Source organism: Noviherbaspirillum sp. (genome assembly GCF_035627455.1).
Lineage (GTDB): Bacteria > Pseudomonadota > Gammaproteobacteria > Burkholderiales > Burkholderiaceae_D > Noviherbaspirillum.
The window spans coordinates 1-56,073 of record NZ_DASPLS010000015.1; the positions used below are offsets into that span (position 1 = coordinate 1).

General features: G+C 64.9%; 52 protein-coding genes. 33 read left to right on the forward strand and 19 right to left on the reverse strand.

Going from position 1 to position 56,073, the window contains the following annotated elements:
- Together VEC01_RS02225 and VEC01_RS02230 are read right to left on the reverse strand one after the other, a co-directional pair.
- The coding region (locus VEC01_RS02225) for an ABC transporter ATP-binding protein (RefSeq protein ID WP_324898322.1) at positions 1 to 701 on the reverse strand (701 nt) is incomplete at its 3' end.
- A 1-nt stretch (position 702) separates the two neighbouring features.
- Complete coding sequence (locus tag VEC01_RS02230) at positions 703 to 2,628, reverse strand: AMP-binding protein (RefSeq protein WP_414691403.1); 1,926 nt, start codon at positions 2,626 to 2,628, stop codon at positions 703 to 705.
- Between the two features lie 253 nt (positions 2,629 to 2,881).
- Between VEC01_RS02230 and VEC01_RS02235 the strand changes: the two genes are divergently transcribed.
- From VEC01_RS02235 to VEC01_RS02245, 3 genes are all read left to right on the forward strand, one after another.
- Positions 2,882 to 3,568 carry a Crp/Fnr family transcriptional regulator gene (locus VEC01_RS02235; RefSeq protein ID WP_324898324.1) on the forward strand — a complete coding sequence of 229 codons (687 nt, stop codon included), beginning with the start codon at positions 2,882 to 2,884 and terminating at the stop codon, positions 3,566 to 3,568.
- Between the two features lie 32 nt (positions 3,569 to 3,600).
- Positions 3,601 to 4,344 carry an MgtC/SapB family protein gene (locus VEC01_RS02240; protein WP_324898326.1) on the forward strand — a complete coding sequence of 248 codons (744 nt, stop codon included), beginning with the start codon at positions 3,601 to 3,603 and terminating at the stop codon, positions 4,342 to 4,344.
- A 201-nt stretch (positions 4,345 to 4,545) separates the two neighbouring features.
- Positions 4,546 to 4,746: a dodecin family protein gene (locus tag VEC01_RS02245; RefSeq protein ID WP_324898328.1), complete on the forward strand. Its 201-nt coding sequence runs from the start codon at positions 4,546 to 4,548 to the stop codon at positions 4,744 to 4,746.
- A 44-nt stretch (positions 4,747 to 4,790) separates the two neighbouring features.
- Here the strand turns inward: VEC01_RS02245 and VEC01_RS02250 are convergent, their stop codons facing one another.
- Positions 4,791 to 5,390, reverse strand: coding sequence for a type 1 glutamine amidotransferase domain-containing protein (locus tag VEC01_RS02250; RefSeq protein WP_324898330.1), 600 nt, complete (start codon positions 5,388 to 5,390; stop codon positions 4,791 to 4,793).
- A gap of 292 nt (positions 5,391 to 5,682) precedes the next feature.
- Here VEC01_RS02250 and lon point away from each other — a divergent pair, with 292 nt between their 5' ends.
- Positions 5,683 to 8,106 carry an endopeptidase La gene (lon, locus tag VEC01_RS02255; protein WP_324898332.1) on the forward strand — a complete coding sequence of 808 codons (2,424 nt, stop codon included), beginning with the start codon at positions 5,683 to 5,685 and terminating at the stop codon, positions 8,104 to 8,106.
- Positions 8,103 to 8,450 (forward strand): hypothetical protein, encoded by a 348-nt coding sequence (locus tag VEC01_RS02260; RefSeq protein ID WP_324898334.1) that lies wholly within the window; start codon positions 8,103 to 8,105, stop codon positions 8,448 to 8,450. Before lon ends, VEC01_RS02260 begins: the two co-directional genes overlap by 4 nt.
- Position 8,451: 1 nt before the next feature.
- Here the strand turns inward: VEC01_RS02260 and VEC01_RS02265 are convergent, their stop codons facing one another.
- Entirely contained in the window at positions 8,452 to 9,216 is a 765-nt protein-coding gene (locus tag VEC01_RS02265) for a phytanoyl-CoA dioxygenase family protein (RefSeq protein WP_324898336.1), read from the reverse strand.
- A 284-nt stretch (positions 9,217 to 9,500) separates the two neighbouring features.
- On the opposite strand from VEC01_RS02265, the gene VEC01_RS02270 reads away from it, so the two are divergent.
- From VEC01_RS02270 to VEC01_RS02280, 3 genes are all read left to right on the forward strand, one after another.
- On the forward strand, positions 9,501 to 10,964 hold the full coding sequence (locus VEC01_RS02270; RefSeq protein WP_324898338.1) for an ATPase domain-containing protein: 1,464 nt from the start codon (positions 9,501 to 9,503) through the stop codon (positions 10,962 to 10,964).
- Positions 10,965 to 11,021: 57 nt separating this feature from the next.
- Positions 11,022 to 11,381 (forward strand): response regulator, encoded by a 360-nt coding sequence (locus tag VEC01_RS02275; protein ID WP_324898340.1) that lies wholly within the window; start codon positions 11,022 to 11,024, stop codon positions 11,379 to 11,381.
- Between the two features lie 201 nt (positions 11,382 to 11,582).
- Entirely contained in the window at positions 11,583 to 11,855 is a 273-nt protein-coding gene (locus tag VEC01_RS02280; RefSeq protein ID WP_324898342.1) for a nickel-binding protein, read from the forward strand.
- Positions 11,856 to 11,966: 111 nt separating this feature from the next.
- Here VEC01_RS02280 and VEC01_RS02285 read toward each other — a convergent pair whose 3' ends face one another.
- The 6 genes from VEC01_RS02285 to VEC01_RS02310 all read right to left on the reverse strand — a co-directional run bounded on the left by VEC01_RS02285 (position 11,967) and on the right by VEC01_RS02310 (position 17,987).
- Positions 11,967 to 12,956 (reverse strand): DUF3618 domain-containing protein, encoded by a 990-nt coding sequence (locus tag VEC01_RS02285; protein ID WP_324898344.1) that lies wholly within the window; start codon positions 12,954 to 12,956, stop codon positions 11,967 to 11,969.
- Positions 12,956 to 13,357: a phage holin family protein gene (locus VEC01_RS02290; protein ID WP_324898346.1), complete on the reverse strand. Its 402-nt coding sequence runs from the start codon at positions 13,355 to 13,357 to the stop codon at positions 12,956 to 12,958. Before VEC01_RS02290 ends, VEC01_RS02285 begins: the two co-directional genes overlap by 1 nt.
- A complete protein-coding gene (locus VEC01_RS02295; RefSeq protein ID WP_324898348.1) occupies positions 13,354 to 14,169 on the reverse strand; it encodes a hypothetical protein in 816 nt (271 codons plus the stop codon). Before VEC01_RS02295 ends, VEC01_RS02290 begins: the two co-directional genes overlap by 4 nt.
- 259 nt (positions 14,170 to 14,428) lie before the next feature.
- Positions 14,429 to 15,523 (reverse strand): HAMP domain-containing sensor histidine kinase, encoded by a 1,095-nt coding sequence (locus VEC01_RS02300; protein ID WP_324898350.1) that lies wholly within the window; start codon positions 15,521 to 15,523, stop codon positions 14,429 to 14,431.
- 365 nt (positions 15,524 to 15,888) lie between these two features.
- A complete protein-coding gene (locus tag VEC01_RS02305) occupies positions 15,889 to 16,989 on the reverse strand; it encodes a DUF748 domain-containing protein (protein ID WP_324898352.1) in 1,101 nt (366 codons plus the stop codon).
- A complete protein-coding gene (locus tag VEC01_RS02310) occupies positions 16,986 to 17,987 on the reverse strand; it encodes a GlxA family transcriptional regulator (protein WP_324898354.1) in 1,002 nt (333 codons plus the stop codon). Before VEC01_RS02310 ends, VEC01_RS02305 begins: the two co-directional genes overlap by 4 nt.
- Positions 17,988 to 18,085: 98 nt before the next feature.
- Here VEC01_RS02310 and VEC01_RS02315 point away from each other — a divergent pair, with 98 nt between their 5' ends.
- The 3 genes from VEC01_RS02315 to VEC01_RS02325 are packed head-to-tail and all read left to right on the forward strand — an operon-like array spanning position 18,086 to position 19,189.
- Positions 18,086 to 18,352 (forward strand): tautomerase family protein, encoded by a 267-nt coding sequence (locus VEC01_RS02315; protein ID WP_324898356.1) that lies wholly within the window; start codon positions 18,086 to 18,088, stop codon positions 18,350 to 18,352.
- Entirely contained in the window at positions 18,342 to 18,800 is a 459-nt protein-coding gene (locus VEC01_RS02320; protein WP_324898358.1) for an MAPEG family protein, read from the forward strand. The genes VEC01_RS02315 and VEC01_RS02320 overlap by 11 nt, the downstream gene beginning before the upstream one ends.
- Positions 18,797 to 19,189 (forward strand): phosphopantetheine adenylyltransferase, encoded by a 393-nt coding sequence (locus VEC01_RS02325; protein ID WP_324898359.1) that lies wholly within the window; start codon positions 18,797 to 18,799, stop codon positions 19,187 to 19,189. Before VEC01_RS02320 ends, VEC01_RS02325 begins: the two co-directional genes overlap by 4 nt.
- On the opposite strand, the gene VEC01_RS02330 is transcribed toward VEC01_RS02325, so the two are convergent.
- The 3 genes from VEC01_RS02330 to VEC01_RS02340 all read right to left on the reverse strand — a co-directional run bounded on the left by VEC01_RS02330 (position 19,179) and on the right by VEC01_RS02340 (position 21,742).
- A complete protein-coding gene (locus tag VEC01_RS02330) occupies positions 19,179 to 20,453 on the reverse strand; it encodes an amidohydrolase family protein (protein ID WP_324898361.1) in 1,275 nt (424 codons plus the stop codon). The genes VEC01_RS02325 and VEC01_RS02330 overlap by 11 nt on opposite strands.
- A gap of 20 nt (positions 20,454 to 20,473) precedes the next feature.
- Complete coding sequence (locus VEC01_RS02335) at positions 20,474 to 21,358, reverse strand: ion transporter (RefSeq protein WP_324898363.1); 885 nt, start codon at positions 21,356 to 21,358, stop codon at positions 20,474 to 20,476.
- Between the two features lie 63 nt (positions 21,359 to 21,421).
- Positions 21,422 to 21,742, reverse strand: a complete 321-nt coding sequence (locus VEC01_RS02340; RefSeq protein ID WP_324898365.1) for a cupin domain-containing protein — start codon at positions 21,740 to 21,742, stop codon at positions 21,422 to 21,424.
- 246 nt (positions 21,743 to 21,988) lie between these two features.
- Here VEC01_RS02340 and VEC01_RS02345 point away from each other — a divergent pair, with 246 nt between their 5' ends.
- Complete coding sequence (locus VEC01_RS02345) at positions 21,989 to 23,113, forward strand: branched-chain amino acid ABC transporter substrate-binding protein (RefSeq protein ID WP_324898367.1); 1,125 nt, start codon at positions 21,989 to 21,991, stop codon at positions 23,111 to 23,113.
- Between the two features lie 22 nt (positions 23,114 to 23,135).
- Here the strand turns inward: VEC01_RS02345 and VEC01_RS02350 are convergent, their stop codons facing one another.
- Positions 23,136 to 24,638 (reverse strand): sensor domain-containing diguanylate cyclase, encoded by a 1,503-nt coding sequence (locus tag VEC01_RS02350; RefSeq protein WP_324898369.1) that lies wholly within the window; start codon positions 24,636 to 24,638, stop codon positions 23,136 to 23,138.
- Positions 24,639 to 24,878: 240 nt separating this feature from the next.
- Between VEC01_RS02350 and VEC01_RS02355 the strand changes: the two genes are divergently transcribed.
- The 6 genes from VEC01_RS02355 to VEC01_RS02380 all read left to right on the forward strand — a co-directional run bounded on the left by VEC01_RS02355 (position 24,879) and on the right by VEC01_RS02380 (position 30,917).
- Positions 24,879 to 26,015 (forward strand): sensor histidine kinase, encoded by a 1,137-nt coding sequence (locus tag VEC01_RS02355; protein WP_324898371.1) that lies wholly within the window; start codon positions 24,879 to 24,881, stop codon positions 26,013 to 26,015.
- 133 nt (positions 26,016 to 26,148) lie between these two features.
- Positions 26,149 to 27,294, forward strand: a complete 1,146-nt coding sequence (locus VEC01_RS02360; RefSeq protein ID WP_324898373.1) for a DNA topoisomerase IB — start codon at positions 26,149 to 26,151, stop codon at positions 27,292 to 27,294.
- Positions 27,295 to 27,351: 57 nt separating this feature from the next.
- Complete coding sequence (locus VEC01_RS02365; RefSeq protein ID WP_324898375.1) at positions 27,352 to 27,654, forward strand: antibiotic biosynthesis monooxygenase family protein; 303 nt, start codon at positions 27,352 to 27,354, stop codon at positions 27,652 to 27,654.
- A gap of 273 nt (positions 27,655 to 27,927) precedes the next feature.
- On the forward strand, positions 27,928 to 28,494 hold the full coding sequence (locus VEC01_RS02370) for a hypothetical protein (RefSeq protein WP_324898377.1): 567 nt from the start codon (positions 27,928 to 27,930) through the stop codon (positions 28,492 to 28,494).
- Positions 28,495 to 28,710: 216 nt separating this feature from the next.
- Positions 28,711 to 29,751: an SRPBCC family protein gene (locus VEC01_RS02375; protein ID WP_324898379.1), complete on the forward strand. Its 1,041-nt coding sequence runs from the start codon at positions 28,711 to 28,713 to the stop codon at positions 29,749 to 29,751.
- Positions 29,748 to 30,917 carry a zinc-dependent alcohol dehydrogenase gene (locus tag VEC01_RS02380; protein WP_324898381.1) on the forward strand — a complete coding sequence of 390 codons (1,170 nt, stop codon included), beginning with the start codon at positions 29,748 to 29,750 and terminating at the stop codon, positions 30,915 to 30,917. The genes VEC01_RS02375 and VEC01_RS02380 overlap by 4 nt, the downstream gene beginning before the upstream one ends.
- Positions 30,918 to 30,956: 39 nt before the next feature.
- Here VEC01_RS02380 and VEC01_RS02385 read toward each other — a convergent pair whose 3' ends face one another.
- Complete coding sequence (locus VEC01_RS02385) at positions 30,957 to 31,259, reverse strand: hypothetical protein (protein ID WP_324898382.1); 303 nt, start codon at positions 31,257 to 31,259, stop codon at positions 30,957 to 30,959.
- A gap of 249 nt (positions 31,260 to 31,508) precedes the next feature.
- Positions 31,509 to 32,777 carry a hypothetical protein gene (locus tag VEC01_RS02390; RefSeq protein ID WP_324898384.1) on the reverse strand — a complete coding sequence of 423 codons (1,269 nt, stop codon included), beginning with the start codon at positions 32,775 to 32,777 and terminating at the stop codon, positions 31,509 to 31,511.
- Positions 32,778 to 33,340: 563 nt separating this feature from the next.
- Here VEC01_RS02390 and VEC01_RS02395 point away from each other — a divergent pair.
- The 7 genes from VEC01_RS02395 (at position 33,341) to VEC01_RS02425 (ending at position 42,137) form a co-directional block, all read left to right on the forward strand.
- The gene (locus VEC01_RS02395; RefSeq protein ID WP_324898386.1) at positions 33,341 to 34,642 is read left to right on the forward strand and encodes an MFS transporter; all 1,302 of its coding nucleotides are present in this window, start codon (positions 33,341 to 33,343) and stop codon (positions 34,640 to 34,642) included.
- A gap of 114 nt (positions 34,643 to 34,756) precedes the next feature.
- Positions 34,757 to 36,826 carry a putative bifunctional diguanylate cyclase/phosphodiesterase gene (locus VEC01_RS02400; RefSeq protein ID WP_324898388.1) on the forward strand — a complete coding sequence of 690 codons (2,070 nt, stop codon included), beginning with the start codon at positions 34,757 to 34,759 and terminating at the stop codon, positions 36,824 to 36,826.
- Positions 36,827 to 37,167: 341 nt separating this feature from the next.
- Positions 37,168 to 38,121, forward strand: a complete 954-nt coding sequence (locus VEC01_RS02405; protein WP_324898390.1) for a protoglobin domain-containing protein — start codon at positions 37,168 to 37,170, stop codon at positions 38,119 to 38,121.
- 28 nt (positions 38,122 to 38,149) lie between these two features.
- Complete coding sequence (locus VEC01_RS02410; protein WP_324898392.1) at positions 38,150 to 38,524, forward strand: STAS domain-containing protein; 375 nt, start codon at positions 38,150 to 38,152, stop codon at positions 38,522 to 38,524.
- Positions 38,508 to 38,924: an anti-sigma regulatory factor gene (locus VEC01_RS02415; RefSeq protein WP_324898394.1), complete on the forward strand. Its 417-nt coding sequence runs from the start codon at positions 38,508 to 38,510 to the stop codon at positions 38,922 to 38,924. The genes VEC01_RS02410 and VEC01_RS02415 overlap by 17 nt, the downstream gene beginning before the upstream one ends.
- A 4-nt stretch (positions 38,925 to 38,928) precedes the next feature.
- Entirely contained in the window at positions 38,929 to 39,564 is a 636-nt protein-coding gene (locus VEC01_RS02420; RefSeq protein WP_324898396.1) for a SpoIIE family protein phosphatase, read from the forward strand.
- Complete coding sequence (locus VEC01_RS02425) at positions 39,525 to 42,137, forward strand: EAL domain-containing protein (protein ID WP_324898398.1); 2,613 nt, start codon at positions 39,525 to 39,527, stop codon at positions 42,135 to 42,137. Before VEC01_RS02420 ends, VEC01_RS02425 begins: the two co-directional genes overlap by 40 nt.
- A gap of 2 nt (positions 42,138 to 42,139) precedes the next feature.
- Here the strand turns inward: VEC01_RS02425 and VEC01_RS02430 are convergent, their stop codons facing one another.
- On the reverse strand, positions 42,140 to 42,943 hold the full coding sequence (locus tag VEC01_RS02430) for a helix-turn-helix domain-containing protein (protein WP_414691406.1): 804 nt from the start codon (positions 42,941 to 42,943) through the stop codon (positions 42,140 to 42,142).
- A gap of 123 nt (positions 42,944 to 43,066) precedes the next feature.
- Between VEC01_RS02430 and VEC01_RS02435 the strand changes: the two genes are divergently transcribed.
- From VEC01_RS02435 to VEC01_RS02470, 8 genes are all read left to right on the forward strand, one after another.
- A complete protein-coding gene (locus tag VEC01_RS02435; protein ID WP_324898400.1) occupies positions 43,067 to 43,495 on the forward strand; it encodes a hypothetical protein in 429 nt (142 codons plus the stop codon).
- 168 nt (positions 43,496 to 43,663) lie between these two features.
- Positions 43,664 to 44,143, forward strand: coding sequence for a response regulator (locus VEC01_RS02440; protein ID WP_324898402.1), 480 nt, complete (start codon positions 43,664 to 43,666; stop codon positions 44,141 to 44,143).
- A gap of 288 nt (positions 44,144 to 44,431) precedes the next feature.
- Positions 44,432 to 45,604: a GGDEF domain-containing protein gene (locus VEC01_RS02445; protein ID WP_324898403.1), complete on the forward strand. Its 1,173-nt coding sequence runs from the start codon at positions 44,432 to 44,434 to the stop codon at positions 45,602 to 45,604.
- Positions 45,605 to 45,613: 9 nt separating this feature from the next.
- Entirely contained in the window at positions 45,614 to 48,238 is a 2,625-nt protein-coding gene (locus VEC01_RS02450) for an EAL domain-containing protein (protein WP_324898405.1), read from the forward strand.
- 85 nt (positions 48,239 to 48,323) lie between these two features.
- Positions 48,324 to 49,334, forward strand: a complete 1,011-nt coding sequence (locus VEC01_RS02455; protein ID WP_324898407.1) for a DUF2804 domain-containing protein — start codon at positions 48,324 to 48,326, stop codon at positions 49,332 to 49,334.
- A gap of 91 nt (positions 49,335 to 49,425) precedes the next feature.
- Entirely contained in the window at positions 49,426 to 51,474 is a 2,049-nt protein-coding gene (fusA, locus tag VEC01_RS02460; protein ID WP_324898409.1) for an elongation factor G, read from the forward strand.
- A gap of 111 nt (positions 51,475 to 51,585) precedes the next feature.
- Positions 51,586 to 53,187, forward strand: coding sequence for a PAS domain S-box protein (locus VEC01_RS02465; RefSeq protein ID WP_324898411.1), 1,602 nt, complete (start codon positions 51,586 to 51,588; stop codon positions 53,185 to 53,187).
- Positions 53,188 to 53,248: 61 nt separating this feature from the next.
- Entirely contained in the window at positions 53,249 to 53,848 is a 600-nt protein-coding gene (locus VEC01_RS02470) for a LysE family translocator (protein ID WP_324898413.1), read from the forward strand.
- Here the strand turns inward: VEC01_RS02470 and VEC01_RS02475 are convergent.
- Positions 53,820 to 55,070 (reverse strand): metal-dependent hydrolase, encoded by a 1,251-nt coding sequence (locus VEC01_RS02475; protein WP_324898415.1) that lies wholly within the window; start codon positions 55,068 to 55,070, stop codon positions 53,820 to 53,822. The two genes, VEC01_RS02470 and VEC01_RS02475, sit on opposite strands and share 29 nt — an antisense overlap.
- A 16-nt stretch (positions 55,071 to 55,086) precedes the next feature.
- A complete protein-coding gene (locus VEC01_RS02480; RefSeq protein ID WP_324898416.1) occupies positions 55,087 to 56,016 on the reverse strand; it encodes an SDR family NAD(P)-dependent oxidoreductase in 930 nt (309 codons plus the stop codon).
- Positions 56,017 to 56,073 lie beyond the last annotated feature (57 nt).

Sequence of the window (56,073 nt, forward strand, 5' to 3'; positions counted from 1 at the left end):
TCCAGCACGACGACGCGGTCGGAAATATCCATCACCACGCCCATGTCATGCTCGATCAGCACGATGGTGGTGCCGAACTGGTCGTTGACGTCGAGGATGAAGCGGCACATGTCCTGCTTTTCTTCCACGTTCATGCCGGCCATCGGTTCGTCGAGCAGCAGGATTTCCGGCTCGGCGGCCAGAGCCCGGCCGAGTTCGACGCGCTTTTGCAAACCGTAAGGCAGCCGGCTTACAGGAGTCTTGCGGATGTGCTGGATTTCGAGGAAGTCGATGATTTCTTCCACCTTGCGGCGGTGTTCGATCTCTTCCTTCTGCGCCGGGCCCCAGTACAGCGCCTGCATCAGGAAGTTGGTCTGCATCTTGAGGTTGCGGCCGGTCATGATGTTGTCCAGCACCGACATCCCCTTGAACAGCGCGATGTTCTGGAAGGTGCGCGCGATGCCGCTCTTGGCCGCCGCATAGGTGTCCATGTCCTTGCGGTGCTGGCCGCGATACACGATCTCGCCCTGCTGCGGCCGGTACACGCCGTTGATCACATTGAGCATCGAGCTCTTGCCGGCGCCGTTGGGGCCGATGATCGCGCGGATTTCGTGCTCGCGCACGTTGAAGGAAATGTCGGTCAGCGCCTTGACGCCGCCGAAGGACAGCGAAATGTTCTGCAGGTCCAGGATCACGTCGCCGATTTTGCGGTTCTCGTTCATGTCAGGCGGCCTTCTTCAGTGCGTCGTAGGTCTTCACGTCGACGATGCGCAGGTCGGCGGCGACCGTGCCCTTGCGGCCGTCCTCGAACTTGACCTGGGTTTCAATGTATTGCGATGTCTTGCCCGAATACAGCGCGTCGATCAGCACCTTGTACTTCTCGGCGATGAAGCGGCGGCGTACCTTGCGGGTGCGGGTCAGCTCGTCGTCGTCCGGGTCGAGTTCCTTGTGCAGAACCAGGAAACGGTGGATCTGGGTGCCCGACATCAGCGCTTCGCTGGCGAGGTCGGTATTGACCTTTTCCACGCATTCGGCGATCAGGTCGTAGGTTTCGCGCTTGGCGGCCAGGTCGGTGTAGCCGGCATACGCGATGCCGCGCCGTTCGGCCCAGTTGCCGACCGCTTCCATGTCGATGTTGATGAAGGCGCATACCATGTCGCGCTCGTTGCCGAAGGCCACCGCTTCCTTGATGAAGGGGAAGAACTTCAGCTTGTTCTCGATGTAGTTCGGCGCGAAGATGTCGCCGCTGTTCATCTTGCCGACGTCGGCCGCGCGGTCGATGATCTTCAGGTGGCCTTCCTCGTCGAAGATGCCGGCGTCGCCGGTGTGGAAGTAGCCGTCGCTGTCGATGACTTCCGCCGTCGCGTCCGGACGCTTGTAGTATTCCTTGAGCATCGCGGCCGATCTCACCAGCACTTCGCCGTTCTCGGCCAGCTTCACCTCGACGCCCGGCGCCGGCAGGCCGACGCTGTCGAACTTGATGTTGCCGTCGGGCTGCAGGCAGACATAGGCGCAGGTTTCGGTCGCGCCGTACAGCTGCTTCAGGTTCACGCCGATCGAACGGTAGAAGCGGAACAGGTCGGGGCCGATCGCCGCGCCGGCGGTATAGGCAACGCGCACGCGCGTCAGGCCGAGCACGTTCTTCAGCGGGCCATAGACCAGGATGTTGCCGATTGCATAACTGATGCGATCCGTGAGGCCGACCGGCTTGCGGTCGAGGATGTCGGAGCCGACCCGGCGCGCGACCTCCATGAAGTGATGGAACATCTTGCGCTTCAATGCGCTCGCGTCTTCCATGCGGATCATCACCGTGGTCAGCATGTTCTCGAACACGCGCGGCGGCGCGAAGTAATAGGTGGGGCCGATTTCCCGCATGTCGGTCATCACGGTGTCGCCCGATTCCGGGCAGTTCACGGTGAAGCCCGCGACCAGCTGCTGCGCGAAGGAGAACAGGTGGTCGCCCACCCAGGCCATCGGCAGGTAGGACAGGATGTCGTCGTCCGGATTGAGCTTGTCGAAGGCGACGCCGCCCTGCGCAGCGGCGAGGAAGGAGCCGTGCGTCTGGCACACGCCCTTCGGCTTGCCGGTGGTGCCCGAGGTGTACAGCATCACGGCGGTATCGTCCGTCCTGCCGGCATTGACCTCGTTCATGAAGAAATCGGGATGCGATTTGTCGAAGGCGCGGCCGAGCTCCTGCACTTTCTCGAACGAGGCCAGCTCCTGCTGCTTGTAGTGGCGCATGCCTCGCGGATCGTCGTAGATGATGTGCGAGATAAGAGAATTGCGCCGGTCCAGGTTCTGCTTGATCTCGAACAGCTTGTCGACCTGCTCCTGGTCTTCGACCACCGCGAAATCGATCTCGGCATCGTCCAGCACGTAGGCCATGTCGGCCGCCGGCGCATCCTGGTACAGCGGCACGGCGACGCCGCCCAGGCATTGTGCCGCGGCCATCGCCCAGTACAGGCGCGGACGGTTGTCGCCGATGATTGCCAGGTTCATGCCGCGCTTGAAGCCCATCGCGGCCAGGCCGCAGGCCAGGGCGCGCACCTCGTCGGCCACCTGCGACCAGTTCCAGGTCTGCCAGATGCCGAGGTCCTTCTCGCGGAAGGCCGGCTTGCCGGGGCGCGCTTGCGCGTGCTGCAGAAGCATGCGGGGGAACGTCTGTCCGCCCGTCTTGTTTGTCTCTACCATCATCCCACTCTCTCAACAGGTTCTAATCGCCGTGAAGGGATCGGAGCGCCTGCGTGGGCGTGCAAGCCTTCATGCTTGGGGGAAGCATGAACTTGGGCTTACAATGTCTCCGTTATTTTGTAGTCAGGATACTAGACGCTGCGATTTTCAGGCGCTGTCATCTGACTGACAATTCTCCTCCAATTCAAATATTTCGTTGGTGCGCCGCACAATGAGTCTCGAGAAGCCCGATTTCAAAGAGGTACTGCGCCAGACCATCTGGGCCAAGGGCCTTGAGCCGGAGCAGATGGCGCGCGTGGAAGCGGACACGGTCGAGCAATTCGTTCCCAAAGGGGGATTCATCTGCCGCAAGGGCGAGATGGTGGACGCCTGGATCGGCATTATCGACGGGCTGGCCAAGATCAACAACCTTTCGCCCGAAGGGAAATCGGTGACCTTCACCGGCATCGCGTCGGGCAGCTGGTTCGGCGAAGGCACGCTGCTCAAGCAGGAAGCGCGCAAGTATGATGTGGTCGCGCTGCGCGACAGCCGTATCGCGCGCATGCCCGCCAAGACTTTCATGTGGTTGCTCGATAATAGCCTGCCGTTTACGCGGTTTCTCTTGATGCAGCTCAATGAACGGCTCGGCCAGTTCATCGGCATGGTCGAATTCGACCGCTTGCTCGACGTCGATACCCGCGTCGCGCGCTGTCTCGCGGCGCTGTTCAACAGCCACCTCTACCCCGGCACCGACACCCTGCTGCAGATCTCGCAGGAGGAAATCGGCTACCTGTCCGGCGCCTCGCGCCAGCGCGCCAACCAGGCATTGCAGGTTTTGGAAAAGGAAGGCCTGCTCAAGGTCGATTACGGCGGCATCCAGATCCTGGATCTGGACGGGCTGCGGCGGTTCCGCGCCTGATCCGGGCTGTCGGATAGAAAAGGAATTTGAAGATGCTTTCGCAGGAAGCGTTGCGCGCGTTCTGGACCGGCCCGGTGCTGGAGAGTAATGTCATTGTGTTCTTCACCATCGTCGGCGCGCTCGCGCTCGGCCTGCTGGTGGGTTACGAGCGTTTCTACCATGGCCGCGCGGCCGGGATGCGTACCTATGGCCTGGTGTGCATGGCGTCCGCGGCGCTGACCGTGATCGCCGGTTATCCGGCCGAATGGTTCGGCGGCCAGACGGTGCTCCATCCGGGAGCCGACCCGACGCGCATCATCCAGGGCATCGTCACCGGCATCGGTTTCCTCGGCGCCGGCGTGATCATGAAGGAAGGCTTCAACATCAGCGGCCTGACGACGGCGGCCTCCATCTGGGCCGCGTCCGTAACCGGGGTGCTGGTAGGAATCGGCTTCTACCTGGCGGCGATCCTGCTTGCGCTGATGTCGGCATTCTGCATGGTATCGGTGCCGCGGCTGTCGGCCCGCCTGCCGTCACGCCAGGCAATTGCGATCTCGCTGCGCTTCGCGCCCGGCCACGCGCCCGACGAGGAAGCGGTGCGCGGCAGGATGTTGAAGAACGGCTACGAGATGGCGCCCGGCACCGTCGTCATCGCGATGCGCGAGGGCGGGATGGAATGGCAGTTCGTCGCGGTGGCACTGAATCGCGACAGCGGTGCGCGCATCAGCGTGCTGTCGCGCGAGATGGCCGCGTTCGACGGCATCGACAGCTTCCAGATTTCGCACGCGCGGAACTAGGGCCTGCGGGCGGAAGCCGCGAGCCGTTCCTCATTTCAATTTTCCCGGCCCAGCACGGCCCGATGCGCGCCGGTGTTCCGGACCAGGCACGCGCGGCGCACCGTGCGCACGATTGATCCGGCTCAGCCTGTCGCGCCGCCCGCTTCCTATCATCTCCAGACAGCAGCCCGCACCCGGGCCACCAAGCCGAAGGAGTTTGCCATGTCCATCATGAAAGTCATCGAAGTGCTGGCCGAGTCGCCGAAAAGCTGGGAGGACGCGGTGACCGCCGCAGTCGTGAAGACGAGCGAATCCGTGCACGGGATCCGCTCCATCTATATCAAGGAATTCGAAGCGCAGGTCGACAACAACAAGGTGGTCAACTGGCGCATCAATGCGAAGGTGACCTTCGAGGTGGATTAGGGCCTTGTCTGGGAGCACTCCCCAACCCCGGTTAACGCCAGGCCCTAGCTCGATGCGCCGAGTCCCGGGCGTTCGGCCTGGGCACCCGGGCTGGCGTTCATGCGCAAGGAAAAGCTTTCGACCATCTTCTGGTTGAAGGCCGGAATGTCGTCCGGCTGGCGGCTGGTGACGAGGTTGCCATCGACGACGACTTCCTGGTCCACCCAGTTGCCGCCTGCACTGCGGATATCGTCCTGGATCGACGGCCAGCTGGTCAGCGTGCGCCCTTCCGCCAGCCCCGCCGACGCGAGCAGCCACGAACCGTGGCAGATCGCCGCGATCGGTTTGCGCTCCTGATCGATATGCTGCAGGAAGCGCTGTGCCGCCTCGATGTTGCGGATGCGGTCGCCGTTGACCTTGCCGCCCGGGAGCAGGACCGCGTCAAAGTCCATCGGGTCGGCTTCGTCGAAGGTCGTATCGACAGTGAACTCGTCGGCCGGCTGGTCGTGGTGGAAACCCCGCACCTTGCCTCGCTGCAGCGAAATGATCTTGATCATCGCACCGTGCTGTTCCAGCGTTGTGCGCGGCTCGGTGAATTCGACCTGCTCGAAGCCGTCGGTCAGCAGGACGGCGACATGCAGGCCGGGGAGGGTCTGGTCGTCCATGACGTTTTCCTTTCTTGGATTAAATGGTGTCTTGCCAAGTTCGACTTGAACGCTTCCCGTTAAGTTCTTCTTGCTGCCTGACATTGGACCGTCCGCGTCGACGACATGCGGCATCGCCGAATTTCGCCAAATCACGCGGAACGGGCGCCATTTTCGGAAAAAATAATCATGGCAAGCGGTGTGCAGCGGCAGGAACAGTCGTCGCGTCGGACCTGTCCAACGCGGTAAATCAGATCTTGCCCTCGCGGCACCCGCTTGAGACGACGGCGCACGGAGAAAGGGAAGTTCGCTTATGAAGACCGAGAACGATCCGCTGCGCGGCATCGACCTTGCAAGCGACGAACCAGTCTTCGACAGCTTCCGGGCGGCAGCGCCGCCGCTGCCGGAATTGCCGGCAGATGCGGTCGTCCTCATTCCCCTGCGCTACCTCGTGCTGTTTCCCGGCATGATCGCGCCGATCAACCTCGGCCGCGACTGCTCGATCGCCGCCGCGCAGGAAGCGGTGCGCAGCAACCGGCCGGTCGGCCTGCTGCTGCAGCATGACTCCGATGTCGAAGCGCCGGAACCGGAACAGCTTTACAGCACCGGCACCGTCGCCTCGGTGCTGCGTTACATCAACGGCCAGGATGGCGTGAACTATCTCGTCTGCCAGGGCGAGCGGCGCTTCCGGGTGCTCGAATTCATCACCGGCTATCCCTTCCACGCCGCGCGGGTGCAAGAGGTCGAGGATGCGGAAGAGCAGAGCGCCGACATCCAGGCGCGCTTCCTCCAGCTGAAAGAACGGGCGGCGGAAGTCATCAGCCTGCTGCCGCAGGCGCCGAGCGAGCTGGCGAGCGCCGCCGAGAACGTCCATTCCGCATCGGCGCTGGCCGATTTCGTCGCCGGCCTGATCGACCTGCCGTTGCAGCAGAAACAGGACGTGCTGGAAACCATCGACTTGCAGCAGCGCATTGACAAGGTACTTTCGATGCTGGTGCGGCGCATCGAGGTGCTGCGCCTGTCGAACGAGATCAACGAACAGACCAAGGAACGCATCGACGACCGCCAGCGGGAATTCCTGCTGCGCGAGCAGCTCAAGACCATCCAGCGCGAACTGGGCGAGGCCGAAGGCGGCGCCGGCGAGGTGCGCGAACTGGCCGACGCGATCGCGCAGGCGCGCATGCCGCAAGAGGTGGAGGCGCACGCGCGCAAGGAATTGCAGCGCCTGGAGCGGATGCAGGAAGCTTCCGCCGAATATTCGATGCTGTGCACCTGGCTGGAATGGATGAGCGAATTGCCGTGGCATACGCTGATCGAAGATCGCATCGACATCGGCGAGGCGCGCCGCATCCTCGACGAAGATCATTTCGGCTTGGCCAAGGTCAAGCGCCGCATCCTGGAATACCTCGCGGTGCGCAAGCTCAAGCCGGACGGCAAGAGCCCGATCCTGTGCTTTGTCGGGCCGCCCGGTGTCGGCAAGACCTCGCTCGGACACAGCATCGCGCGCGCGACCGGCCGCAAGTTCGTGCGCGTGAGCTTGGGCGGCGTGCACGACGAAGCCGAGATCCGCGGCCACCGCCGCACCTACGTGGGAGCCTTGCCCGGCAACATCATTCAGGCAATCCGCAAGGCCGGCGCGCGCAACTGCGTGATGATGCTCGACGAGATGGACAAGCTGGCCGCCGGCATCCAGGGGGATCCGTCGGCCGCGCTGCTGGAAGTGCTCGATCCGGAACAGAACAGCGGCTTTCGCGACAACTACCTCGGCCAGCCCTTCGACCTGTCGAAAGTGATGTTCATCGGCACCGCCAACGTGCTCGACGCCATCCCCGCGCCGCTGCTCGACCGCATGGAAGTGCTGCAGCTGCCCGGCTACACCGAGGAAGAGAAGATGCAGATCGCGCGCCGCTATCTGGTCGGACGCCAGCTCGAGGCGGACGGCCTGACGGAACGGCAGTGCCGGCTGGACGAGGCCGGGCTGCGCGCGATCATCCGCGACTACACGCGCGAAGCCGGCGTGCGCAACCTCGAGCGCGAGATCGGCAACGTGTTCCGCCATGCGGCGATGTGCATCGCGGAAGGCACCGCGCAGCAGATCCAGGTCGGCGCGCCCGACCTGGCGGCGATCCTCGGACCTCGCAAGTTCGAAAGCGAGCTCGCGCTGCGCACCGGCCTGCCGGGAATCGCAACCGGGCTGGCATGGACGCCGGCCGGCGGCGACATCCTGTTCATCGAGGCAAGCAAGACGAGCGGCAACGGCAAGCTGATCCTTACCGGACAGCTGGGCGACGTGATGAAGGAAAGCGCGCAGGCCGCGCTGACGCTGGTGAAGGCGCATTGCGATGAACTGTGTATCAATGCGGATGTCTTCGACAGGAACGACATCCACATCCACGTGCCGGCCGGCGCGATGCCCAAGGACGGTCCGAGCGCGGGCGTGGCGATCTATGTCGCGCTGGCCTCGCTGGTGCGCGGCAAGCCGGTGCGCAACGACTGCGCGATGACCGGCGAGATCAGCCTGCGCGGCCTGGTGCTGCCGGTGGGCGGCATCAAGGAAAAGGTATTGGCGGCAATGCGTGCCGGGATACGGGTAGTGATGCTGCCGGAGCGCAACCGCAAGGAACTCGACGACATTCCTGAAGAGGCGCGCATGGCGCTGCATTTCGTCTGGCTGGAAACGGTTGACGACGCGCTGCGCGAGGCGATCGGCAACGTGATCATTGGAGATATCGCATGAACAAGGAACTTGACAGGGTCAGGCAGAACGCAGACGACGCCCTCGTCACGCGCGAGGAGCGCTTGCCGCAGTTTCCCTCGCCCTGGTCGGTGCCGTCCGGCTTCTTCACCTTCCGTTATACGTCCACCGAAATCTATTCGGAGGGCGGCAACCTGCATGTGAAAATGCGCGAGATGCGCTACGAGGACGGCAGGCTGAAATCGGAAGAATGCGAAGGCACGCTGGACCGCCAGGCATACCAGCAGATGGTGAGCGAGGCGCAAGGCTACTTTCTGAACCAGATGGCCGGGATGGCGCGGCTCCTGTTCGCGCCATTCTTGCGCGGAGGCCGCTACGACGAGTAGCTCAGCCGAGCGCAACCTCGCCCGCCGCCGCCGAGCGCGATCCCGGCAGCGGCGGATTGCTGGCGGCGCGATAGGCGAAGACCGCCGAATGCTTCACCTTGTCCGTGGCGTTCCTGCCGGCCGCATGGAACAGCCCGCTGTGGAAAAACACCACATCCCCCTGCTGCAATGCCAGCACCCGGCCCTCTTCGAACAGCGGCTGGTTCCTTTCCGCGTCCGGCCGCAGGAAATCCAGCTCGTCGAGCTGGTCGCGGCCGATGTCGAGCCGGTGCGAACCGGGAATCACATGCAGCGCACCGTTGTCGGCGGATTCGACGCCCAGCGCCAGCCAGACCGCGACCAGGTCGTTGCGGGAAAACGACCAGTAGCGGATGTCGCGATGCCAGCCGGTGGCGGTGCCGAAGTGAGGGTGCTTGGTCATCACGCAGTTGTGGTGGGCCAGCGTCAGCACCACTGCCTCGCCGAACAGCTGCTGCAGCCAGCCGACCACACGCGCATCTTCCGCCCAGGCGCGAAAGCATGCATGGCGCTGGTAGGCATCGCGCAGGCGGCGGATCGTGCGTCCGCCGGGCGCGCCGCGTGACGGCGGTGCGCCGGCATAACCAAGGTCGGCTTCGTACTCGACCGGGCCGACCTCCTCCCGCAGGTGCGCGCGGACGACGTCCAGCATCGTTTCGCAATCCGGCGGCGTTGCCAGTGCCCGGAATACCAGGTAGCCATCGCGGTGGAATTGGGCGATTTGCGCGGCGGATAGCGGTGTGTGCATTCGTTGTTTCCTCCTCCCGTACATGATTATCGCATCCGGTGCGGTGTCGGCCGTTCTGCTGGCAGGCTTCTTGCGACGCTTTACGAAGCCTGCGTGCGGCCGTAAGTACGGGTGTCGGGCATTCCATCCCCGCAGCGCGCGAGCTTCTTTTTCTGCCGCACCTCATTTAGTCCGCGATGCTTGGTGAACTTTGCGCAGTACTGTAATTTCAACAATCTGTCCCTGCCAGGACAAGCCGTCGCAAATCCTGGAAGCGTTCACCGGATTTCTTCTCGAGCCCATTCATGAGCCAATCGCATCAGCACAAGACCGTTTCCAGCGCCGGCAACCCGCTCTTGTCCACGGGGATACCGGGCTTTGATGCGATCCTGGGCGGCGGTTTTCCCGTCCACCACCTTTACCTGATCCAGGGGTTGGCCGGCAGCGGCAAGACGACGCTTGCATGCCAGATCGGCTTCAATCACGCGCGGCAAGGCAGGAAGGTACTGATCCTCACGCTGATCGCCGAGTCGCACGCAAAGCTGCTCCAGCATCTTGCGAACTTCAGCTTCTTCGATATGTCGCTGCTCGACCGGCAGGTGAAGTTTTTCGGCGGCTATGCCGCGCTGGCGCAGGGCGGATTGCGCGAGCTGCTGAACTTTATTTCCGCCTGCCTGAACGAGCACCAGCCGGAAATCATGATCGTCGACGGCTTCCGCTCCGTGCGGGATTACGGTCCGACGGACCTCGCGTTGTCGGAATTCATGCATTCCCTGAATGCGCTGGCGGCTGCCATGGGCTGCACGACCTTCCTGTTATCACCGATCGAAGGCAACATCGCGGAGTCCGAAAATACCCTGGTCGACGGCCTGGTGGAACTCAGCCAGTATGAAGACGGGGTGCGCACGGTGCGGGAGATACGGGTGTACAAGCTCCGCGGCGGCAACCATTTTCTCGGCAAGCATGCATTCGAAGTGGGGGGCAATGGCATCGTGGTCTATCCGCGCCTGGAGGCGATCGCCACGCGCACCAACATTGCTTCGCCGGCATCGGACAGGCTGGTGAGTTTCGGCATTCCGTCCTGGGACAGGCTGACCGGCGGCGGGATCATGCACGGATCGATCACCAGCCTGGTCGGCAGTCCCGGCGTAGGCAAGACCATCATGGGCCTGCATTTCATCGAGCAAGGGCTGCGCGACAATGAAACCTGCCTGATACTCGGCTTTTTCGAGTCGCCGCCACGCCTGCTGCAAAAGGGAAGGAAGGTCGGCATGGATCTTTCCACAGCGATGCAGGATGGCAGGTTGGAAATGATGTGGCACCTGCCGCTGGAAGTGTTGATGGACCGGCTGGCAACCGACCTGCTGGATAACATCGACAGGCGCAAGGTGACGCGGCTGCTGATCGACGGTATCGAAGGCTTTCATGACATCGCGGTGCATACCCAGCGCATCAAACCTTTCCTGATCGCACTGGTGAACGAGCTGCGCGCCCGCAACGTGACGACCTTTATCACGCAGGAGCTTCCGTACTTCAAGGAATCGTTCGCCAGGGCGGATTCGACGGAGTCTGTGCTGTACGAAAACGTCATGCTGCTGCGGACGGTGGAGATCGACGGCGCGAACCGGCGCCTGATCTCGGTGATGAAACTGCGTGAGAGCGGTTACGATCCGGCTCACCATGTGATGACGATTTCCGACAAAGGAATTGTGGTTGAACAACCGGTTTCGGAGATGAAAGCGGCCACTGCGCGGACAAACGGCTTGTAACCAGGTATGCCGAACGACAGCGCAGCGGTTGCCGATGGACGTGCAATTGAAAACAAGATGAAAATCATCCTGATCGTGGATGACGAAGTCGACGTGACGTCGACCTACGCGATGCTGCTTCAGCTGCATGGCTTCCGGACGCTGACCGCCGCCAATGGCCGCCAGGCGCTCGAGGTCATGGCTGCGACGCCGCCTGACATCGTGCTGTCGGACTGCATGATGCCGCTAATGGACGGCATCGAATTGTCGCGTCGATTGCGCGGCGATCCGCGCACTGCCGCCATTCCGATCATCCTGATGAGTGCCGCGCCCGAGCGGCACGCATTGTCACGCGCCGGATACGATGTATTCCTGCAAAAGCCGGTTCGCTTCCAGGAGCTGCTTGCCGCGATCGAGCGGCTGCTGCCACGGCGCTGAAGCCGCCGCCGGCGTTTCCTTTCCTGAGGATCGCGAACCGTCAAGGCGACTGCAGGACGTGGCGGGCATGCGCACCCCGCATGACCGCTGTTTTTTCAATCGCGAGCCGCATTTCCTTGTGCCAGCGCAAACCGCCCGGCGTCGCATGAACAAGTATGAGAGCGGGACAAGGGGACTGATTGAGCGTGACTGGAGGCAGCGATGACCACTTATGCCGTACAAAGAAGTCTTCCCGGGATAACGATGGAGCAGCTCGCCGCGGCGCAGGCGGCCGCGATCGAGGCGAGCAAGGAAGCGTCCGAGCAGGGTTCGCCGGTGACCTACATCCGAAGCAATTTCTATCCCGCCGACCAGCGGTGCACCTGCCTGTTCGAGGCGGACAGCAAGGAATCGGTAGAGAAAGTGAACCGGGCCGCGTCGATTCCATTCGACCGCGTCGAGGAAGTGCTCGACATTCCGCCCATGCAGCACTGATCTGTTGCGGCGATGGCAACGCCGGACAGCATCCGATAAGCGCGATCCCGCCGGCACCGGCCTGCCCTTGCGAGGGCAGGCCGCTCTTTGTACCGGCCCGTGCCGGGATCCTCAGTGGATGCTCGACGAGCCCGAAGTGCCGCCGAACTGCGAGCCGCCCGTGCCCGCAGCGGTGGTCGACGCCGCGCCCTGATCCTGGCCTTGGCGCTGCATCGCGCCGGTCGACACGTCGTCCGCCACGCGCTGGCCTTCCTGCTTGGCGGTATCGGCAATGCGTTGCGCCGACTGCTTCAGTGTCTCGGCCTGTTCGCGTGCCGTTTCCTTCGCGCGCTCGAGCAGGTCGTCACGCACCCCGCCCATCATCTCGTTCTCGCGGCGCGTGGTCGGGAAGGCGGCACCGAGCGCGGCACCGACAGCCAGGCCGACGGCGCCGAGGACGAAGGGTTGCTCGTCGACCATCTCGCCGACGCGATTTCTCATGCGCTCGACCTGCACTTGAGAGCGTCTCCCCATCTCACTCATGCGCGCCTGCGCACTGCCTGCCGTTTCCCCCAGCCGCGCGCGCGCACTCTGGCTTGCCTGCTGCACCCGTCCGGTGACCGACGATGCAGTGTCGCTCAGCTTCTGTCCGACGTTGCTCGCCGTTTCCTTGACACCCTGGGTGGCATCGCTGGTCTTCGACGCCATCCGCTGCATCAGTCCGGGATCCGACTCGCCGGCGCCATAGTCGCGCGCCGCGAGATACTCGCGATCGTCGATCCCCTCATAGCCGGTGTCATACGCGCCCAGGGCAGAGCGGCGCATCGGACGGGCGCTGCGCTGATAGCCGCCGGCCCCGCCTGACTGGCGCCCGGACGCCATCAACCAGGCAATGCCGATGCCGATCAGGGCGACAGGAATGGGATTGTCACGTACCGAATTGACGAGGTTCATGCTGAATGCTCCTGGCGTAGTAGACAGTGCGTAGTCGACGGCTTGATCCATCATTTCGCTCGGCGACAATTTGTGTTGAATGGCGTCAATGGTGGAGCTGAAGTCGGCGCGGGTGCGCGCGATGTCGCTCTCGATTTCTTCCGGGCTGCGGTTGTCGGTATCTTTCATCAGAGCTTCTCCTGTGCGACGAGCTTATCCCGCTTGAGCGAGTCCATGGTCTTGTGCGGCATGAGTTTGTCCGCCGACAGCTTCGCGGCTCCTCCCTTGAGCAGCACATAGCCGATACCGATGATGGCAAGACCGACGATCAGCGGTGCAAGCCAGGGAGCCACGCTCTCCGGAAGAATCATTTCGACGCCGCGCACGACGGCAAGCAGAAGAATGAACAGACCCGCAAGAAGAATGGCCGCGCCGACCGCGACGGAAATCAGCGCCGCCTGGATATCGGCCATCTTGCTCGACATCTCGGCACGCGCCAGTGCGATCTCCTGGCGCACCAGGTCGACCATGTCGCGCGTCAGGTCGGTAAACAGCTCGCCCAGGGACTTGTCTGTCTTGTCAATCATCATAGTCGGTTTCCTCCGAGGTTCGACCCGTTCAGCCCTCCTGTTGCCACGCCGGCGCCGCCGGAAGCCGTCCCGGGCGTGCCGTCGGCGCCCACCGCGGTCGACGTCGGCGTGCCGGTGGTGCCGGTGGTGCCGGTGGTGCCGGTGGTATACGAGCCGGTGTCACCCGTCATGCCCATGCCCATGCCGCGTTGCTGGCCGCTCCAATCGCTGCGCTCATATTGCTGTTGCGATGAGCTCTTCAGGAAGCGGGCGAGCAGAAAGCCGGCGACGACGCTGCCAACCAGCAAAGTCGTGGGCGAGCGGCGCGCAAGACCCTGAGCATCCCGCAGCAGCGTATCCAGGTCTTTGTTACGCAGGCGGCCGCCCAGCGATTCGAGCTGGTCGGCGATCATTTGCACGTAGCGCGCGGTCTGGTCCTGTCCCTCGCCCTGCAGGTTGCTGGCGGTATTTCGGATGGCATGGGCAACACTGCCGACCTGGCCCAGCGCCGACTCCTTTTGCTGCTCGAACAGCGAGCGCCCCTTTTCCTTTGCGCGGCCGGCGATGTCGCCCGCATACTGCCTGGCGCTGGCCGCCATCCCCGCGCCGCTTTCATTCGAGACAGCGCCCGTCTGTCCGGTCACGCCGCCCGCCCCGGCGGTGCGGAAGCCGTCGCCGCCAGTGCCAGTGCCGGCCCCGGTCATCGATCCGGTGCTGCTGCCCGTCAGCGAGGTGCCAGCCGGGCGCGCCATGTCATCTCGAAGATGCTCGGTCGGCCCGGGTTCCATTCCGCTTGCAATCGGCTTACTACGATCCTTGTTCTCGTCTGCCATGCTGTACCTCCTCGTGGATTCAATCGGGTTTGACTACTTGCCTACACGTGCGGTGTAGTGCGCACCTCATTCGATGTTCTTTTTGCAAAAAGATTCAGTTTCGGCACGGTTCTCGTCACGGAATGCAAGAAGCTTGCACCTCGGCACCCGTAGTGCGGGAGGATGAAGGCCTTGCCGTTGGTAAAGGAGGCGTGCGGGTTTGAAAGGAGCTTTTTGCCTGTTGAACATTTCTGTCCGGTGCACGCCGTCAGGCCGGGGTTCAGCCGTGCTCCAGTGTGGGCGCATCCCGGAACGGACGGCAGTCGACGGGGATGTCGATGGTGAACGTCGTGCCTCGTTCTTCCGCGCTGTCGATATCGATGCTGCCGCCGTGGCTTTCGGTGACGCCGCGCACCAGCGACAACCCGATTCCCCAACCCTGCTGGTCGCCGTCTTTGGCTGCCTGTGCCCGCCGGAAAACCTGAAACACCGTTTCCAATTGTTCCGGAGGAATCGGATTGCCTTCGTTATGCACGGAGAGCTGGATTCTTTCGTGGTAGCTTGCGAGGGCGATGCGGATGGGCGTAGCGGGCGCGCCGTACTTCACCGCATTGCTTATCAGGTTTTCCAGTGCGCGCTTGATCGCATTGCGGTCCCACCACCCGCTCACCGGAATACTGTGGATCTCGAAACGGGGACCGTGGATTTCGACGGATTGCTCGCCGACCTCCTTCACGATCTCGCCCATGTCGAAATGCGACGGGTGAATTGGCAGGCGTTCGCCGTGCTGGAATATGACGGTATCGAGCAACTCCTGGATCATCTGGTCGATGCGCGCGAGGTTTTCGGCGATCTTGCCGGCAAAGCCGTTTATTTTGTCGCGGTCTGGTGTATGCAGGATCAATTGCGTGGTCGAGCTGGCGATGGCCAGCGGATTTCGCAAATCATGCGCAAGCGTGGCAACGAACTGCTCGCGGAAAGCGGCCTGGGCCAGCGTGAATCCGGTCGCCGCTTCCCTGATGCATGCATCGATCGCGGAACCGATCATCTGCATGTCGTCGCCGCTGATGGGCACGTTGTTCTTTTTCAGCACATCGACGATGGTTGATCTCAGGACCTGGTATTCGCCGATGACGGCCTCCGCCTGGTAATTCGTCAGGCGCGCGCGTTCCCCGCCGTGCTCCAGTGCCACGGAAGGGGTGGCGACGGCGGCGCTGGTCCTCGGGTAGCCGGGTGTCAGCGATTCGGCAAGATTGCGGTATAGCGCGGGAAGCGTATCAATCAGAATCGGATGAGACAACGCTCCGGCTTCCTTGATCGAGGCGCGGACTTGTTTTTCCCACTCGGCCAGGACCTCGTCTTCAAGTTCAAGCATGGCCCGGCTGATTGCGGAAGGGCGGTCGGGACCGGCAGTCTGGTCGCTTGCCAAAGTCATCTTCTTTCCCCTGCTGCGTAGGACGCGTGAGGAATAGACAAGCTGCCATGGCCTGCGTTCTCTGCCGCCGTGTTGCTTTTTGTCCTGTCCCGCATGCGTTTCTCATCCCAGTGAATATTTGGCGGATGGAAACAGGAAGGAAGCGAAAATCGCGGGAAACGGTCTCCTCGTTCTAATTCATACTGAATGCATCGCCGCGCCGCGCCGCGCCGCGGCTTGGCTTCCTGCACCGCGAACGGCGATGCAGGCTGCAACACCGCTGGCGGAAGTGACGTGGCGCGATTCAATTGTTTGCGACGGCGGCGCTACTTTCCGAACAGTTTCTTCACCACCCCGCCCAATCCTTCGGCAACGCTGCCCACGCCCTTGCCCAGGCCTTCGATGCTGATGCCCAGCGCCGCCGCGACGGCGGCGCCAACCTGCAACGCGAGGTTTTCATTGAGCGAGAACTTCGGGTCGTTGAGATTGCCTTCCAGCGTGAAATCGACCACGATCTGGCCCTTGCGGTTCTTCAGCGCGGCGATGACCGCCTGCCGCGGCACGCCCATGAAGGTGCCGAAGGCGCCGTCGGACGGCGCCAGCTCCAGGCCGCTCAGCGTCACCGTGCCCGGCGCGTGCAGACGGTTGTTGCGCACCGTCGATTTCAGCCGCAGGTCGAGGCTGCCGCGCCGCACGCCGGTTTCCGATGCCTTGATCAGGTAGGGTTGCAGCGCGACCAGGTCGACCCCTTGCAGCTTGGTGGCGATCTCTGAATTCCTGGTTCCGAGTTCGGCCCAGCCGTCGATGGAAAGCCGGCCGTTGCGCTGGACGCCCTTGACGGTGCCGTCGACCTTGATCGAGGTGCGGCCGGCGCCACGCGGCAGCGTCAGATCTTCCACCCGCGCATGCAACTGTTCCAGCCGCGTCTTGTGGGCCGGCTGGCGCACCGTCGCGTCGAAGAATTCCAGCACGCCGTCGCGCAGTTCCACGGTGCCGATGCTGACCGTGGGGGATGGCCCGGCCGGCCCGCCGCTTCCGGCCGGCTTTTCCAGCAGGATTGGCAGCAGCCGGAATTTGCCGTCACGCGTACGCAGCGCGGAGACATAAGCCCGTTCGACGACGATGCGCGGGACATGGATGCGCGCCGAGAAGAGGCCGAGCAGGTCGGGGCGCACCAGCACCCGTTCCGCGCGCAGCGCATCCTGCGCGGGCCAGCCCTTCGGCGCCGCGATGCGGATCTGGCGGATTTCAATGGCGGACATGCCGACCACGATGTCGCCGACCTCGCTCTCCGGGCCGAGCGCGCTTTCGATCTGCGACTTCAGCGCTTCGGCGGCATAGTGCAGCCCGACGAACGCCGCGATCACCAGCGCGGCCGTGACGGTCGCGGCGATGCCGGCCAGGCGGATCACGGTCTTGCGTTTCATTGCCGTAACCCGAACCGCGCCCGGTACTCGCGCGGCGTGATCCGCGCCCAGCGCTTGAACACCTTGCTGAAGGTCGACACATCCTCGTAGCCGCAGCGGCCGGTGATGTCTTCGAGCGACAGCTTCGTCGATTCCAGCAACGCCTTGGCGCGCTCCACCCGCAGCTGCTGCGCATACTGTGTCGGGCTCATGCCTGCCGCATCCTGGAAGCGGCGCAGCAGCGTGCGCGGGCTGGTATGGCAATGGGCCGCCAGCTCGGCCATGTTCCATGTGCGGTCAAGGCGCTGGTTGAGCCAGCGGCGCGCGCGCTCGATCACTGCATGGCCTTCGTCCTGGATCATCGCGGCGGCGATATACGGGGCCTGGCTGGACCGGTTGGCGTCCATTGCCAGCACCTTCGCGGTCGACTGGCGCAGCGCGTCGCCGCCGAAGCGGCCGACCAGCCACAGCGCCAGGTCGAGATACGAGGTCACGCCGCCGGAAGAAACATGATTGCCGTCCTCCACCACGAGCTGTTCGGCGTCGAGCGTGACCGCCGGAAAGCGCTTGCGGAAATACGCGGCGAGCCACCAGCTGGTGGTCGCCCGCCGGCCGTCGAGCAGGCCGGCTTCGGCGACCAGGCAGGTGCTGGAACAGCTTGAAATGATCGGCTTGCCGGTCTGCGCGTAGCGGCGCAGCATCTCTTGCTCCGGACCGAGTCCCAGCAGCAGCGGCGACAGGTCGTACGGGCCCTGGTGGTCGATGCCGGGCAGCATGAGCGCGTCGAGCGCTTCCAGATCGGCCGGCTGCGGATGGAAGCTCAGGCCGCCGACGGTCAGGGTTTTTTCCTTGCGCGCGCTGAGCCAGCAGGTGTCGAAGTGGACGCGGTTTGCCGCCACGCGCAGGCCGGACAGCGTGTTGGCGATGTGGAACACGTCGAAGGGCATGACTGCGCCGCTGCGCAGACAGCCGGGATAGACCAGCATGCCGATGCGGATGATGTTGGGTCGAGGCGCCATTTGGCGGATTTAACCATGAGTTTGTCGGTTCCGACAATGGCCGGCGTGGCAACATGTTTCGATAATCGAGGTTCCATCAACAACAAAAGGAGGGTTACATGCCTTATGTGCATTTGCATACGCTGAAAGGATTGCTGTCGCCGCAACAGAAGCGCGCCCTGATGGACAGGATGACCGCGTTGCTCGTGGAGATCGAGGGCGGCGGCGATCCGGCGTTCAGGAAACATGTGTGGATACGCATCGACGAAGGGGAGCCCGAACAATGGCAGCTCGGCGAATTGCGTCCCACGCCGGACCTGGTCGAACGCCTGGTGGAAGTGCGTGAAGCCCGGCGCGCGGCAGGGGAGGCGCAGGATGGCAACTGATGCTGTCGTAGCCGCGTATCCCGCCTTGCCGGCGTTCGCCGCGGCGCTGGTCGCGCTGTTCGTCAAGACTACGCTGACCAGCATGCTGCAGGTCGTCAGCCGCTTCCGCAGCCGCGCGTTCACCGTGGCGGAAGATGCCGCACTGCTGCGCGTGCCGCCGCAGCCGCAGGAGTCGCCCTTCGTGCAACGCTGCGCCAGCGTGTGGCGCAACGACGTCGAGAACCTGCCGCTGTTTCTCGCGCTGGCGCTCACCTATGTTCTGCTGGGGGCGCCGCCGGCGGCCGCGCAGCCGCTGTTTTTCGCCTACGTCGCGCTGCGCTACGCGCACACCGCGGTCTACCTGCTCGGCCTGCAGCCGTGGCGCGCGCTGATGTACCTGCTGGGGATGGCGGTGTGCTGGGTGATCGCGGCGCGCATCCTGCTGCTGCTTGCGCAGCCGGGGGCATGATGAAGCGGGCGGTTTCCGTTCTGCTGGTGGTGGCGGCCGTGATCCACCTGCTCCCGCTGTCGGGCGTGCTCGGCGCCGACCGGCTGACGGCCTTGTACGGGCTGCCGTTCGACGAGCCAAACCTGCAGATCGTGATGCGGCATCGCGCGGTGCTGTTCGGCCTGCTCGGCGCCTTCCTGCTGCAGGCGGCGTTCCGGCCGCCGTGGCAGGCGGCGGCGCTGGCGGCCGGCCTGGTCAGCACGCTGTCCTTCCTCTGGATCGCTGCTGCCACCGGCGGCTATAACGCGGCGCTGGCGCGCGTGGTTGCGGCCGATCTGGTCGCCGTGGCCTGCCTGGCGGCCGCCGCCCTGCTCTGCCTGCTGCAGCGGCGCGCCGCCGTCAGCGCCTGAGGCGGAAGTCGACTGTCCCGGGGCGGCCGGGCAGGTCGAGCGTCGCGTGCGCGGCGGGGGCGCGGCTGACGATGCGCCCGCGCCGGATGACGGCACGGCGCGCGGCGCGCAGCCGGATCGCTTCGATCGTGCTGCCGGCATCGAGGATCACCAGGTCGGCGTGGCAGCCGGGGGCGATGCCGTAGCCTTCCAGCCCGAGGATGCGCGCCGGCGCTTCCGTGACCGCAGCGAAGCAAGCCTGCATCGCTTCCTGTCCGGTCATCTGCGCTACATGCAGGCCCATGTGCGCCACTTCCAGCATGTCGCCCGAGCCGAGGCTGTACCACGGGTCCATCGCGCAGTCGTGGCCGAAAGCGACATCGATGCCGGCCGCCAGCAGTTCCGGCACGCGCGTCATGCCGCGCCGTTTCGGATAGGTGTCGTGGCGGCCCTGCAGCGTGATGTTGATGAGCGGATTGGCGATCGCCGCCACGCCTGCCTCGCGCATCAGCGGCAGCAGCTTGCTCACGTAATAGTTGTCCATCGAGTGCATCGAGGTCAGGTGCGAGCCGGCGACGCGGCCGTGCAGGCCGAGGCGCTGAGAATGATAGGCGAGCGTTTCGATGTGGCGCGACAGCGGATCGTCGGATTCGTCGCAATGCATGTCCACCCGCAAGCCCTGCTCCGCCGCGAATTCGCACAGCAGCCGCACCGATTCCGCGCCGTCGGCCATGGTGCGCTCGAAATGCGGAATGCCGCCCACCACATCGACGCCCATCGCGATCGCGCGCTTCAGGTTGTCGAACGCGGTCGGACTGCGCAGCACGCCGTCCTGCGGGAATGCGACCAGTTGCAGGTCGAGGTAAGGCGCGACCTGGCGCTTCACGTGCAGCAGGGCTTCCACTGCCAGCAGCCGGTCGTCGCACACGTCCACATGGGTGCGGATCGCAAGCAGTCCGCGCGCCACCGCCCAGTCGCAATACTGCAGCGCGCGTTCGACCAGCGCTTCCTGCGTGAGCTGCGGCTTCAGTTCACCCCAGAGTGCGATGCCCTCAAGCAGCGTGCCGGAACGGTTCACCCGCGGCAGGCCGTAGCTGAGCGTGGCGTCCATGTGGAAGTGCGCATCGACGAACGGGGGCGACACCAGGTCGCCGCCGGCATCGATCTCCTCGCCGCCATGCGCGGGCAGCGCGGCGCCGACGGCGGCAATGCGGCCCTTGTCGATGGCAATGTCGATGCCTTGCCTGCCGTCGGGCAGGGTGGCATTGCGTATGATCAGGCCCATCTCACTCCCCTTCCGCTGTTTTAGCTGTGCTGGTAGGGCGGCAACTTCGCGCCGCAATCCTTGCAGTAATGCGCGCCCGGCTCATGTCCTTCGCTCAGGCAGTTGTGGCAGGTGCGCGTGGTGACCACCCGGCTCAGCCGCTGCGTCGTCATCTCGGCGGTGACGATGCCGGTGGGCACCGCCAGCACGCCCCAGCCGATCAGCATCATCACCGACGCGATCGCCTTGCCGAGATCGGTCTGCGGCGCCATGTCGCCGTAGCCGACGGTCGTCATCGTGACGACAGCCCAGTACATCGACTTCGGGATGCTGGTGAAGCCGTGCGTCGGGCCCTCGACCACATACATGATGGTGCCCATCACCAGCACCACCATCAGCACGATCGACAGGAATACCATGATCTTGCGCTGGCTTGCGCGCACCGCGCCGGTCAGCGTCTGGTATTCCTGCACATAGGAGGTCAGCTTGAGGATGCGGAAGATGCGGATCAGACGCAGGATGCGCACGTCGAGCAGGGAGTGCACTTCCGGCACGAAAAATGCCAGGTAGGTCGGCAGCACCGACAGCAGGTCGATGATGCCGAAGAAGCTGAACGCATAGCGCAGCGGGTGCCGCACGCATGCGAGGCGAGCGATGTATTCGGCGGTGAACAGCAGCGTAAATGCCCATTCGAGCACATCGATCACCCTGGCGTGCCGCTGGTTGATGTCGTGCACGCTGTCGAGCATCACGACCAGGATGCTCGCGAGGATGGCTGCGATCAGCGTCAGGTCGAAGCGCCGCCCGGCGACGGTGTCGGCCTCGAAGATGATGGTATACAGGCGCAGCCGCCAGCCGCCGTCGGGTCGGCCGAACTGCGGCGGGGCGCCCCTGGCCTGCTGGACGTCGGCGGTGGTTGTGTTCATGGTGATCGAAGTTGGGTTGGTTCGCCTGCCGTGACCTTACCGCAGCAGGGCCGCTGTTGCAATTTAGTAGAACACCGCAATCCAGACGGTATCGGTGTCTTCCTTCGTCCATTCAACGCGATGCCGCTCGTGCGCCGCGATCCGGACATGGTCGCCCTCGGCCAGCCGGACCAGCCGGCCGTCCCGTTCGAAACGCAGCAGCGCTTCGCCCTTGAGCAGAGCCACCCATTCATTCAGGTCTTGGTCATACCAGAAGTCAGGCGGCGAGCAGTGACCGCGCGACACGATCCGTTCGATACGCACATTGCCGGCGCCGCCCAGCACCTCGACCAGCTCCTCCGGCAGCAACGTCGGTATCTGTCCATACAAATTGCCGGTTTTCATCTTCCAATCCTGTCGATTTGCTGTCTTGTCTTTTTGGTCATTTTAGTCGGGCCGCCGAATTTAATTCATATTTCACCCGCCACCGGCAATAAATTGCTGCAAAGAGGCAATTTCGGTGAGAAGAACGCAAGATAATTTTGCATGACCTTGGCGATAATCGCAGCCGTGAAACACCGATTCACACAGGATAGGCACACCGCGACAAAATCCCGGCGCGCCTGGAGAGCCACTTCAGAGAGGAAAGACATGCAATTCAATAAGATTATCACCGGCGTCGCCCTGCTGGGCCTGGCCGGCGCGGCAGCTGCACAAGAAACCGTCGTCAAGATCGGCCACAGCGGCCCGCTGTCCGGCGCCCAGGCCTTTGCCGGCAAGGACAATGAAAACGGCGTGCGCCTGGCGATCGAGGAACTGAACGCCAAGCCGATCACCGTCGGCGGCAAGAAGATCAAGTTCGAACTGGTCTCCGAGGACGACCAGGCCGATCCGAAGTCCGGCGTGGCTGCGGCGCAGAAGATGATCGACAGCGGCGTGAGGTTCGTCGTCGGTCCGTACAATTCCGGCGTGACCATTCCCGCCTCGCGCGTCTACAACGACGGCGGCGCGGTTGTGGCAACCGTCGCCTCCAACCCGAAGATCACCGAACAGGGCTACAAGAACCTGTACCGCATCAATGCCAGCGACACCCAGCTCGGCTCGAAGATGGCGATGTACGCCGCCAAGGAGCTGAAGGTGAAGAACGTCGCCGTGATCGACGACCGCACTGCCTACGGCCAGGGCGTGGCCGAGGAGTTCAAGAAGCAGGCCAAGGCGTCCGGCCTGAACCTGGTCGGCCATGAGTTCACCAACGACAAGGCTTCCGACTTCACCGCGATCCTGACCAGCCTGAAGGCGAAGAAGGTCGAGGCGATCTTCCTCGGCGGCTACGCGCCGCAGGGCGGCCCGATGGCGCGCCAGATGAAGCAGCTCGGCATCAATGCGAAGCTGCTCGGCGGCGACACCATCTGTGCCGCGGAAATGGGCAAGCTCGGCGGCGACGCCGTCGGCGAGAACGTGCTGTGCGCGCAGGGCGGCGCCATCCTTGACAAGGCGGCTTCCGGCCCGGCCTTCAAGGACAAGTACAAGCAGCGCTTCAACCAGGACCCGGACGTGTACGCCGCTTCCTTCTATGACGGCATGATGCTGTTCGCCGAAGCGATGAAGAAGGCCGGTACCGTCGACGCCGCCAAGGTCGGCGCGGAAATCGCCAAGGGCACGTACAAGGGCGTGGCCGGCACCTATGCGTTCGACGACAAGGGCAACATGAAGTCGTCGCCGGTGACGGTGTTTACGTTCAAGGGCGGCCAGCCGGTCCCGCTGACCAGCTACTGATCCGCAATACGGCGGGGCGCCGTCAGGCGGCGCCCTCCGACACGCCGGCGGCGCTGCCTCCCAGGCCGCCGGCGCGGGCGACCTGCAGCCGGTTCCGCCCGTTTGCCTTCGCCTTGTACAAGGCTTCATCGGCGCGCCGCAGGAACATCGACGGCGGCTCGCCGAGCTCATGCCTGGCCACGCCGAGGCTGACCGTGATGTGACGGTCAGGCACCGCCGGCGAAAAATCGTGGCCGTCGATCTCGGCGCGCAGCTTTTCCGCCACTCCCACCGCCTGCTCCAGCGGGCAATCCTTGAGCAGCACGATGAATTCTTCGCCGCCCCAGCGCGCGAGCACATCGCTTTCGCGCAGCATCGAGCGCGCAATCTGCGCCAGCGTGCGCAGCACCTCGTCGCCGGCGATATCGCCGTGCGTGTCGTTGACCTGCCTTAGGAAATCCACGTCGAACAGGATGCATGACAGCGGCCGCCCGCTGCGCTCGGCGTCCAACATCGCCTGGCGGAAAATCAGGTCGAAGGCTTGGCGGTTCAGCAGGCAGGTCAGCGGGTCGCTGCCCGCCATCGCTTCCAGCCGGCGGTAATAGCGGTTGACTGTCAGCAGCAGCAGCGCCAGCACCGCAAGCGTGACGGCGCTGCCGATGCTCAGAATCAGCAGGAAGGCGCGGCGCGCCGGGCGCAGCTCTTCCGTGCTGTCCTGCTCGACCAGGAGATGCCAGCCGAGTTCGGGGAGGAAGCGCGCGCCGACGTAGACGGCGGCGCCTTCCCGCTCATACTGCAGCACTGACTGCCGTTCGCCGCCGTGCAGCAGCGCGCCGGCGATGTCGCGCAGGCCCGGCGCCTGGGCAAGCTCCAGCCCGGCGTGCGGGCCCGGCGGGCCGGCCGGCAGCAGCCGGCGCTGCGCGTCGACGAAATACACGCGGCGGCCGGCATGCCGTTCCTGGCTGTCGATCAGCCGCGCCAGGCTGTCAGCCCGCATCGCAACCCCGGCCACGCCGAGAAAGCCGCCGTCGCCGTCGAGCACGCGGTAGTGGATCGAGAGGGTGGCGGCGTTGCCGTTGTCGTGGTCGATGTCGAGTCCCGCGGCATACGGCGCAGTCGTGCTGCGCATGCGGAAAAACCAGGCGTCGGGCGGATCGCCTTCCTGCAGGCGGCCTTGCGCGCCTTCGGAGTGGGTAATGTTGAGCGTGCGCCCGGAGGCGAGGAAGATGCTGGACGCGCCATGGCGCTCGCGCAGTTCCGCCAGGTAGCGCACGGCCGCCGCGCTGTCGCCTTCGCCGGCGAGCAGCCATTCGCGCACCAGGCCGTCGGCGGCGACCGAGGCTGCCGCGGCCGCGGCGCGCGCCGCCTGGGCCCGGATTTCCGAGCGCAGCGCATCGCTTGCCAATGGCAAAGCCTGCCCGGTGATGCCTTGCTGCACCGCATCGTGCGTCATCCGGTAGGCCGCGATGCCGGCGGCGAGAAAGCCCGCCAGCAGCAGCAGGCTGATCCAGAACAGAACGCGATATTTATCGAGGAATGGCCGCATGTCGCCCCCTTTCGCGGCGCCGGCCGTGAACGGCGGTCCGCTTCTGCATTTTGGTATTGGGCAGCGCCGTCCCGCCATGCAACGGCGCTGCAACATTTTGTGCGACACATGCTACCTCGGATTGCGGCCGGGTGCTTTTTGCAACTTTTCGTGCTTTTGTTAGTGACAAAAAGTTAAGTTACGCTGCTACACTTCCACCTTGCCGCGCCACCCGCGGCAGGGACAAGCAGGGGAGGAGATGTGACTGACTTACTCGCACAATGGTTTTCCGCGCAAGGATTCATGCCTCTCGGCCAGTGTTACCAGTGGATGCCGGACTTGCTGTGGACGAATGCCGTCTCCGATGCGCTTACCGGGATCGCTTTTTATGCGATCGCGGCCGCGCTCCTGGTGCTGCGGCGCAAGCCGCGCGACCTCAATTTCAACCAGGTATTCGTGCTGTTCGCAGTATTCCTGTTTGCGTGCGGCACCAGCCGTTTCCTTGCGATCTGGGCGATCTGGCAGCCGGTCTACTGGCTCGACGCGGCGTTCCGGGCGTTGGCGGCCGTGGCCACGGTCGCTACCGCGGTGCGCATGCTGCCGATGATTCCGAAGGCGATGGAATTGCCCTCGACCACCAAGCTGCGCGCGGTGATCGACCAGCTCGAACACCAGATCGAGGAGCGCAAGAAGGCGGAAGAGGCGCTGCGCCAGTCGCAGGCGACGCTGCGCGAGCTGGCGGCCTACCAGGAGCGCATACGGGAAGACGAGCGCAAGCGCATCGCGCGCGAGATCCATGACGAACTGGGCCAGAACCTGCTCGTGCTGCGGCTCGATATTTCGGCGCTGCACGCGCGCGCCGGCACGCGCCATTCCCGGCTGCGGGAGCGCACTGCGGCCGCGCTCGAATATGTCGATACGACCTTGAAGTCGATCCGCGCGATCATGAACAATCTGCGTCCGTCGGTGCTCGACCTCGGGCTGGCGGCGGCGATCGAGTGGCAGGTCTCGCAGTTCGAACGACGCAACAATGTGCGCTGCGAGGCGGCGATCCAGGACGGCGGCCAGGCGGTGCCGGAGGCGCAGGCAACCGCGGTGTTTCGCATCCTGCAGGAATCGCTCAACAATATCGGACGCCACGCGCGTGCAACGCTGGTCCGCATCTCGCTGTCCATCAACGCCCGCGAGCTGGAAATGTCGATCGCGGACAACGGCGTCGGCATGCACGCCGGCGACCGGCGCAAGGCGCATCGTTTCGGCTTGATCGGCATCGAAGAGCGGGTCGGCATGCTGGGCGGCGAAGTGCGCATCGAAAGCATCCCGGGCCAAGGCACCACGGTACGGCTGTGGATTCCGCTCGCCGCCGAAGCGGAGGAAGACGTTGCCGCGGAAGCGTGAGCGCGACCGGCAAGCGTGTCGAAAAGAAACCCCTGCGTTGCAAGGAAAATACGGGACGCGCAACCACTTGATGGCAAACATGGTCTGACGGGAACGAGGAATGACAGCCAATCTGCCTCACCCCGGAGATTGCATGAAAAAAGCGACCGACAGCACCGCCGCGACGGCGGCAGCCGCCAACGGCGAGGATCTTGTTGCAACAGCAAAACAGGTCGGCTTGCGCTACGTCGGCGACGGCGTCGCCGGCATTACGCGCGTCGCCGACAAGGACGGGTTCCGCTACCTCGCCCCCGACGGCAAGACGGTGCGCGATGAAGAGACGCTTGCCCGCATCAAGGCGCTAGCGATTCCGCCCGCGTGGACCGAAGTCTGGATCTGCCCCTGGTCCAACGGCCATATCCAGGCCACCGGGCGCGACGCCAAGCGGCGCAAGCAATACCGCTACCACGCGCGCTGGCGCAGCGTGCGCGACGAAGCGAAGTACGAGCGCATGCTCAATTTCGGCAGGGCGCTGCCCGTGATCCGCAAGCGGGTCAATGACGCGCTCAAGCTGCCCGGCCTGCCGCGCGAGAAGGTACTGGCCACCATTGTCTACCTGCTGGAAGCGACGATGATGCGCATCGGCAACGAGGAGTACGCGCGCCACAACAAGTCCTTCGGCTTGACCACGCTGCGCGACCGCCATGTCCGCATCGACGGCAGCGAAGTCGAATTCCGCTTCCGCGGCAAGAGCGGCGTGCAGCATTCGATCCGGGTCGGCGACCCGCGCCTGGCGCGCATCATCCGCCGCACCCGCGACCTGCCTGGGCAGGAACTGTTCCAGTATGTGGACGACGCCGGCGAACAGCGCACGGTCGGCTCGGCCGACGTCAACGACTACCTGCGCGAGATCACCGGCGAGGACTATACCGCGAAGGATTTCCGCACGTGGTCGGGCACGGTGCTGGCGGCGCTGGCGCTGCAGGAATATGAAAAGTTCGATTCCGAGGCGCAGGCGAAGAAGAATGTGGTGCGGGCGATCGAATCGGTGGCCGAGAAGCTCGGCAACACGCCGAGCATCTGCCGCAAATGCTATGTGCATCCGGCGGTGATCGAATCCTATCTCGACGGCACCATGCTGGAAGCGATGCGCGAACGGGCGCGCGATGAACTCGCGCATGAGCTGCATGCGCTCGACCCGGAAGAAGCCGCCGTGGTGGCGCTGCTGCAGGAGCGCCTGGCGCGCGCGGTCACACGGGAAAAGGCACCGCGCAAGCGCGGTGCGCGCGCGGCGGGCTGACCGGGCGGTAATAGAGATGGGATAATGCCGGCAATCTTCACTGAAAGGGAAACCAGCATGATCCTGGAATTCGCAGACATCCGCATCCAGCCCGGCAAGCAGGCCGAATTCGACGACGCCATCCGGCGCGGCGTCGAGCAGGTGATCGCCAAGGCCAAGGGCTTTCGCGGCTACAAGGTCAACAAGGGGATCGAAACGCCGGAGCGCTATGTCCTGATGATCTTCTGGGAAACGCTGGAAAACCATACCGTCGATTTCCGTCAGTCGCCCGCCTTCACCGAATGGCGCGGCATCGTCGGACCCTACTTCGCCGCGCCGCCGGTGGTCGAGCATTTCACGTTGCTGGCGAAGTCGGACTAGAGGGCGCCCGGGCACGCGCCGGTTGTCAACCTGACCATGTTTTCCGGCTGGGCGGCGCTGCGCCGGCTAGGCCGTCGGTGCCGCTCCTACAACCGCGTCGCCCGTCGGTACGTGGCGCGGGCGGCCCTTCCCCGAAAAGAACCGGCGTTGCCCGGCGCGGCGCGGCTCCGGTCCGGGATTGCATCAATTCAAGTCATTTCGCATTCCGTGGTGATATGATCTTGGATCAAGCCACCCGCAGAAAACAGCCCCCGCCAGCGAGGTCGAACAAGAATGTCTTTCAATGTTGACGCAGTTACTCTGACGCTGATCGCCGTCCTTGCTGCCCTCATCACCGGCATCGTCGCCCATGTCAGTTCGGCACGGGTCAAGGAGCGCCGCGCCCGGCGTCATGCTGCGCTCATCCGCAACACCATCATCGAATACTTCCGGCGCAGCGGCGTCGCGGTCTCCGCCGATGCCACCACCTTCGACAACAGCGGGCGCTATACCGCGATCGTCGAATCGGAGCCGATGAAGCGCTTCCGCCTGTCCCACATCATCGAGATGACCCTGCGCGACCATGTGCGCAAGTCCTGCGGGCTGGAGCTGGACAAGATCTACTGGCGTTTCCCGATCAAGGAAGCAACCCAGGCCGTCACCGTGCCGCGCGACGGCGAAGTCAAGGCCGACGGCGGCGAGGATGCCAAGGCCAGTGAAGAGTCGGACGACTACATCAACGAAGGCCTGGAAAACTATCGCCACATCCCGAAGCCGGAAGTGACCGAGCTGCCGTGGGAAACCTTCGAGCAGATGGCCACGATGAGCCGCGAAAACAAGGACCAGCCGCCGACGCAGTAAGGCCGCTCCCCTGCAGCAAGCATTCCCTTGCTCATTTTTTCAGCATGTCATCCGCCGTGCTCCATGCGCCCGGGCGGGAACTCCCCTTTCGAAAAGCCTGACTAACTTGCTCGAAGCGCCGCCCGCATGCCCCGGCGGCGGCGTTCTTGTCATCCGGTAGTCCGAGTGGCGCAGCATGATTCATTCGCCCGAGGCTAGCGCAAGGAGGAGTTCGCCATGCAAGACCAAGCAGCAAGCCCGGCGCAGCCGGGCCAGGCGCCGGCCCCGGTCAGTGCCGTCAGCCCGGCGCCGGACGACAGCATCCAGCAAGAGCATCCTGCCTTCGATACCTTCTACCATTCCCCCAAGTCCGACCGTGCCGAACAGCTCGCGCGGGCGCTCGGCTGGTTCAGCATCGGGCTGGGCCTGGCGCAGCTGATCGCGCCGCGCGGCATGTCGCGCGCCATCGGCGCGCAGGAGCGGCCCGCCGTGATGCGCGGGCTGGGCGCGCGCGAGATCGCCAGCGGCGTCGGCATCCTCAGCCAGCGGCGACCGGCAAACTGGCTATGGACGCGAGTGGCGGGCGATGCGCTGGACCTGGCGCTGCTTGGCGCCGCCGCGCGCACTCCGCAAGGCCGGGCCAACCGGCGCCGCCTCGCATGGACGACCGCCGCGGTTGCCGGCATCGCGGTGCTCGACCTGCTGTCGAGCATCGACAATACGCAGCGCAAGCAGATGGGACAGGGGCCGACGGTGACCGGCGACGTGCTGGTGGAAAAAAGCATCAGCATCAACCGCACGCCCGACGAGTGCTACCGCTTCTGGCACGACTTCGAGAGCTTCCCGCGCTTCATGAAGCATCTGGAATCGGTGCAGCTGACCGGCCAGAACCGCATGCACTGGAAGGCGAAGGGGCCGGCCGGCACCTCGGTGGAATGGGATGCGGAACTGGTGGAGGACGTCCCCGGCCGCGAGCTCGCGTGGCGCTCACTGCCCGGCTCTCAAGTGGATAACGAGGGCACGGTGCGCTTCGAACCCGGGATCGGCGGACGGGGCGCCATCGTGCGCGTGCTGATGCGCTACAGCCCGCCGGGCGGGCTGGCCGGCGCGCTGGCGGCCAGGCTGTTCGCCGAAGAGCCGTCGCAGCAGATCGACGAAGACCTGCGCCGCTTCAAGTGGCTGATCGAGACCGGCGAGATCCCGACCACGATCGGCCAGGCGTCGGGCGAACGCGGTGCGGCCAACCGCCTGCTTTTCAGGAAAGGACAACCGGGATGAGAGCGCTGGTCTGGCACGGCAAACGGGATGTGCGGGTCGATAACGTGCCCGATCCGCAAATCATCAATCCGCGCGACGCGATCGTGAAGATCAGCTCCACTGCGATCTGCGGCTCCGACCTGCATCTCTACAACGGCTTCGTGCCGGCATTGGAAAAGGGCGACATCCTTGGCCATGAATTCATGGGCGAAATCGTCGAGCTCGGGCGCGACGTGACGAACCTGAAGGTAGGCGACCGCGTCGTCATCCCCTTTCCTATCGCCTGCGGCAACTGCTTCTTCTGCCAGGAGAAGCTGTATTCGGTGTGCGAGAACTCGAACCCGAATGCCTGGATGGCGGAAAAGATGTGGGGGCATTCACCCGCGGGCATCTTCGGCTATTCCCACATCACCGGCGGCTATGCGGGCGGCCAGGCGGAATATGCGCGCGTGCCCTTCGCCGACGTCGGCGCGTTCAAGGTGCCGGATGGGATGACCGACGAGCAGGTGCTGTTCCTGTCCGACATCCTGCCGACCGGCTATATGGCCGCCGAGGCGTGCGAGATCAAGCCGGGCGCGGTGGTCGCGGTCTGGGGCTGCGGCCCGGTCGGCCAGTTCGCGATCCAGAGCGCCTACCTGCTGGGCGCGGAAAAGGTGATCGCGATCGACCGCTTCCCGGAACGGCTGCGCATGGCGCGCGAGATATCGAAAGCGGTCACGCTGGATTATGAAGAGGTCGATGTCGCAAAGGCGCTCAAGGACATGACCGGCGGGCGCGGGCCGGATGCCTGCATCGACGCGGTCGGCATGGAGGCGCACGGCATGGGCATCCTCGGCGCTTACGACCGGGTCAAGCAGGCGCTGGCAGCGGAAAGCGACCGCCCGGTGGCGTTGCGCCAGGCGCTGATGGCCTGCCGCAATGGCGGCGTGGTGTCGATTCCCGGGGTATACGGCGGCTTCCTCGACAAGGTGCCGTTCGGCTCGGTAATGAACCGTTCGCTCACGATCAAGACCGGGCAGACGCATGTGCACCGCTACATGCGCCCGCTCCTGGAACGCATCCAGCGCGGCGAGATCGACCCGACCGCGGTGATCACGCACCGCCTGCCGCTCGATGAGGCGGCGCGCGGTTACGACATTTTCTGCAACAAGCAGGACGACTGCATCAAGGTCGTGCTCAGGCCTTGAGCACTGCCTGCGATTTCGCGGGGCGCGCTCGGCCCGCGGTCAGCGGCGCGGGCCGAGCGGATCACAGGACTTCATCAGCCCGCCGTCTCGCCTGCCGTCTCCCAGCCAGGACTTCAGTTTCCGTATTGCCACGGACAGCAGCGACCCGACGGCGAACAGCAAGACTGCGGCGCCGGTCAGCGTCGCGAACAGCGCCAGCGTGAGCAGCGTGACCGCCGCGGTGCCGGCGACCTTCCATTGCCACCACTTGCCCAGCAGCATGCGCATCGTGTCGCGCGCGCTGTGTTGTTTTCCGGTCGCGCGCGGCGCATCGACCACTTCCCATTCCACCTGTTCAGACATTTCTCTCTCCCGGGCACGGTGCCCATGAACAGGGACATCATAGAGGCGTTGTTAAACAATTAAAACCGAAGAAAACATGTTGTTTTCTTCGAAAAATACAGAATTAACGGCCAGTCAGGATGACGGCCGCCGCCTCGGCAAGGGTCCCACCTGTCATTACGACAGCAAAGCGCTGCGGGAATTCCGCCTGGACAGCGCGGGCGAAGGGAGCGATCCGTGCCGGCGGCACGGATCGCGGAGAAAGGCCGGTCAGGGCACGTCCGCGCTGCCCGCTTCTTCGGTGCGGCCGGCGACGGTAGTGATCCCCCCCGTCGGGCTGACCCTGCTGACGGTATGGCTGGAGGCGTCGGTCACGTACAGGTTGCCGGCGGCGTCGATGATGATGCCGGCGAGCGACTGGAACTGCGTGGCCGGGCCGGCGACGGTAGTGATGGTTCCGGTCGCGCTCACCCGGCGCACGCTGCGCATTGCCGCGACAAAGACGTTGCCCGAGCCGTCGGTCGTGAGCGCAAAGGTATCCATGAATGCCGCCGGCCCGGTCTCGCCGTTCAGGGTGCCGGCGATCGTGCTGACGCCGCCATCCGCGCCTATCCTGCGGATGAAGGTGCTGCCTTCCGGGATGTTCGGCGCCGGCGGGCCGTACCAGTCGGTCAGGAACAGGTTGCCGGCGGCATCCACGGCAATCCCCATCGGCCCGAGGAAGGTGGCGGTCGCCGCCGAGCCGTCGGCGCGCCCGCGCATGCCGCGCGTACCGGCCACGGTACTGACCACGCCGGCCGGCGTGATGCGCCGTACCACCGCGTTTTCGGTATCGGCCACGTAGGCGTTGCCGGCAGCGTCGACCGCGATCCCCCAGGGCTGGCGGAAGCGCGCCGCGCCACCGGTGCCGTCGGCGTCGCCCGGTTCTGCCGCCACTCCGGCCAGGGTGGTCACGACGCCGGCCGGACTCACCTTGCGCACCGCGTTGTTGTCGACTGCGTAGATGTTGCCGGCGCTATCGACCGCGATGCTCCTCAGCGCGGAAAAGCGGGCGGCGCTGCCGGTGCCGTCACTGCTGCCGCTGGCGCCGGCCGAGCCGGCGAGGGTGGTCACCACCCCGGTCGTGGCGATCTTGCGGATCGTGTAGTTGCCGGCGTCGGCGACGTACAGATTGCCGGCGCTATCGCGCGCGATGCCCAGCGGCTGCCTGAAGCGCGCCTGCGTTGCGTCGGCGCTGACGGTGCCGCCGGTCGCACTGCCGCCAGTATTGGTACCGCCGGTGTTGGTGCCGCCGGTCGTGCCGCCGCCGCTGTTGCCGGCGGCAGGCGGGACAGAAGTCGAAGGTGGCGTGTTCTGGTTGCCGGTGGTGGCGGGCGGTGTGGCGCCCTGGGATGCCGGCGCCGGACTGCCGCCGGTGCTGCTGCCTGTACTGCCGGTGCCTCCCGTGGCGGGCGTGCCGCCGTTGTTGTTCGTGGTGGCCGGCTGTGCGCCCGTGGCATCGCCGCCACCGCCGCCGCCCCCGCCGCAGGCGGCGAGCATGATGCATAGAAGGCCTGCCGTGATCCGGCTGCTCAAAGTCGCGTGGTACACGTAACACCTCAAACTGGATGGGGCTCCCTGGCTCGCGGCCGCTGCGCGGGACGGTGCGGCTTCTGTTTGAGCCATCATCCCCGACCCCAAATGACGGGCATTTGATAACAGTCAATGCCGCTGTGCACTGCTGCGCCGGTGTTGTTTTTCATCGCCGGCGGCTGCGGCCGCAGAGCGAATGCGTTGCAGCGTGCCGCATCCCGCTTGACCCTCACCTTGCGTCAGGCTCTAGAGTGCGGTCTCCCGCGCAGAAAGGCCGCGCCGTGCTGCCGGCAATCGGCGAACTGGCGCTCATGGAGCTGGACCACGCGCCCGCCCGCGGGCGGCGGACCTGTGCGGCGCGCTGTCGGCAAACGTTGCGGTCTTGGGCAAGGACCCGGAGGTGCACCGCAAGCTGCGGCCGGCGCACCTGAACGAACCGGAGCTGCCGGTCGGGACCGGCTGCAGCCGCGTCGTGCGGCTGTTTCCCGAGGCCGGCGTGCGCCATCGGCTAAAACAACAAGGAATCGACGATGCACAAGCAACAGACAGACAACCGCGCCCTCCGGGGCGACCGCAACTTCCTCTGGCTCGCCGCCGGCGCGCTGGTTTCGATGGTCGGCGACCAGTTCACGCTGATCGCGCTGCCGTGGCTGGTGCTGAAGATGACCGGCGATCCGCTGGTGCTCGGCACGGTGCTGGCGGTGACCAGCATCCCGCGCGCGCTGTTCATCCTGGTCGGCGGCGCGCTGGTCGATCGCCATTCCCCGAAGCGGGTTTTGATGCTGACGAAATACCTCAACACCCTGCTGCTCGGCGCGCTGGCCGCGCTGGTCTTTACCGGCCACGCCAGCCTGCCGCTGGTGTATGCGCTGGCGTTCGCGATCGGGCTGTCGACCGCCTTCAGCATCCCGGCCGGCTCGTCCATCATGCCGCATGTGGTCCGTCCCGAACATTTGCAGCAAGCCAACGGCGCGATGATGGGCATCCGGCAGCTGTCGTTCTTCATCGGCCCGCTGCTGGCCGGCGGCCTGATCGCGGTCTCCGGCAGCGCATCCGGCGGAATGCAGGATGCGCAGGGACTGGCGCTCGCCTTCCTGTTCGATGCAATCAGCTATGCGGCGTCCGCATGGACGCTGGCCCGCGTGACGCTGCGCGCGCATCCGGCGCCGGCGCAGGCCGATGCGGGATCGGTATGGAAATCAGTGGCGGAAGGCTTGCGGTACTGCTGGAACGAACGCAGCCTTCGCGTCTGCTTTGCATACTGGGCGGCGATCGCCCTGTTCATCAGCGGCCCGGTGCATGTTGCGGTGCCGGTGCTGGCCGAGCGGATCGGCGACAGCGCCGCTGCGCTCGGTGTGCTGGTGGGCGCGCATGGCGCCGGCACCCTGCTCGGCATGATGTTGAGCGGCATCCGGCCCGGGCTGCGCCTGCGCAGCTTCGGCGCCACGCTGCTGTTGCTCGACGGCGTGATCGGATTGCTGTTCATGCCGCTCGGCCTGATCGACGCGACCTGGCAGGGCGGCCTGCTGCTGCTGGCGATCGGCATGCTCGGCGGCGTGGTGCAGGTCAAGGTGTATACCTGGCTGCAGCGCGCGGCGCCGCCAGCGCTGCTGGGCCGGACAATGGCCTTGTTCATGTTCATCTTCCTGGGCATCGCGCCGATGTCCTCGGCCCTGACCGGGCTGCTGATGCGCAGCATTGCGTTGCCGCAACTGTTTGCGGGCGCCGGCCTGCTGCTGGTCGCGATCGTCGGCATCACGTACGCCGGCTCCGGCATGCGCAGCATTCAGGAGTCGCCGGCGCCGGGGGCGGTGCCGGGCACCGGCTCCTGACGCCGCCCGTCCTGCGCGGTTGCGAAGACGTCAACCTGAAGATTCTTCTGCGACATGACGACAAGAAAGAGTTAATCTATGTCCTACTGATATTTTTTATCGCCGGCAACCGCCATGCTGGATAACCTTTTGACAAGGCTCGCGGCATCTTCCGCCAGTGAAGAACTGTTTCGCAAGCTGTTTCACAAGCACAGTTCGATCATGCTGCTGATCGATCCGGCAGATGGCGTCATTGCCGACGCCAACCTCGCCGCGGCGGCATTCTACGGCTATGGCGAAGAGACGCTGCGCGGGATGCGCATCAGCCAGATCAACACCCAGCCGGAGGCGGAAATCCGGCGCGAAATGGGACGCGCCCTGCACGAGCAGCGCAACTATTTCGTTTTTTACCACCGCCTGGCCAGCGGCGAAGTCCGTACCGTCGAAGTGCATTCCTCGGCGATCGAGTTCCAGGGCAAGACGCTGCTGTTTTCCATCGTCTTCGACATTACCAAGCGCAAGCTGGCGGAGGATTCGCTGCGGCTGGCGTCGATGATTTACCAGAACAGCAGCGAAGCGATGACTGTGGTCCATCCGGACGGCGCGATCATCACCATCAATCCGGCGTTTACGGAAATCACCGGCTACACGCTGGACGAGGTGGTCGGCAAGAACGTTCGCCTCCTCAAATCGCTGGAGGATGACCAGGAAGTCTACGAGAGCATGTGGACAGCTCTCGCCGAGTCCGGCCGCTGGCGCGGCGAGCTGTGGTCGCGCCGCAAGAACGGCGAGCGTTTCCTGCGCTGGCTGTCGGTCAACACGATCTACAATGAAGACGGATTGCCGCAGTGCATCGTGTGCCTGTTTTCCGATATCACGAAAAAGCGTGAAACCGACGAGCTGATCTGGAAACAGGCCAACTTCGATGCACTGACCGGGTTGCCCAACCGCAGCATGTTCCATGACCGGCTGGAGCAGGCAATCAAGAAGGCGCACCGCAGCGAACAGCCGGCCGCGCTGCTGTTCCTCGATCTCGACTACTTCAAGGAAGTCAACGACACGCTCGGCCACGTCATGGGCGACCGCCTGCTGCAGCTCGCGGCGCAGCGCGTGCGCACCTGCGTGCGCGAGTCCGACACCGTGGCGCGCCTGGGCGGCGACGAGTTCACCGTGATCCTCGACGAGCTGGACGGCCCGCAGGCGGTCGAACGCGCAGTGAACGAGATCCTGCATGCGCTCGCCGAGCCTTTCCAGCTCGGTACCGAGGAAGTCTACATTTCCGCCAGCATCGGCATTACTTTCTATCCGGACGACGGCATCGAAATCGACACCCTGCTGAAGAACGCCGACCAGGCGATGTATGCCGCCAAGGCGCAGGGGCGCAACCGCTACAGTTATTTCACCGCCTCGATGCAGCAGGCAGCGCAGGCGCGCAAGCGCATGGTAAGCGACTTGCGTACCGCGCTTTCCGAGAAACAGTTCCGTGTGGCCTACCAGCCGATCGTCGACCTTTCGACCGGTGCGATCCGCAAGGCGGAAGCGCTGGTGCGCTGGGTCCACCCGGTGCGCGGGATGATCAGCCCGGCGGAATTCATCCCGGTTGCCGAGGAGACCGGCATGATCGTCGATATCGGCGAGTGGATGTTCCGTGAAGCGGCGCGGCAGGCGGCGCAATGGCGCGGCCGCTACGACCCGCAGTTCCAGATCAGCGTCAATGTGTCGCCGTTGCAATTCCAGAAGGAAGGCATCGACCAGGCCGCATGGCTGGACTACCTTGCCATGTTGCAGCTGCCCGGCCAGAGCGTGTTGGTCGAGATCACCGAAGGCCTGCTGATGGATGCGTCGCCCGCCGTGACCGAGCAGTTGCTGACCTTCCGCGACCATGGCGTGCAGGTGGCGCTGGACGACTTCGGCACCGGTTACTCCTCGCTCGCATACCTGAAGAAATTCGACATCGACTACCTCAAGATCGACCAGGCCTTCGTGCGCAACCTTGCCGCCGGATCGGACGACCTTGCGCTGTGCGAGGCAATCATCGTAATGGCGCACAAGCTCGGCATCAAGGTCGTCGCCGAAGGCGTCGAAACCGAGGCGCAGCGCCAGCTCCTGGCCGCAAGCGGCTGCGATTTCGCGCAGGGCTACCTGTTCTCGAAGCCGGTGCCCGCCGAGGAGTTCGAGCGCCTGCTGCAGCGCGGCGGCGGCTGACAAGCTTTTCTTCCGGCGCCTGCCGTCCCTTCGCTTCCCGTCGTCCCCGCCTTCGCGCTGTGCGACGCAACAACAGCGCGTGCGGCGGTGGCAGACCCCCGCCCGCCCCCGACGCGCTCCCTGAAATCCTCAGGAAACTATGCGCCTTGGCACACAGTCAAACAGCCGTCGGCCGTTTGTTGCGTGCCTTCAATGTTACTGTCGTCGGCGCCATCGCGACATGGATGGCGCTCTCGCTCAAGGCGCGCGTGCTTGTCCCTGCAACCACGTGCATTCCTCATTTTCCGAAACCCACGTCTAACGAATTTCCTGCCGTATACCCACGACAACGAGGACCGCCCATGGACGCGCCAGCCCACCGCCGGAAAGACCGCTCTCTACTCGCCGCCCTGAACATCGATGACGAAGAAATCGGGAACCGGAAGCGCTTCCTGCAGTTCGGGGACGACGACGTGGCCCGGCTCAAGAGCATCGGCGAGCTGTCGGAGCGCTATGCGGACGAGGTGATCGAGGAGTTTTACCGGCATCTGCTGTCGTTCGAGGAGACGCGCGTCTTCTTTTCCGATCCGGAAGTGCTTGCCCGCGTGAAAAATGCGCAGAAAAATTACTTCGTGCGCCTGACGGAGGGCAACTACGACACCGACTATATCGAAAACCGGCTCAAGGTCGGCAGCGTGCACGAACGCATCTCGCTGCCGATGAAAGCCTATCTCGGAATGTACAACTTCTACCTGCGCACGGTATTCGCGCGCCTGTCCGAGACCTATCGCGACGAGCCGGAGCGCGCGTTCAGCGCCTTCCTGTCGCTGATGAAGCTGACTTTCCTCGATATCGGTCTGGCGATCGACACTTACATCGAGTCGCGCGAGCGCACCATCGGCCGCCAGCAGGAGGCGATCAAGGAACTCTCCACGCCGGTGCTGCCGTTCCGCGACGGCATCCTGCTGCTGCCGGTCATCGGCATGATCGATTCCTTCCGCGCCGCGCAGCTGACCGAGCAACTGCTGCATTCGATCCGCGACACCCGCTCCAAGGTGGTCGTGGTCGACATCACCGGCGTGCCCTATGTCGATTCCCGCGTCGCCAGCCACCTGGTGCAGACGGTGGAGGCGGCGCGGCTGATGGGCTCGCGGGTCATCGTGTCGGGCGTGTCGCCGGACATCGCGCTGACGATGGTGACGCTCGGTATCGACCTCGGGCGCATCGAGACGGTGGGCGACATGCAGAGCGGACTGGAGCTTGCCGAACGGCTCGCGGGGTACAAAATGGTAAGGGTAGAAACAGAAGCGCGCTGAGCGCGGGCGAAAATAAAAAGGACTCCCCATGGGCGTTCCCATCCTCAAACAAGAAGACTTCCTCATCGCTTCCATCCAGGACGAGTTGACCGACGCGGAGCTGTTGAACCTGCGCGACCAGCTCGTCGCGAAATGCAGGCAGTACCGCTCGCGCGCGGTGCTGATCGACGTCACGGTGCTGGAACTGATGGATTCCTTCGCCGCGCGCACATTGCGCGCGATCGCGAACATGACCAGGCTGCTGGGCGCGGAAACCGTGGTCGTCGGCATCCAGCCGGAAGTTGCGATGTCGATGGTGCAGCTCGGCTTGCGGCTCGACGGCATCATCGTCGCGATGGACCTGGAAGACGGGCTTTCGATACTGCGTTCGCGGAGCGGAAAAAAACATGCTTCAAGTGCCTGACGCCGCGGAAACCGTGATGCCTTTGCGCTCGGATGTCGATGTGCTGAAAGCCAGGCAGTGCGGCAAGCAACTTGCGGCCGCACTGCACTTCAGTAACAGCGAGCGCACCATCATCGCTACCGCGATTTCGGAAATCGCGCGCAATACGGTCCTGTATGCGCAGTCGGGCCACATGCGGCTGAAACTGATCCAGCAAGGAGCGCGGCGCGGCATGCTGATCGTCACAGAAGACAAGGGGCCCGGCATCGCCGACCTTGATCTCGCGATGCAGGACGGTTACACCACGTCGCGCGGCCTCGGCATCGGCCTGCCCGGCGCCAAGCGCCTGATGGATGAATTCGATATCGTGTCCGAAGTCGGAAAGGGCACCACGATCACGATGAAGAAGTGGGAGCGGTGAGGCGATGACAGCAGTCGGTGACGCACCGTTGGTGGAATACTGGGTGGCCGGGCGGCCGATACCGGGCGAAGCCGAATCGGGCGACGCCTACCTGGTCGCCCCTTTCCCCGGCGGCGCGCTGGCCGCGGTGGTGGACGGACTCGGCCACGGCCCGCGCGCGCATGACGCTGCGGTGCTGGCGATCGACACGCTGGCGCAGCAGCCCGGCGACCCGTTGCCGGTGCTGATGCAGCGTTGCCATCATGCGCTGAAAACCTCGCGCGGCGCGGTGATGACGCTTGCGTCCTTCAACGCTGCCCATTGCACGATGAGCTGGCTGGCGGTCGGCAATGTCGACGCGTTCCTGCTGCGTGCGGCGGCGCCGGGGGCCAAGCCGGCCGCAATCGTGCCGCGCGGCGGCATCGTCGGCGACCGCCTGCCGCCGCTCAATCCGGTTACCCTGCCGGTTTATCCGGGTGACCTGCTGTTGCTTGCAACCGACGGCATTGCCACTGCTTTCATCAGGGAGATCGGAGCCCTCTTGCAACCGCGGCAACTGGTGAACCATATATTGACGCAACACGCAAAGAGTACGGATGACGCCTTGATAGTTGGAGTGCAATGGATAAACGGAAACAAGGCGCCGGCAGCAGTGCCGTGATTCCAAGGGAGGCAGATCCGCCTCGCGCCGCAACCGGACAGGAAGCGGGCGAGGCGGGTTTTGATGCGTCCTTCCGGCAGGAATACCGGCAGGCGCTGATGGCATACCTGCATGGCCAGGCGGACGAGGATGCGTTGCTGCGTGCGTATGAACTCGGGCGCAAGGGTGCGACCGGACGGCTGAGCATCCTCGACCTGCACCAGGCGCATCTGGATGCCCTGCACTCTTCCGCTTCATCCATTGCTACCGGCATCAGTGTGGAAGCCGCACACCTGCTGAACAGGGCGGCGGAGTTCCTCGAGCAGGCGCTGGCGCCGTTCGAGATGATGCACCGCGGGTATGTGGAAACCGTCGCCCAGCTGCGGGAAATGAACGAGACGCTCAAGCGCCAGGCTCACGCGCTGCATTTGTCCGAAGAGCGGATGCGGATGTTCATCAAGCACAATCCGGCCGCTGTGGCGATGCTGGACCGCGGGCTGCGCTACCTGCTCGTCAGTCCGCGCTGGCATGCGGACTACCGGCTCGGCGACAGGGACATCATCGGCCTGTCGCACTACGAGGTCTTTCCCGAGACGCCGGCGCCCTGGCGCCAGATCTACCAGCAATGCCTGGAGGGCGCGAGCGACAAGCGCGACGAGGCGCAGTTCCTGCGCGGCGACGGATCGCTGGACTGGGTGCGCTGGGAAATCCATCCCTGGTACACCGAACAGGGCGAGATCGGCGGCATCATGATGTTTACCGAGGTCATTACCGAGCGAAAGAACCAGGAAAGGAAGATCGCGCGCCTGAGCCGGATCCAGGGCATCATGAGCGCGACCAATTCGGCCATCGTGCGCATCAACGAACGCGAGGCCCTGATGCACGAAGTCTGCCGGATCGCGGTCGAGCATGGCCGGTTCCGCATGGCCTGGGCCGGGTTCGGGCGGCCGCATTCCCTGAATGTCGCGGCGGTGAGCTGGCAACCCTACCGCGGACGGCCCGAGTACGCGCGCGGCGAAGTGCCGCAGGAGCGCGGACTGGTTGCTTACGCGATAAAGAGCGGCAAGCCGGTGGTCTGCAATGACGCCGCCGCGGAGCGGCGCCTGCGGCACCGCGACGTGCACCTGGGCAGCGGGCTGCAGTCGTTTGCCATCCTGCCACTGTGCGCGGCGCGCAAGACGATCGGCGTGCTGTGCCTGTACGCGGGGGAGGCCGGATTTTTTGACCGCGAAGAGATGAAGCTGCTCAACGAGCTGGCCGACGACCTTTCCTTTGCGCTCGGCCACATCGTCAGCGAAGAGCGGACCCGCTACCTTGCCTATTACAACGCGCTCACCGGCTTCCCGAACCGCAATCTCTTCCTCGACCGGCTGCAGCGCCAGATCGAGATCGCGCGCCACGATGCGCAGGCGATCGGCGTGGTGGTGTTCGACATCGAACGCTTTTCGCACGTCAACGAGACCTATGGCCGGCATGTCGGCGACGCGCTGCTGCGCCAGGCGGCCGACCGCCTGCATGCGCACATCTCGTCGCAGGACACGCTGGCGCACATCGGCGTCGACGTGTTTGCGGTCCTGCTGGCCGACATCCGCGGCGGGTCGAACACCGCGCATGTGATCGAACGCCTGCTTGCGAATTGCTTCGGTCCGGCGTTCGAGGTCGACGGCCGCGAAATGTACATCAGCGCCAAGGCCGGCATTTCACTGTTCCCTGGCGATGGCGCAGAGCGCGACATGCTGCTCAAGAATGCCGAGGTGGCGCTGAAGAAGGCGCAAAAGACCGCGGATGCCTACCTGTTCTTCCGGCCCGAAATGAATGCCAGCGTGGCGCGCCGGCTGACCCTTGAAAACCGGCTGTACCGCGCGCTCGAACGGGACGAATTCACGCTGTACTACCAGCCGAAGTACGACACCGTCGACGGCAGCGTGAAGGGGCTGGAGTCGCTGCTGCGCTGGGACGATCCGGAAGGCGGGCTGGTCCTGCCGGCGTCGTTCATCCCGATTCTCGAGGAAACCGGGATGATCCTGCCGGTCGGCCGCTGGATCATGGAGCGGGCGATCAGCGATTACCTCGGCTGGCGCGCCAAGGGCCTGGCGCCGCCGCCGATCGCGGTCAACCTGTCGGTGGTGCAGCTGCGCCACCGCGACTTCGTCGATACGCTGGCCAGCGTCGGCAGCCGCATTCCACAGGGAGAGCGCATCCTCGATCTCGAGATCACCGAAAGCATCCTGATGGAAGACATCGACCAGAACATCGCCAAGTTGCGCGCGGCGCAGGAAATGGGGATGAAGATCGCGATCGACGATTTCGGCACCGGCTATTCATCGCTGAGTTACCTGACGCGCCTGCCGGTCGACCTGCTGAAGATCGACCGCTCCTTCGTGGTCGACATGAACCGCAGTCCGTCCGGACTGGCGATCGTCAGTTCGGTGATCTCGCTGGCGCATTCGCTGCAGCTGGGCGTGATCGCCGAGGGCGTCGACGACGGCGAGCAGGCCAAGCTGCTCAAGCTGCTGCGCTGCGACCAGCTGCAGGGCTACTATTGCAGCAAGCCGCTGCCGGGCAACCAGATCGAGGCGATACTTGCCGCGTAGCGCTATTCCGCCATGCTGCGCAACACCTGCGCGGTCGCCGCATCGGCCGGGAAGAAGGTTTCCAGCGCCAGTTCCGACAGTGTGACGTCGATCGGCGTGCCGAACACCGTCGTGGTGCTGATGAAGGACAGCGTGCCGGCATCGGTGACGAATTGCAGCGGCACCACCACGCCCGCGTAATCGCTGCTGCCCGATGCGGCATGCGGCTGCGCGCCATCCGGGGCGGGATAGGACGCCAGCTCCGCCATCAGCGCCGCCAGCGTCGGGTCGCCGCTCAGGCCGACCTGGTGCCGCAGGCGCTCGAACAGGTGATTGCGCCATTCCCAGTAATTCACGATGCGCGGCGCCAGCCCCTGCGGATGCAGGCTCAGGCGCAGCACGTTGGCCGGCGGCGTCAGCAGCGCCGGGTCGACGCCGGCGAGGAAGGGCGGCACCGCCCGGTTGTGCGCCACCAGGTTCCAGTGGCGGTCCACCGCCAGCGCGGGGAAGGGCTCATGCCCGGCGAGCACCAGTTCCATCGCGCGGCGCGCCGGCGCCATCAACGGATCGTCCAGGCTGCGCTCGGGGAACAGGGGCGCGAAGCCGGCGGCAACCAGCAGCGCATTGCGCTCGCGCAGCGGCATGTCGAGGCGTTCTGCCAGGCGCAGCGCCATCTCCCGGCTCGGCATCGCGCGGCCGGTTTCCATGAAGCTCAGGTGGCGGGCGGAGATCTCTGCCTCCAGCGCGAGGTCGAGCTGGCTCATGCGGCGCCGCTGGCGCCACTCGCGAAGGAAATCGCCGACGGGACGGGTGGTGGTGGTCATCATGGGAACGATCTTAGCCGAAGCGGCGCAATCCTTCCCATTACCTCTCAGGTAATCGACGCGCTGCAGTGCATGGACAAAGATGGTCTCGTAGCCCGCAACCATCACCCAACCAAGGAGATTGCCATGCAACAGCTTCCCTTCCCTCGTTTCCTGCGCCAGGTCCTGCTCGCCGACGCCGCCGCCGGCGCTCTCATGGCGCTGCCACTGCTGGCGGCGGCCGATGCGCTGTCGCCGTTGCTTGGACTGCCGGCCGTCCTGCTGCGCGCGGCCGCCCTGCTGCTGCTGCCGGTTGCCGCCTTCGTCGCATGGACCGGAACGCGGCCGTTCCTGCCGGTGCGCCTGGTCTGGTGCGTGATCGCGGTCAACCTGCTGTGGGTCGCCGACAGCGCGGCGCTGCTGCTGTCCGGGCACCTCGCGCCGACAATGTGGGGGCAGGCGCTGGTGATCGTGCAGGCGGCGGCGGTCGCGCTGTTTGCCGAGCTGGAGTACCTGGGATTGCGCCGGGCGCGGCGCTCACGAACGGAGCAACAGGGCCAGCAACGTTTTGCTTGACGGGAATCATTTCACAGAAGCAATAACAGGGATAAGCTTCCATCACATGCCCCCGACACCGGGGGCGATCTGGCAGGGCAAGAAAAACAACAGGGGGAGACTCCCTGACACAGATTCCGGCAGCATGCCGCAGGGCATGCAAGAGCAATAACAAGGTAGACGGATATCATGTGCCCGACCAATCTCATGGCCTCTTTCGGCCGCGCCGGCCTGCTTGCGGAAGCGGAAGCAGTGGCAAGCGAGCGCTACGTGCAGGCGCATTTCCTGGTTGTCGACGACATCGCCAGCATGCGCCGCGTGATCGGCAGCCTGCTGAAAGAACAACTGCGCGACATCCGGATTTCCGAAGCCGCTGACGGCAAGTCGGCGCTGCAGCTGCTGCGGGCCGCCGAAGCAGACGGCCGGCCCTTCGATTTCGTGGTCACCGACTGGAACATGCCGCACATGGATGGCATCAGCCTGCTGCGCGCGATCCGCGAAGAAGTGCCGCTGCAACGCCTTCCGGTCCTGCTGGTGACCGCCGAAGCAACGCGCGAGATGATCCTCACCGCGGCGAAGGCAGGCGCGGATGGTTATATCGTCAAGCCTTTCAATGCCGATACGCTCAAGCTCAAGCTGCAGCAGATCATGGCAAAGCGCTACCACTGAGGCGCAAGCACAACAACGTCTGCGGTGCAAGAATTTAATCTGGCGAATTTTGATTCAAAACAATAAAATTTCATTTCGGAAAGCGTAAAGTTCGGCGACGGAATGAATTGCATTTCCGGAATCGCCACAGCCTGCACGAGCGCCGCAGCAGTCCTGCTGCCGACCGCGCGGCGCGCGCAAACCGGATGCAGCGGCGCGGTCCGCCCGTTCCAACGGGTTTCCCCATTCGACCGCGCGCTCCTCCGGAATCATTGCGTCCCCCGACCGGGGCGCGTAGAAAGACCCAGCGTGCAAAAGCTATCCCGATTTTTCCAGTTCCTGTTCGGCACCGTGCTCGGTGCGTTGCCGCGCGACTTGCTGCGCGAGCTGATCCTGCCCTCCGGCCATCCGAAGCTGCTGCGGCGCCGGCGCGCCGACATGATCATCTCGCGCGTGCGCATGGTCGCGGCCCTGTTCGCGGTGCTCACGCCGCTTTGGATCGTGATCGACATCGCGGTGTTTGCCTGGCCGGTGACCGTGCTGCTGGTGGTGGGGCGCATCGCGACGACGATTGCCTTTGCGATGCTTGCGCTGTCGTATCGCAAGTCGGTGCGGATAAACGACGCGTATCGCGCACTGGCGGTGATGTTCGGCATCCCGACTGTGTTTTTCATCTACTCGCACCCGATGCTGTCGCATTTCGACATGACAGGCCCCGCCGCCGCCATTTCGGCCGGTTACGCGTTCCTGCCGTTCGTGATGGTTGCCGGCCTCGCGGTATTTCCGCTGACGGCGGTCGAAAGCGTGCTGTTCGCGCTGCCGGTGCTCGGCGCCGAAGGCCTGGTCGCGCTGATGCGGCTCGACATCCTCAGCTGGAGCTCGCACCTCGGCGCATTCTGGCTGCTGTTCCTGATCGCGACGGTGGCGGCGCTTGCCGGCATGAGCCAGCTCAGTTTCATGATGTCGCTGGTGCGCCAGGCTACGCATGACGGCCTGACCGGATGCTTTTCGCGCAACAGCGGCGAGGAAATGCTCGATATCCAGTTCCACATCGCCGCGCGCAGCGGCGCACCGCTGTCGGTGGTGTTCCTCGACCTCGACAATTTCAAGCAGGTCAACGACCGCTTCGGCCACGACGCCGGCGACCGCGTGCTGCAGGGCGCAGCCGAAAGCCTGCGCGCCAACCTGCGCTCGGGCGACATGCTGCTGCGCTGGGGCGGCGAGGAATTCGTGATCGTGCTGCCCGATGCCAACGGTGCCACCGCCGCCACCGCGGTCGCCCGCCTGCAGTCGGTCGGCCTCGGGCTGCGGCCCGACGGCGGGCGCGTGACCGCCAGCATCGGCGTCGCCGAGCGCATCGCCGACGGCGCCGGCGACTGGCAGCAGCTGGTCGAGATCGCCGACGAGCGCATGTACCGCGCGAAGATGGCGGGCAAGGACCGCTGCGTCGGCTGCGCCGGCGACGGCGGCGCGGCACAATAGGGCGGCGGCATGGCTAACATTTTGCGCAAGCTCATGCAGTTGTCCGGCACCCTGCGCGGCTTCGTGTTCGGCGCTACGGTGGGCGTGGCCGCGGTGGTCTTCCTCGGCGCCACGTTCGCTTCCTCCATCCTGTACGAAAAGCTGCTGGAGGAGCGCAATCTCGACGTCTCCGCGGAAATCGCGCGGCAGAACGCCGACACCCTGCTGCAGGTGCTGCGCAAGGGCGGCTCGCGCGCGCAGCAGGAAGAAGCGGCCGCCGGCGCGAAGGCAACGTTCGCCAGCACCGTGGACCGCATCGACGTCTATCGCGCAAAAAGCGTCGAGGCGCGCTTTGGCGAAAGCACGCAGCCGGTCCCGGACGAAGTGCGCGCGGTGCTGAATGGCGGCAGCGGAACGCGCATTGTGCGCGGCAACCATGTGCTTTATGTGCAGCCGGTGGCCGCCGAGGCGGAATGCCTGCGCTGCCACGACAATGCGAAAGCCGGCGAGACGCTCGGCGCGCTCGCCGTGCGGCACAACCTGCAGACGGTCACGTCGCGCGTGCGCATCTACTATGTGGCGCTGTTCCTCGGGCTCGGGCTGGTGGTGCTGGCGGTCGCCGGCGCACTGACCGGCGGCGCGGCGAAGCGATTGAAGCGCTCGATGGACCTGTTCCGCGGCAAGGTGGAAGCGTTCAACACGATCCGCGACTTCGACCGCTTCGACATGCATAAGGTCGATTTCGGCTTCGAGGAGTTCAACCAGGCCTTCGACAACGTAACGCTGCTGGTGGACAAGATACGGCGCGTCGCGGTCGACAAGGGCGTGCTCGAATTCGAGATCCGGCTGCTGGAAAAATTCATCATCACTTCCAACGTGGTGCGCGACTGGCGCGAGTTCATCAAGAACCTGCTGCTGGAGATCAACCCGATCATCGATGCCTATGCGCTGGTGACGATCTTCCGCGTGGAAGAGGAAGCCTACGAGTGCGAGGTGTTCTGGCGCAACCCGCCGCAGCAGGAGACGGTGCGGCTGTTCGAGCAGATCCTGCGCCGCCAGATCGACGAGACGCCGTTCTTCCGCGGTTCGACGCTGCTGCCGATCGCGCATAACGTCGCCGACGAGGAAGGCATGCTGCCTGACCTCAGCACGCGCGACATCGAAGTGCAGACCAAGACCCTGCTGCTGGATACGCCGAAGATCGGCGGCATCGTCGGCATCGGCGTGCAGTCGATGATGGCCGAGGACAATATCCGCAACATGGTGATCGGCAGCATCCTGACCACGCTGCTGAACCTGGTCGGCTCGGTCAAGGCGATCTACAAGTACACCAAGGACCTGGAACACTATGCGACGCGCGATCCGCTGACCGACCTGTACAACCAGCGCATGTTCTGGGAACTGCTGGGTTACGAGATCGGCCGCGCGCGCCGCCACAACCAGACTTTCGCGGTGATGATGCTTGACATGGACAATTTCAAGACCATCAACGACCGCTTCGGCCATCACTTCGGCGACAGCTTCCTGCAGGAGTTCGCCAAGCTGCTGCACGGCGCGGTGCGCAACGGCGACATGATCGCGCGTTACGGCGGCGACGAGTTCTGCATCATCCTGCCCGAGGCGACCGAGACCCAGGCGCACATGGTGGCGCAGCGCATCACCGAGATGATGGACCAGTTCGCGCTCGTCGCGCCGGACGGCAACCGGGTGCGCACCACGACATCGATCGGCATCGCGATGAGCCCGAACCACGGCGACAACCCGAAGGACCTGTTCCTGGTCGCGGACAACATGATGTACAAGGCCAAGAATGCCGGCAAGAACGCGATCGCGATGCCGAGCGAAGACGAGATGGCCGAGGTGTTCCGCAAGGCCGGCGAAAAATCGCTGATGATCCAGAATGCGCTCGACGAGCAGCGCATCACCCCCTACTTCCAGCCGATCTGCGATGCGAAGACCGGCGAGGTCGTGATCCATGAACTGCTGATGCGCATCCGCCTCGACGACCAGATCGTCACCGCCAACGATTTCATCGAGGAGGCGGAAAACATGGGCATCGCGCACAAGATGGATTACCAGCTGATCGAAAAGGCATTCGCCGAGGTGCGGCTGCAGGGCTACCAGGGCATGCTTTTCATCAACCTGTCGCCAAAGGCGCTGATCGTCGGCGAATTCGCGTCGCATGTGAGCCGGCTGGCGGGGCAGTACGGGATCGCGCCGTCGCGCATCGTGTTCGAAATCACCGAACGCGAGACGGTGCGCAACCTGACGCTGCTGGAGAAATTCGTGCTCGACGCCAAGGTGCAGGGGTTCAGCTTCGCGATCGACGATTTCGGTTCCGGCTATTCCTCCTTCCAGTACATTAAGTGTTTCCCGGTCGACTACATCAAGATCGAAGGCGAATTTGTGCGCAACATGCTGCATGACGAGATCTATCTCGCCTTCATCAAGAGCATCGTGACGCTGGCCAAGGAACTGAAGATCAAGACGGTCGCCGAATTCGTCGAAGACGCTGACATCCTCAAGGCCGTCAGCGCGCTCGGCATCGACTATGCGCAGGGCTACCACATCAGCCGCCCGTCCGCACGGATCCAGGTGCCCGCCGTGCAGGAGCAAAGCCAGGTCTGCCTGCCGCAGGTTCGCCTGCCGGTTTGACCGGATTCAAGCCGCAAGTGTGGCGCAGGAGTAAGATGGGCTCTTCCGGGCCTTCCTGGCCTGCCTTTCTTTCAAGGACCGCCGCATGGACCTGTCGCTCGATCCGGCAAGCATTCCGCCGGCTGCCGCCGGCGTGCCCGACAGCGACGGTTATCCGCGCTTCGGCCGTTATGCCGGCACTGCCGACCGGATCGACTGGTCCGCGCTGGCGCCACCATATGCACGCGGCGCGCTATGGCGCCGGCTGCATCACAAGCGCTGGCAATACGTCGCGTTGTGCACGGAAGAATTATTCTGCGGCATCGCCATCGTCGACCTCGGCTGGATCAATACGGCCTTCGCGTATGCGTTCGACCGCCGCCAGCGCAAGGTTGTCGCGTCCTATTCGCAGGACGGGCTGCCAGGCCTGACCGCGCATGTGCCGGACACGCCCGGCGCCACCAGTTCCTTCCGCTTCCTCGGCAACCGCATCGCCTGCCGCGCAGTCGACGGCGGCCGCCATGAACTGACGCTGCGCTGCGGCAGCTTTGCGATCGACGCCACCTTCAATGCCGGCACCGCGACGCCGCTGCTGGCCGTCGGCCCGGTCGAGGGCGGCTCCGTGCATGCCACGCAGAAATCGCCCGGCATGGCGCTCGCCGGCGAAGTGCGCGCTGGCGGAAGCAGGTACGACCTGAGCGGCGGCGTCGCCAGCCTCGATTATTCCAACGGCTTGCTGGCGCGCGACACCGCCTGGCGCTGGGCATCGGGGCACGGCTTGGACATGGGCTTCAACTTGCAGGCCGGCTATTTCGGGAATCATGAAAACGTGCTGTGGCTGGACGGCCGCCTGATTCCGCTCGGCGGCGCGCTGTTCGACTACGATCCGCTCGACCCGATGGCGCCGTGGCATGTGCATACCGACGACGGCCTGCTAGACCTGCAGTTCGAGCCGGAAGGCATGCGCCGCGAAGACAAGAACCTGCTGGTGGCGGCTTCACGTTACGTGCAGCCGATCGGCAGTTTCAGCGGCTGGGTGAAGGCGGCGCCGGATGCGCCGCCGCGCGAAGTCAGGCGGCTGGGCGGTGTTACCGAAGATCATTTTTCCCGCTGGTAGCGTTTGCCGGAACGCGGGGCAGGCTCCATAATGGTCTTGCCGGTGCGCTCCCGCGCGCGCCGGTCAAGTTGCTTTCGGAAAGGAATATCCGATGCCATACAGTACCGAAGCGATCCGAACCATTGCCTTGCTCGGCCATACCGCGAGCGGCAAGACCAGCGTGGCGGAAGCGCTGCTGCACCGCGCCGGGATGATAGGCAGCCCCGGCAGCCTGGAGCGCGGCACCACCGTCTGCGACTACGATCCGCTGGAACGCAAGTACCAGCATTCCCTGACGTCAGCCGTCACCCATCTCGACGTGCGCGACGCCCGCATTCACCTGCTCGACACGCCCGGCTATCCCGACTTCATCGGCCAGGCGATCACTGCGCTGGCAGCGGTCGAAACCGCGGCGGTTGTGATCAATGCGCAGAACGGCATCGAAATGATCACCGCGCGCATGATGGAGCTGGCGAAGCAGCGCAACATGTGTCGCATGATCATCGTCAACAAGATCGATGCGGAAAACGTCGACCTGCCCGCGCTGGTGGCGCGCATCCAGGAAACCTTCGGCAAGGAATGCCTGCCGATCAACCTGCCCGCCGATGGCGGGACACGGGTCGTCGATTGCTTTTTCAATCCGTCCGGCGCGTCCGATTTTTCATCAGTGGAAGCGGCGCACCGCGCGTTGGTCGACCAGGTGGTCGAAGTCGATGCGGACCTGATGGCGCTCTATCTGGAGCAGGGCGAGATCGAACCCGAGCAGTTGCATGCGCCCTTCGAGCAGGCCCTGCGCGAAGGCCATCTGGTACCGGTCTGCTTCGTGTCGGCACGCAACGGCGCCGGCATCGCCGAACTGCTGGACGTGTTTGTCAGGCTGATGCCGAATCCGGCCGAAGGCAACCCGCCGCTGTTTTACCGCGACGACGACAACGCGCCGGACGGCAAGAAGGAAATCCGGGCGCTGCCGGACCCGGCGCAGCATGTGCTCGCGCATGTGTTCAAGATTACCGTCGACCCCTATATCGGCAGGATCGCGGTGTTCCGCATCCACCAGGGGACCGTCCGGCGCGACAGCATGCTCTACATCGGCGACGGCAGGAAGCCGTTCAAGGTTGCCCATCTGTACATGCTGCAGGGCAAGGAGCAGGTGGAGGTCCAGCAGGCAGTGCCGGGCGACATCTGCGCGGTGGCAAAGATCGAAGACATGGTGGCCGATGCGGTATTGCACGACGCCGCCGAGGACGATCACATCCACCTGCGCCCCTCGACCTTGCCGACGCCGATCTTCGGGCTCGCGATCGAACCGAAGAAGCGCGGCGACGAGCAGCGCATGTGGGAAATCCTGCAGAAGCTCACCGCGGAGGATCCCTGCCTGAAGGTCGAGCACCAGCCGAGCACCAACGAGACGGTGCTGCTCGGCCTCGGCGAACTGCACCTGCGCACTGCGCTGGAACGGATGATGGAGGTGTACAGGATCGAGGTGGCCACCCATCCACCGAAAATCGCCTACCGTGAAACCATTGCCGGCCATGCGGAAGGCCACCACCGCCACAAGAAGCAGACCGGCGGCGCCGGCCAGTTCGGCGAAGTCTTTTTGCGCATTGAGCCGCTGCCGCGCGGCGCCGGCTTCGAATTCGTCGACGAGGTCAAGGGCGGCACCATTCCCGGCCAGTTCATCCCGGCAGTGGAAAAAGGCATCCGCCAGGTACTGGAGGCCGGGCCGCTGGCCGGATTCCCGATGCAGGATGTGCGCGTGATCGTGTATGAAGGCAAGAGCCATCCGGTGGATTCGAAGGAAGTGGCGTTCGCGACCGCCGGCCGCAAGGCCTTCATCGACGCGGTGATGAAGGCGCGGCCGATGGTGCTGGAGCCGATCGTCAACATCGAGATCGTGTCGCCGGAGGAGTGCATGGGCGACATCACCGGCGACCTGTCGTCACGGCGCGGCCAGATCAGCGGCATGCGCACGGTGCAGGCAACCACGCTGGTGGTGTCGGGCCAGGTGCCGCTGTCGGAGCTCAACGGCTACCAGTCGCGGCTGCATTCCACCACCGCCGGGCGCGGCAGCTATACGGTCGAATTCAGCCATTACGACATCGTGCCGCCGGCCACCCAGCAGCGCATGGTCGCGCAGCACAAGGTGGCACCCGAGGAGTAGGCGTGCCGGCACCATGCGAGTTGACGATAATCAAAACCGGCAACTCCTGCCGCCGGCATAGTGCCCAAGGGTAATGCCGCCCGAAGAGCGTTCTCCCGTCACGTGCAAAGAATGGACAACGACAAGGATTTCCCCGACAACCCGCCCCGCCAGACGCCGCCCAAGAGCGGCCGCGCGCTGCGCGCCAGCGAAGAACAGTTCCGCCTGCTGGTGCAGGGCGTGGTCGATTACGCGATCTACATGCTGTCGCCGGCAGGCGAAATCACCAACTGGAATTCCGGCGCGCAGAGGATCAAGGGCTATGCCGCCGACGAGGTGATCGGCACCCATTTTTCCCGCTTCTACACCGAGGAGGACCGCGCCGTCGGGCTGCCGATGAAGGCGCTCGCCACCGCCGCGCAGGAAGGCCGTTTCGAAAGCGAAGGCTGGCGCGTGCGCAAGGACGGATCGCGTTTCTGGACGCATGCGGTGATCGATGCGATCCGCGACGACGACGGCCAGCTGATCGGCTTTGCCAAGGTGACCCGCGACATCACTGAAAGGCGGGCGGCGGCGCAGGCGCTGGAAGAAGCGCGCAGCCGGCTGCTGCAGTCGCAGAAGCTGGAAGCGATTGGCAAGCTCACCGGCGGCGTCGCGCACGACTTCAACAACCTGTTGACGGTGATCGTCAACAGCCTGGAACTGCTGTCGCGCGAGGTGCAGACGCCGAACGCGTCGCGCCTGATCGGCAGCGCGCAGGCCGCCGCGCGCCGCGGCGCGCTGCTCACGCAGCAACTGCTGACCTTTGCGCGCAGGCAGCCGCTGCGTTCGAGCGCGTACAACCTCAATACCCTGATCGGCGGCTTCGAGGCGATCCTGCGCCGCGCCTGCCAGGACCGGATCACATTCGAAGTCAACCTCGCGCCGCGCCTGAAGAGCGTATGGCTGGATGCAACGCAGTTCGAGGCGGCGCTGCTCAACCTGGTGGTCAATGCGCGCGATGCGATGCCGGACGGCGGCCTGCTCTCGGTCAGCACCGACAATGTCACGCTGGGTGCGAACGCCGGCGTCGGCACGCTGGAGCCGGGCCATTACGTGCGGCTGACGGTACGCGACACCGGTTGCGGCATGACCCCGGAAGTCCTGCAGCATGCATTCGAACCGTTCTATACCACCAAGGAGATCGGCAAGGGCAGCGGCATGGGCCTGAGCCAGGTGTACGGCTTCGTCGCGCAGTCCGGCGGCGATGTCGTGCTCGAGAGCGAGCCTGGCAAGGGCACGGCCGTCCATCTCTATCTTCCCGTGCTCGCGGCGGAAAACGGCGGCGCGCCGGAGAACGGCGGCGAGCCGGAACAGAAGAAGCAGAAAGTGCTGATCGTGGAAGACGAGCCGGATGTGCTGGCGGTTTCGGTGGAGCTGTTTCGCAGCATCGGCTACGAGGTGGTCACCGCCGGCAACGGCGCGGATGCGACCGGCATCCTGAAGCGGGCCGACGACATCGACGTGCTGTTTACGGATGTGGTGATGCCGGGCATGGACGGCATCGAACTCGCCCGTTTCACGCATGAACTCGGGCGCGGCATCCGCATCATTCTCGCCTCCGGCTACCCGGCGCCGGCATTGGCCGACAAGGGGGATCTGGGCGACTTCGCCTTCATCCGCAAGCCCTATCGCCTGCCCGACCTGATGCAGGCGCTGCAGCCGGCAGCCACGGAAGGCGCGCCGGCGGCCTGACGCGTGCGGCGCCGGCCGCTTGATGGTAAGGTGCGGCTTTCCACTTCACTTGCCGACCTTCATGCCCTGGCAGGAATTCGCCGCGCTGCTGACGCTTGCAACCGCCACCAGCTTCACGCCCGGCCCCAACACCACGCTGTCGACCGCGCTGGCCGCCAACTTCGGCCTCAAGCGCGCGCTGCGCTTCGTGTTCGCGGTGCCGGTCGGCTGGGGCGTGCTGCTGACCGCCTGCGCCGGCGGCCTCGGCGCGCTGGTCGTGACGCTGCCGCTGCTGCGCATCGCGATCAAGGTATTCGGCATCGGCTACCTGCTGTGGCTGGCGCTGCGCCTGTCACGTTCGGCGCAACTGGCGTCGGCCGACGCGTCGCGGCTGGACGTCAGCTTCTGGCAGGGCGTGATGCTGCAGTTCGTCAATATCAAGGCGTGGATGCTGGCGCTGACCGTCGTCGCCGGCTGGATTGCCGGCACGCCGGACGCCGCGCAGCGTTTCGCGCTGGTGCTGCCGGTGATGCTGTGCTTCGGCCTGGCAAGCAACTTCCTCTATGCGCTCACCGGCTCCCTGTTGCGCCACTGGCTGGCGGTGGGCAAGCGGCTGCTTTTCTTTAACCGCTGCATGGCGCTGCTGCTGGTTGCTACTGCCCTCTGGATGGCCCGGATCTAGGGGCCGGCGGCGCCAGCAGGTCGGCGCGCGGGAAATCCCAGCCGGGGACGCCTTGCGCGCATTCGCGTTGCCGGAAATCGGCCAGGCGCAGCGTCGAGAAATTGCCAGTCATTCCATAGCGCAGATCGGTTGCCGTCTCATCGTTCACCCACGGCATGCGCGCAAAGCGCAGCCAGGCTTCGACGTGGCAATTCCCTTCCTTTAATGCCCGCAGCATGTGCAGGTCGCCGCGCCGCTCGAACAGCGGCGCAACCGCCCTTCGGTCGCCGCGGCCGGCGGCGGACAGGCCGGGCGGACAGGCGCCGACCGCAAACAGCGCGGGCAAGGCACTGACCGTGCCGCCGCGCAGCGCATAGCTGCCGCCGGCTTCGTCGCTGGCGATCGCCACGAAGTTCCAGCACAGCGGATTGGCGGGGAACGCCGTCATCGACACATCGAGCACGCGCTCTGCGGGCGCCTCGCGCTGCAGCGTTTCAGTGACGACGCGCCGCGCCTCGCGCGATGCCGCCGCCTGCACCAGCACGAAGCCGATGCCGATCAGAAATGCCGCCGCCAGCGCCCGCACGCTGCGCGGCGCGGCGCGGCGTGCGGCCAGCGCGCCGGTGGCGCCGCACAGCATGAGAAAGGCAAACGATCCCCAGGACAGGAAGCCTCGCAGCGTGAAGAACAGCGGCACGCCGGCCAGCAAGACCAGCAGCGCGGCGCGCAGCGCGCGGCCGGGCGCCGTCAGCGCCAGCGGCACCCCGAATGCGACCCAGAACACCGGCTCCAGGATGAACACCAGGTCGCCGTACAGCCACTGCGAGTCGAACGGATGGAAGGGATGGATGCCGTAGGAATTGAGAAAATCCATCAGCAGGTGCAGCACCAGGCCGGCGCCGATCGCGGCAATGAAGCCATGGCGCGCATGCCTGCTGCGGCGCGTCAGCCGGCGCGCCGCCGGCCAGCACAACATGACCAGCGCCCACAGCAGCAAGGCTTGCGGGATCGCGTACAGGAAGGTATGCGTATGCCCGCGGTGATGCAGCAGATAGCCGAGCGGCGCGGGCAGCAGCGGCGTGAGCACCAGGTCGAGGTCGGGAAAGTTGCTGGCCGCCCAGGCGGCGAACAGCAGCAGGCGGTGCCGCACCCGCTCGCTGGCGGTATCCGCTTCGGGCGGCAGGCTGCGATGGATGCATTCGCCGAGCGCGAGGCCGGCGACCGAATGGCTGAGGTTGTCCATCGCGCGCCGGGAAGCGTCAGCCCTTGGCTGCGCGTGCCTTGGCGACTTCCATCTGGAACTGCTGGAAGCCGGTCAGCGGCACCGTTTCGCCGCTGCGATCCTGCAGCCGGGCCGCATTCGCGGCGAGCTGTTCCGCCGCGTCCGGGCCGTCGCCGATGTAGAAGCCGTCGGTCAGCGTGATGTTGGAGCGCGAGAAGGTGCCGGCGCCGGCGCACAGCACGGTCCTGGTCGGCGCGTCGCGCGAGACCAGGTAGAGCATGCCGGGCGTGACCTTTTCCGGCGCCAGGAACTGGAGGTTGTCTTCGCCGAGCAGGTCCGCGGTCATGCGCGTGGCCGCGGTCGGCGCCAGGCAGTTGACGCGGATGCCGTATTTTTCGCCTTCGATCGCCAGTGTCTGCATCAGGCCCACCAGCGCCATTTTCGCCGCGCCATAATTGGACTGTCCGAAATTGCCGAACAGGCCGGATGAGGAGGTGGTCATCACGATGCGGCCGTAATTCTGCTGCTTCATGATTTCCCACACCGCCTTGGTGCAGTAGACGGCGCCCATCAGGTGCACGTCGACGATCGCGCGGAAGTCGTCGAGCGTCATCTTCGAGAAGGTCTTGTCGCGCAGGAAGCCGGCATTGTTGACGAGGATGTCGACCCGGCCCCACTCGCGCATCGCGAGGTCCACCATTTCCTGCACCGCCGCCGGGTCGGTGACCGATGCCCCGCTGACCATCGCCGCGCCGCCGGCCGCACGGATCTCGGCTGCCACGCTTTCCGCCGCGCTCTGCCCGGTGCCGGTGCCGTCGCGCGCCACGCCAAGATCGTTGACGACGACTTTCGCGCCGCGGGCGGCGAGCTGGAGCGCATGCGAGCGGCCGAGGCCGCCGCCGGCGCCGGTCACGATGGCCACCTGGCCGTCGAAGCGGATAGGGGCGGAGCTTTGTGTAATAGTCATGGCGGTGTGTCGGGCTGGGAAAGTCAATAAGCGGTAATGGTAATCGGAAATCGGAAA

Excerpts from the sequence above, each read along its gene's own strand:
- VEC01_RS02230 (WP_414691403.1), bottom strand. The coding sequence starts at position 2,628 with ATGCTTCTGCAGCACGCGCAAGCGCGCCCCGGCAAGCCGGCCTTCCGC.
- VEC01_RS02235 (WP_324898324.1), top strand. The coding sequence starts at position 2,882 with ATGAGTCTCGAGAAGCCCGATTTCAAAGAGGTACTGCGCCAGACCATC.
- VEC01_RS02240 (WP_324898326.1), top strand. The coding sequence starts at position 3,601 with ATGCTTTCGCAGGAAGCGTTGCGCGCGTTCTGGACCGGCCCGGTGCTG.
- VEC01_RS02245 (WP_324898328.1), top strand. The coding sequence starts at position 4,546 with ATGTCCATCATGAAAGTCATCGAAGTGCTGGCCGAGTCGCCGAAAAGC.
- VEC01_RS02250 (WP_324898330.1), bottom strand. The coding sequence starts at position 5,390 with ATGGACGACCAGACCCTCCCCGGCCTGCATGTCGCCGTCCTGCTGACC.
- lon (WP_324898332.1), top strand. The coding sequence starts at position 5,683 with ATGAAGACCGAGAACGATCCGCTGCGCGGCATCGACCTTGCAAGCGAC.
- VEC01_RS02260 (WP_324898334.1), top strand. The coding sequence starts at position 8,103 with ATGAACAAGGAACTTGACAGGGTCAGGCAGAACGCAGACGACGCCCTC.
- VEC01_RS02265 (WP_324898336.1), bottom strand. The coding sequence starts at position 9,216 with ATGCACACACCGCTATCCGCCGCGCAAATCGCCCAATTCCACCGCGAT.
- VEC01_RS02270 (WP_324898338.1), top strand. The coding sequence starts at position 9,501 with ATGAGCCAATCGCATCAGCACAAGACCGTTTCCAGCGCCGGCAACCCG.
- VEC01_RS02275 (WP_324898340.1), top strand. The coding sequence starts at position 11,022 with ATGAAAATCATCCTGATCGTGGATGACGAAGTCGACGTGACGTCGACC.
- VEC01_RS02280 (WP_324898342.1), top strand. The coding sequence starts at position 11,583 with ATGACCACTTATGCCGTACAAAGAAGTCTTCCCGGGATAACGATGGAG.
- VEC01_RS02285 (WP_324898344.1), bottom strand. The coding sequence starts at position 12,956 with ATGAAAGATACCGACAACCGCAGCCCGGAAGAAATCGAGAGCGACATC.
- VEC01_RS02290 (WP_324898346.1), bottom strand. The coding sequence starts at position 13,357 with ATGATGATTGACAAGACAGACAAGTCCCTGGGCGAGCTGTTTACCGAC.
- VEC01_RS02295 (WP_324898348.1), bottom strand. The coding sequence starts at position 14,169 with ATGGCAGACGAGAACAAGGATCGTAGTAAGCCGATTGCAAGCGGAATG.
- VEC01_RS02300 (WP_324898350.1), bottom strand. The coding sequence starts at position 15,523 with ATGCTTGAACTTGAAGACGAGGTCCTGGCCGAGTGGGAAAAACAAGTC.
- VEC01_RS02305 (WP_324898352.1), bottom strand. The coding sequence starts at position 16,989 with ATGAAACGCAAGACCGTGATCCGCCTGGCCGGCATCGCCGCGACCGTC.
- VEC01_RS02310 (WP_324898354.1), bottom strand. The coding sequence starts at position 17,987 with ATGGCGCCTCGACCCAACATCATCCGCATCGGCATGCTGGTCTATCCC.
- VEC01_RS02315 (WP_324898356.1), top strand. The coding sequence starts at position 18,086 with ATGCCTTATGTGCATTTGCATACGCTGAAAGGATTGCTGTCGCCGCAA.
- VEC01_RS02320 (WP_324898358.1), top strand. The coding sequence starts at position 18,342 with ATGGCAACTGATGCTGTCGTAGCCGCGTATCCCGCCTTGCCGGCGTTC.
- VEC01_RS02325 (WP_324898359.1), top strand. The coding sequence starts at position 18,797 with ATGATGAAGCGGGCGGTTTCCGTTCTGCTGGTGGTGGCGGCCGTGATC.
- VEC01_RS02330 (WP_324898361.1), bottom strand. The coding sequence starts at position 20,453 with ATGGGCCTGATCATACGCAATGCCACCCTGCCCGACGGCAGGCAAGGC.
- VEC01_RS02335 (WP_324898363.1), bottom strand. The coding sequence starts at position 21,358 with ATGAACACAACCACCGCCGACGTCCAGCAGGCCAGGGGCGCCCCGCCG.
- VEC01_RS02340 (WP_324898365.1), bottom strand. The coding sequence starts at position 21,742 with ATGAAAACCGGCAATTTGTATGGACAGATACCGACGTTGCTGCCGGAG.
- VEC01_RS02345 (WP_324898367.1), top strand. The coding sequence starts at position 21,989 with ATGCAATTCAATAAGATTATCACCGGCGTCGCCCTGCTGGGCCTGGCC.
- VEC01_RS02350 (WP_324898369.1), bottom strand. The coding sequence starts at position 24,638 with ATGCGGCCATTCCTCGATAAATATCGCGTTCTGTTCTGGATCAGCCTG.
- VEC01_RS02360 (WP_324898373.1), top strand. The coding sequence starts at position 26,149 with ATGAAAAAAGCGACCGACAGCACCGCCGCGACGGCGGCAGCCGCCAAC.
- VEC01_RS02365 (WP_324898375.1), top strand. The coding sequence starts at position 27,352 with ATGATCCTGGAATTCGCAGACATCCGCATCCAGCCCGGCAAGCAGGCC.
- VEC01_RS02370 (WP_324898377.1), top strand. The coding sequence starts at position 27,928 with ATGTCTTTCAATGTTGACGCAGTTACTCTGACGCTGATCGCCGTCCTT.
- VEC01_RS02375 (WP_324898379.1), top strand. The coding sequence starts at position 28,711 with ATGCAAGACCAAGCAGCAAGCCCGGCGCAGCCGGGCCAGGCGCCGGCC.
- VEC01_RS02380 (WP_324898381.1), top strand. The coding sequence starts at position 29,748 with ATGAGAGCGCTGGTCTGGCACGGCAAACGGGATGTGCGGGTCGATAAC.
- VEC01_RS02385 (WP_324898382.1), bottom strand. The coding sequence starts at position 31,259 with ATGTCTGAACAGGTGGAATGGGAAGTGGTCGATGCGCCGCGCGCGACC.
- VEC01_RS02390 (WP_324898384.1), bottom strand. The coding sequence starts at position 32,777 with ATGCTCGCCGCCTGCGGCGGGGGCGGCGGCGGTGGCGGCGATGCCACG.
- VEC01_RS02395 (WP_324898386.1), top strand. The coding sequence starts at position 33,341 with ATGCACAAGCAACAGACAGACAACCGCGCCCTCCGGGGCGACCGCAAC.
- VEC01_RS02400 (WP_324898388.1), top strand. The coding sequence starts at position 34,757 with ATGCTGGATAACCTTTTGACAAGGCTCGCGGCATCTTCCGCCAGTGAA.
- VEC01_RS02405 (WP_324898390.1), top strand. The coding sequence starts at position 37,168 with ATGGACGCGCCAGCCCACCGCCGGAAAGACCGCTCTCTACTCGCCGCC.
- VEC01_RS02410 (WP_324898392.1), top strand. The coding sequence starts at position 38,150 with ATGGGCGTTCCCATCCTCAAACAAGAAGACTTCCTCATCGCTTCCATC.
- VEC01_RS02415 (WP_324898394.1), top strand. The coding sequence starts at position 38,508 with ATGCTTCAAGTGCCTGACGCCGCGGAAACCGTGATGCCTTTGCGCTCG.
- VEC01_RS02420 (WP_324898396.1), top strand. The coding sequence starts at position 38,929 with ATGACAGCAGTCGGTGACGCACCGTTGGTGGAATACTGGGTGGCCGGG.
- VEC01_RS02425 (WP_324898398.1), top strand. The coding sequence starts at position 39,525 with ATGGATAAACGGAAACAAGGCGCCGGCAGCAGTGCCGTGATTCCAAGG.
- VEC01_RS02430 (WP_414691406.1), bottom strand. The coding sequence starts at position 42,943 with ATGATGACCACCACCACCCGTCCCGTCGGCGATTTCCTTCGCGAGTGG.
- VEC01_RS02435 (WP_324898400.1), top strand. The coding sequence starts at position 43,067 with ATGCAACAGCTTCCCTTCCCTCGTTTCCTGCGCCAGGTCCTGCTCGCC.
- VEC01_RS02440 (WP_324898402.1), top strand. The coding sequence starts at position 43,664 with ATGTGCCCGACCAATCTCATGGCCTCTTTCGGCCGCGCCGGCCTGCTT.
- VEC01_RS02450 (WP_324898405.1), top strand. The coding sequence starts at position 45,614 with ATGGCTAACATTTTGCGCAAGCTCATGCAGTTGTCCGGCACCCTGCGC.
- VEC01_RS02455 (WP_324898407.1), top strand. The coding sequence starts at position 48,324 with ATGGACCTGTCGCTCGATCCGGCAAGCATTCCGCCGGCTGCCGCCGGC.
- fusA (WP_324898409.1), top strand. The coding sequence starts at position 49,426 with ATGCCATACAGTACCGAAGCGATCCGAACCATTGCCTTGCTCGGCCAT.
- VEC01_RS02465 (WP_324898411.1), top strand. The coding sequence starts at position 51,586 with ATGGACAACGACAAGGATTTCCCCGACAACCCGCCCCGCCAGACGCCG.
- VEC01_RS02470 (WP_324898413.1), top strand. The coding sequence starts at position 53,249 with ATGCCCTGGCAGGAATTCGCCGCGCTGCTGACGCTTGCAACCGCCACC.
- VEC01_RS02475 (WP_324898415.1), bottom strand. The coding sequence starts at position 55,070 with ATGGACAACCTCAGCCATTCGGTCGCCGGCCTCGCGCTCGGCGAATGC.
- VEC01_RS02480 (WP_324898416.1), bottom strand. The coding sequence starts at position 56,016 with ATGACTATTACACAAAGCTCCGCCCCTATCCGCTTCGACGGCCAGGTG.